The following is a 57,671-nucleotide window of genomic DNA, read 5'->3' as shown; positions in this document are numbered from 1 at the left end:
GCCCGGGGGTGGGCGGCTGCTCGCCGCCGGAAGGGTGGTGCTGGTGGACGACCTGCTGACCACGGGAGCCACGCTGGCCGAGGCGGCCCGGGCGATCGGTGCGGCCTGCGGGCGCGCTGGCTTCCGCGTGCGCGACGCGGCCGTGGTCGCGGCGTCCCCTTTGGCCTTCGACGCAGCATGTCCCGCCGGCCGGGAAATAAACCGGAACTGGAACTGAACTTGCATCGTTGCAGGTAGTGAGTGGGTAAAAAGACCTGAACGGAGGTACGTGCGAGTAGCGGGTGCCGACAACCGTCCGAGCAGGCTATGTTCGGTTGTGAGGAATGGTGAATGCCGGCCCTCGACGAATGCACCACCAGGTTTCGGGCAGGCGACCCACCAGTGGTTCGGAAACCGGAAATCCGGTGGGGTGGAAACCCCTCCGGCTGGGGAGGAGGAGGTGGAAGTCACCGAGTCCGCGGTCCCGGCCATCACCGGGACCAGGTGCAAAAGGGAGATGCTCCGCCGCCGAGCGGAGCGATCCGGGAACGGAGTTCTGCGTGGACATCGTCGTCAAGGGCCGCAAGACCGAGGTGCCCGAGCGGTTCCGCAAGCACGTGGCCGAGAAGCTGAAGCTGGACAAGATCCAGAAGTTCGACGGCAAGGTGATCAGCCTCGACGTGGAGGTGTCCAAGGAGCCGAACCCTCGTCAGGCAGACCGCTCCGACCGGGTGGAGATCACGCTCCGCTCGCGTGGACCGGTCATCAGGGCAGAAGCGGCCGCAGGCGACCCGTACGCAGCGCTGGACCTGGCCACCGGCAAGCTGGAGGCCCGGCTGCGCAAGCAGCACGACAAGCGCTACAGCCGCCGGGGTTCGGGGCGCATTCCCGCTGCCGAGGTCGGAGAGATGGTGCCGGACGCGGCATCCTTCAACGGTGACGGCGAGCTGATTCCCGACGAGACGGCACAGCCCGTACCCACCACCAGGATCGGTTCGCTCGAGGTGCAGGGCGAAGGTCCGCTGGTGATGCGCGAGAAGACGCACGTCGCGGCGCCCATGTCGCTCGACCAGGCCCTCTACGAGATGGAACTGGTCGGACACGACTTCTATCTGTTCGTGGACAACGAGACGAAGGAACCCAGTGTCGTCTACCGGCGACACGCCTACGACTACGGTGTCATCCACCTGAGGACCGACCCGCTGGCCGCCGACGAGGCGGGCGGCGCGGGCGGCGCGCTCGGCGGCTGACGCCACCATCGAGTGGTGCCCCTGGAGCGTCCGTACGCCCCCAGGGGCACCCGTCTGTCGCCAAGTCATCACCGCACTGCCGTCCCGGCATGAAATCATGGCGGCCCAAGCCAATCGGTGCTCTGTGAACTGCCGTTGGCGGACCGTTCGTGAATTTCAGGCCGTGGCCTTCAGGGGGAGGAACGATGGCGGACACCTTCGGGCCCGTGCGCGACGCGAGTGATGCCGACGATCCCGCACGCGACCTCGGCGGTGCGGACCGGGACGGCGGCTACCGCAAGGAGCCGATCCGGGTCCTGGTGGTGGACGACCACGCGCTCTTCCGCAGAGGGCTGGAGATCGTCCTCGCGCACGAGGAGGACATCGAGGTCGTCGGCGAGGCCGGGGACGGCGCCGAGGCGGTCGACAAGGCGGCCGACCTGCTCCCGGACATCGTGCTGATGGATGTGCGGATGCCCCGGCGCGGTGGAATCGAGGCCTGCACGTCGATCAAGGAAGTGGCCCCCAGCGCGAAGATCATCATGCTGACGATCAGCGACGAGGAAGCCGATCTCTACGAGGCGATCAAGGCCGGCGCCACGGGATATCTCCTCAAGGAGATCTCCACGGACGAGGTGTCCACCGCGATTCGCGCGGTCGCCGACGGGCAGTCGCAGATCAGCCCGTCCATGGCGTCGAAACTGCTCACCGAGTTCAAGTCGATGATCCAGCGCACCGATGAACGCCGGCTGGTACCGGCGCCCCGGCTGACCGAACGGGAACTGGAAGTCCTCAAACTGGTCGCGACCGGCATGAACAATCGCGATATCGCGAAGCAACTGTTCATTTCCGAGAACACCGTGAAGAACCATGTCCGCAACATTCTGGAGAAGCTCCAGCTCCACTCCCGGATGGAAGCGGTCGTCTACGCGATGCGGGAGAAGATCCTGGAGATCCGGTGAACCGGCGCGACGGCCGGTGCACCGGGCGCGGTCAGGCCAGCAGCCGGGCGATCTCCGCCGCGAGCGGCCCGCGCAGCTCCGAAGCCTCCACCCGCTCCAGCCGGACGTCCGTGCAGCCGACCCAGGAAGCCGCCTCCACCAGGGCCTGAGCCATCGGTGCCACGGCCTTCGCGCCCGCCAGGGACACCTGCCGGGCGATCAGCGTGGTCCCCTCGCGGGCCGGGTCGACCCGGCCCTGAAGCTTCCCGCCCGCCAGCAGCGGCATCGCGAAGTAGCCGTGGATCCGCTTCTGCTTGGGCACGTACGCCTCGAGGCGGTGGGTGAAGCCGAAGATCCGCTCGGTCCGCGCCCGCTCCCAGACCAGTGAGTCGAACGGCGACAGCAGCGTCGTCCGGTGCCGGCCCCGGGGCTCGGAGGCCAGCGCCGCCGGGTCCGCCCAGGCCGGCTTCGACCAGCCCTCCACAGTCACCGGCACCAGCCCAGAGTCCGCCACCACGGCGTCGAACTGCTCGCCCTTGAGGCGGTGGTAGTCGGCGATGTCCGCCCGGGTGCCCACGCCCAGCGACTGCCCGGCGAGCGCGACGAGGCGGCGCAGGCACTCCGCGTCGTCCAGGTCGTCGTGGAACACGGTGTCGGGCAGGGCGCGCTCCGCGAGGTCGTAGACCCGCTTCCAGCCGCGCCGCTCGGTGCACACCACCTCGCCGTACATCAGGGCCCGCTCGACGGCGACCTTCGAGGCGGACCAGTCCCACCACTCCCCGCCGTTCTTCGCGCCGCCCAGCTCCGTCGCCGTCAGCGGGCCCTCGGCGGTCAACTGCTTGATGACGGTGTCGTACGCGCCGTCCGGCAGGTCGTGGGACCACTGCGGCCGGGCGCGGTAGGCGCGGCGGCGGAACGCGAAGTGTGGCCACTCCTCGACGGGCAGGATGCACGCCGCGTGCGACCAGTACTCGAAGGCGCGGCCGCCCGACCAGTACGCCTCCTCGACCGTGCGCCGCCCGATCGCGCCCAGGCGCGCGTACGGGATCAGCTCGTGCGAGCGGGCCAGCACCGAGATCGTGTCCAGCTGTACGGCGCCGAGGTGGCGCAGCACCCCGCGCGCGCCCGACCGGCGGTCCGGTGCGCCCAGGAAGCCCTGGGCCCGCAGGGCAATTCTGCGGGCCTGGTCGGCGGAGAGTTCGACTGCGGGTGGCTGCACAGACGTCATGCTCCGCACTCTAGGGGGCGGCACTGACACCGCCCGCCGGAACGTACGGGGCGGTGCCCGGCAGACCCAGGTCCGCGGGGAGCAGCGCGCCCACCCACGTATCGCGGCGTACGCCCTTGTTGAGCAGGCCCGAGCGCTGCTCGCCCTCCATGCGGAAGCCAGCGCGCAGCGCGACGGCTCGCGACGGGGCGTTGCCGATCTCCGCACGCCACTCCAGCCGGTCGCAGCCCAGCGCGGTGAAGGCCCAGCGGGCGGCGCACAGGACGGCCTCGGTCATGTAGCCGCGGCCGCGCCGCTCCTTCGCGGTCCAGAAACCGATCTCGTACGTGCCCGAGAGGGTGCGGCGGTTGACGCCGAGCGCGCCCGCCAGGGCACCGTCCTCACGGGTCCGCACGGCGAAGTTGTACATGGAGCCGTCCCGCCAGCCCTCGGGGCACATCCGCTCGGTGAAGAACTCCGCGTCGGAACGGGCGTACGGCGAGGGGACGACCGTCCAGCGCTGGATCTCCGGGTCCTGGCACTCCTCGTACACCGCGTCGGTGTCGTCGGGGGTGAAGGGGCGCAGCAGCAGGCGGTCGGTGGTGAGGGTGATCGGTTCCAAGGGTTCCATGAAGGGATTCTGGTGAGGTGCCGGTGAGGGCGCGAGTACTTTTCGTGATTCCCCGGCACCTTCGGTGCCCTTCGTCCGTTGACTCTGAAGGGCACCGCGGGGAGAACGCGGTGGCAGCCCTCCCGGCGCGGCGGGGTCCTCGCTTACGATGACCGTTGCGGTGGGGCCCACCTGCCGTGCCCGTGCCAGCGTCCATCACACGACCCGTGCCCAGGCCCGACCGGCAAGGAGACCAGCCTCAGTGTCCGTCTTCAACAAGCTCATGCGTGCAGGCGAAGGCAAGATCCTGCGCAAACTGCACCGCATCGCGGACCAGGTCAGCTCCATCGAAGAGGACTTCGTCAACCTCTCCGACGCCGAGCTGCGGGCGCTCACCGACGAGTACAAGGAACGGTACGCGGACGGCGAGAGCCTGGACGACCTGCTTCCCGAGGCGTTCGCCACCGTCCGCGAGGCGGCCAAGCGCGTCCTCGGCCAGCGCCACTACGACGTCCAGATCATGGGCGGCGCCGCGCTGCACCTCGGCTACGTGGCCGAGATGAAGACCGGTGAGGGCAAGACCCTCGTCGGCACGCTGCCCGCGTATCTGAACGCCCTGTCCGGCGACGGCGTCCACCTGATCACGGTGAACGACTACCTGGCCTCGCGTGACTCCGAGATGATGGGCCGGGTCCACAAGTTCCTCGGCCTCGACGTCGGCTGCATCATCGCGAACATGACTCCGGCCCAGCGCCGCGAGCAGTACGCCTGCGACATCACGTACGGCACGAACAACGAGTTCGGGTTCGACTACCTCCGCGACAACATGGCGTGGTCGAAGGAGGAGCTGGTCCAGCGCGGCCACAACTTCGCGATCGTGGACGAGGTCGACTCGATCCTCGTCGACGAGGCCCGTACGCCGCTGATCATCTCCGGTCCCGCCGACCAGGCCACCAAGTGGTACGGCGACTTCGCCAAGCTGGTCACGCGCCTCACCAAGGGCGAGGCGGGCAACCCGCTCAAGGGCATCGAGGAGACCGGCGACTACGAGGTCGACGAGAAGAAGCGGACCGTGGCGATCCACGAGTCCGGTGTCTCCAAGGTCGAGGACTGGCTCGGCATCGAGAACCTGTACGAGTCGGTGAACACCCCCCTCGTCGGGTACCTCAACAACGCCATCAAGGCCAAGGAACTCTTCAAGAAGGACAAGGACTACGTCGTCATCGACGGCGAAGTCATGATCGTTGACGAGCACACCGGCCGTATCCTCGCCGGCCGCCGCTACAACGAGGGCATGCACCAGGCGATCGAGGCGAAGGAAGGGGTGGACATCAAGGACGAGAACCAGACGCTCGCCACGATCACCCTGCAGAACTTCTTCCGCCTCTACAACAAGCTCTCCGGCATGACCGGTACGGCGATGACCGAGGCCGCCGAGTTCCACCAGATCTACAAGCTCGGCGTGGTGCCGATCCCGACGAACCGGCCGATGCAGCGCGTCGACCAGTCGGACCTGATCTACCGCACCGAGGTCGCGAAGTTCGCCGCCGTCGTGGACGACATCGCGGAGAAGCACGAGAAGGGGCAGCCGATCCTCGTCGGCACCACCTCCGTCGAGAAGTCGGAGTACCTCTCGCAGCAGCTCTCCAAGCGCGGTGTCCAGCACGAGGTGCTCAACGCCAAGCAGCACGACCGGGAGGCGACGATCGTCGCCCAGGCCGGCCGCAAGGGCGCGGTGACCGTCGCGACGAACATGGCCGGACGAGGCACCGACATCAAGCTCGGTGGCAACCCGGACGACCTCGCCGAGGCGGAGCTGCGGCAGCGCGGGCTCGACCCCGTCGAGCACGTCGAGGAGTGGGCCGCCGCCCTTCCCGCCGCGCTGGAGAAGGCCGAGGAGTCGGTGCGGGCGGAGTTCGAGGAGGTCAAGGACCTCGGCGGGCTCTACGTGCTGGGCACCGAGCGGCACGAGTCGCGCCGAATCGACAACCAGCTGCGCGGTCGTTCCGGCCGTCAGGGCGACCCGGGCGAGTCCCGCTTCTACCTGTCGCTCGGCGACGACCTGATGCGGCTGTTCAAGGCGCAGATGGTCGAGCGCGTCATGTCGATGGCCAACGTGCCCGACGATGTGCCGATCGAGAACAAGATGGTGACGCGGGCCATCGCGTCCGCGCAGTCGCAGGTCGAGCAGCAGAACTTCGAGACGCGTAAGAACGTCCTGAAGTACGACGAGGTGCTCAACCGGCAGCGTGAGGTCATCTACGGCGAGCGGCGCCGGGTCCTGGAGGGCGAGGACCTGCAGGAGCAGATCCGCCACTTCATGGACGACACCATCGACGACTACATCCGCCAGGAGACGGCGGAGGGCTTTGCCGAGGAGTGGGACCTCGACCGGCTGTGGGGCGCGTTCAAGCAGCTCTACCCGGTGAAGGTCACCGTCGCCGAGCTGGAGGAGACCGCCGGGGATCTGGCCGGGGTCACGGCGGAGTTCATCGCCGAGTCGGTCAAGGAAGACATCCACGAGCAGTACGACGAGCGGGAGAAGACGCTCGGCTCCGAGATCATGCGTGAGCTGGAGCGGCGTGTGGTGCTGTCCGTCCTGGACCGCAAGTGGCGTGAGCACCTCTACGAGATGGACTACCTCCAGGAGGGCATCGGCCTGCGGGCCATGGCCCAGAAGGACCCGCTGGTCGAGTACCAGCGCGAGGGCTTCGACATGTTCAACGCCATGATGGAGGGCATCAAGGAGGAGTCCGTCGGCTACCTGTTCAACCTGGAGGTCCAGGTCGAGCAGCAGGTCGAGGAGGTGCCGGTCGAGGACGCGGCGACCTCGCTGTCCAAGGAGGACGCGGTGCCGGCCTCGCGGCCGGAGATCCGGGCGAAGGGGCTGGACGCTCCGCAGCGGCCGGACCGGCTGCACTTCTCCGCTCCCACGGTTGACGGGGAGGGCGGGGTCGTCGAGGGCGACTTCGCGAACGGGGACGGGGCCGGGGTCGGTGCCGGGTCGGAGTCGGACGGGCTTACTCGGGCGGAGCGGCGTAAGGCGCAGAAGTCTTCTGGGGGGCGGCGGCGTAAGAAGTAGCTTGCGCTGACGTTGTGGGTTGGCTGGGCCGGGCACCGGGTGGTGTCCGGCCCAGCCGTGTTTGGGGTGGGGTGGCGGTGCGGGTGGGGTGCGCCTGCGGCGGGCGTGTTCCCCTACCCGCCCCTTCCCGAAACCGGGGCGCTGCCCCGGACCCCGCTCCTCAAGCGCCGGAGGGGCTGGGGGCGGCGGGGGTGGGTTGCGGGGCTCTGCCCCGGGCCCCGCGCCTCAAACGCCGGCGGGGCTGGATGTAGCGGCCCGCACGGGGCCTGTGCGGCTCTGTACGGGCTTTCCTGGGCTTCCTGGTCCGGCTGGGCCCCCCTCGCCCCTTTTGGGGCCCCTGGCCCCTTTGAGGCGCCCCCTCCGCCCCGGCGGGCCCCGTGAGTGCCCGGCTCGTCCGCTCACCGGGTTCGCATCGGTGTGTTGCCCAGTTCCACCGCCGCGCAGCGCCAGCGCAGGTCTGCGCCCTGTTCCAGGCGGAAGGCCATGGCCCGGACCTCCTCGCCCGCGGCGATGCTGGCGCAGGCCTCCACTACGCCGGGGGCCGGCTGGGCGCCTCGGCACATGCGGATGACCGGGCGGGTGCCTCGGGTGCGCAGGGGTGTCGTGGGGGCCAGTTCGGCCAGCTGGTCGTAGGCGTCGCCGATCGTGTGGCCCAGCATCCAGTGGACCGGGCGCTGGCCGCTCAGGACCGCGAGCAGGCGTTCCGCGAACCAGTGGTGGGGGCGCATGCGCCTCGGGACGCGGTGGCGCTGGGCGGGTACGGCTTCGGGCCTGCGGGTGTCCTTGCGGCCTGCGGGCCGGGTCCTGTTCGTGGTCATCTGTCGCCCCCGTGCTCCAGAGGCCCGGTTTTACCGAGCGGTAACTTCTGTTGGTGATCTTCTACGGGGGAGTCGGATTTGTCGCAAGTGTTGGGGAGGGGAGGCGGGGTGCGGTGGGATTCACCTGTCCGGGTGGCGGGCGGGCGATGGGGCGAGCGGGGGCCGGGGCGGGCAGGGTGAGTGGGCGGCGTGAGGTGGACGGGGGGCGGGGGATACGCGTAACCCCAAAGGGGGACGTCGCACGTATCCTGAGGGCGTCTCCGACTACGAAAGCGGCCGAGCCATGCGCGTGTACGTACCCCTGACCCTCGCCGGGCTCGCCGCCGCGCACCGGGCCGGTGAGCTGGGGCCCGGTCCGCTCACCGCCTACGCCGTCACCCCGGCGCTGCGCGAGTGGTACGTCTCCGACGACATCGAGGAGCTGGAGTACGCGGCGCTCAACCGGGCCGCCTCCGCCTCGCTGCGCCTGATCGCCGGGGACCCGCAGGCCGCCCGGCGCCGCGTCGTCGTCGCCGTCGACGTGCCGGACGGGGCCGCCGTCGCCGACCCGGACCACATCCTGGACGCCTCCTCGCTCGGCGAGGTCACGATCGCCTCCGCCGTGCCGCTGGCCAAGGCCGCCGCGGTGCACGTCGACTCCGACGACGCGGACCAGGACGTCACGGCCGCCGCGGCCGCGCTCGGGGCGGCGGACCTCGGGGACGACGACGCGCAGTTCACCGTCGACGGCGCCGAGGACCACGAGCTGCTGTGGTTCGGGGTGCAGGAGATCCCCGGCCTGATCGGGTAGGCGAGGGCGTTGTCAGTGGAGGCGAGTACCGTTTCCGGCATGGGGATCGCACCGGGGGAACACCACCGCACGCATCTGGTCTGGGACTGGAACGGCACGCTGCTCGACGACAACACCGCCGTCGTCGGCGCGACCAACGCCGCGTTCGGGGAGGTCGGCCTGGCGCCGATCACCGTGGAGCAGTACCGGGAGATGTACTGCATCCCGATACCCCGGTTCTACGAGCGGCTGATGGGGCGCCTCCCCACCGACGCCGAGTGGGAGCGGATGGACGGGATCTTCCACCGCCACTACACCGAGCAGCGCGACGCCTGCGGGCTCACCGCCGGGGCCGCCGAGCTGCTGGCCGGGTGGCAGCTGACCGGGCGCAGCCAGTCGATCATGAGCATGTACCGGCACGAGGAGCTCGTCCCCGTCGTGCGCGGATTCGGCATCGAGCGGCACTTCGTCCGCGTGGACGGGCGCACCGGTCCGTCCGGCGGCAGCAAGTCGGAGTACATGCGGCGGCACCTCGCGGCCATGGACGGGATATCCCCGCAGCACACGGTCGTCATAGGTGACGCGGTGGACGACGCCGTGGCCGCCGCGCACGCCGGTGCCAAGGCCGTCCTCTACACGGGCGGTTCGCACAGCCGTGCCAGCCTGGAGAAGGCCGGTGTCCCCGTCGTGGACACGTTGACCGAGGCGATCGCCCTCGCCGAGCAGCTGACCCGGTAGCCGGACGAGGGTCTCGGACGACACGTTCGCGCTGTCCAGAGTGTCAAATTTCGTGGGCTTCTTTTGTACACATCCGGATCGTGACGGTCACCGGTGCGGGCGAGATAGCCTGGTGCCGTGATCAGCGCGATATGCCTCGGGGGCAGTGAAGCCCCCGGCCCGCGCCCGGAGCGCCACCGTGCCCGGGCTGCCTCGGCTGATCCCTCCCGCCCGGACCGGCCACTGGAAACGGCCGATACGGTCCCGGCGGTCTCTCATCGCGGCATAGCGTCGACCTCGACCGGAAACCCCGCGTCGTGGCGTTACGCCGACCTTTTCACCTACGTCACGCAACGGCGCGCGACAGGAGCCAGAGGACATGCAGACCAAGCTGGACGAAGCCAAGGCCGAGCTGCTCGCACGGGCCGCCAAGGTAGCTGACAACAGCCCGGGCGGTGGTGTCGGCGGGCCGGACGGTGCCCCCCGGGTGCACGTCGCGTCCGCCGGGGCCGACGGCTCGGGGGCCGGGCAGGAGCACTCCCGCCAGGACGTCCTGCTCTCCTACCTCCAGCGCTACTACCTGCACACCGCCCCCGAGGACATCGTGGGCCGGGACCCGATCGACGTCTTCGGTGCCGCCTCCTCCCACTACCGGCTGGCCGAGGAGCGCCCCCAGGGCAAGGCGAACGTCCGGGTGCACACCCCGACCGTCGAGGAGAACGGCTGGACCTGCAGCCACTCCGTGGTCGAGGTCGTCACCGACGACATGCCGTTCCTGGTCGACTCCGTCACCAACGAGCTCTCCCGCCAGGGCCGCGGCATCCACGTCGTGATCCACCCGCAGGTCGTCGTCCGCCGCGACGTGACCGGCAAGCTGGTCGAGGTCCTGACCGACGGCACCCGCCGGGACGGCGGCAAGGGCCCCAAGGACGCCAAGGCGGGCCTGCCGCACGACGCGCTGGTCGAGTCCTGGATCCACGTCGAGATCGACCGCGAGACCGACCGCGCGGACCTCAAGCAGATCCAGCAGGACCTGCTGCGCGTCCTGTCCGACGTACGGGAGACCGTCGAGGACTGGGAGAAGATGCGGGGCGCGGCGCTCCGGATCGCCGACGACCTGCCCGGCGAGCCGCTGGACGACCTCGCCGACGACGAGATCAACGAGGCCCGGGAGCTGCTGCGCTGGCTCGCCGCCGACCACTTCACCTTCCTCGGCTACCGCGAGTACGAGCTGCGGGACACCGACTCGCTGGCCGCCGTCCCCGGCACCGGACTCGGCATCCTGCGCTCCGACCCGCACCACACCGAGGACGAGGCGCACCCCGTCAGCCCGTCCTTCGACCGGCTGCCCGCCGACGCCCGGGCCAAGGCCCGCGAGCACAAGCTCCTCGTCCTGACCAAGGCCAACAGCCGGGCGACCGTGCACCGCCCCAGCTACCTCGATTACGTCGGCGTGAAGAAGTTCGACGCCGACGGCAACGTCATCGGTGAGCGCCGCTTCCTCGGCCTCTTCTCGTCCGCCGCCTACACCGAGTCCGTGCGCCGGGTCCCCGTCATCCGCCGCAAGGTCGCCGAGGTGCTGGAGGGCGCCGGGTTCACGCCCAACAGCCACGACGGCCGCGACCTGCTCCAGATCCTGGAGACCTACCCCCGCGACGAGCTGTTCCAGACCCCCGTCGACCAGCTGCGCTCCATCGTCACCTCGGTGCTCTACCTCCAGGAGCGGCGCCGGCTGCGCCTCTACCTGCGCCAGGACGAGTACGGCCGCTACTACTCCGCGATCGTCTACCTGCCGCGCGACCGCTACACCACCGGGGTGCGGCTGCGGCTGATCGACATCCTCAAGGAGGAACTGAACGGCACCAGCGTCGACTTCACGGCCTGGAACACCGAATCGATCCTCTCCCGGCTCCACTTCGTCGTCCGCGTCGCGCCCGGCAGCGAGCTGCCCAGCCTCACCGACGCCGAGACCGACCGCATCGAGGCCCGCCTCGTCGAGGCCGCCCGCTCCTGGGCCGACGGCTTCCAGGAGGCGCTGAACGCCGAGTGCGGCGAGGAGCGCGCCGCCGAACTGCTCCGCCAGTACGGGCACTCCTTCCCCGAGGGCTACAAGGCCGACCACTCGGCGCGCGCCGCCGTCGCCGACCTCGTCCACCTCGAAGCGCTCAAGGAGAACGAGCGGGACTTCTCGCTCAGCCTGTACGAGCCGGTCGGCGCCGCCCCCGGCGAGCGCCGCTTCAAGATCTACCGCACCGGTGAGCAGGTCTCGCTCTCCGCGGTGCTGCCCGCCCTCCAGCGGCTCGGCGTCGAGGTCGTGGACGAGCGCCCGTACGAGCTGCGCTGCGCCGACCGTACGCATGCCTGGATCTACGACTTCGGGCTGCGGATGCCGCAGGCCACCGCCAACGGCGGCTACCTGGCCGACGGGGCGCGCGAGCGCTTCCAGGACGCCTTCGCCGCCGTGTGGACCGGCGAGGCGGAGAACGACGGCTTCAACGCGCTGGTGCTGAGCGCGGGGCTCGACTGGCGCCAGGCCATGGTGCTGCGCGCCTACGCGAAGTACCTGCGCCAGGCCGGTTCCACGTTCAGCCAGGACTACATGGAGTCCACCCTCCAGAACAACGTCCACACCACCCGGCTGCTCGTCTCGCTCTTCGAGGCCCGGATGTCGCCGGGCCGCCAGAGCGCGGGCACGGAGCTGACCGACGGGCTCCTCGAAGAGCTCGACGGGGCCCTCGACCAGGTCGCCTCGCTCGATGAGGACCGCATCCTGCGCTCCTTCCTCACCGTCATCAAGGCCACCCTGCGCACCAACTTCTTCCAGCACGCGGACGACGGCGAGCCGCACGCGTACGTCTCGATGAAGTTCGACCCGCAGTCCATCCCGGACCTGCCCGCGCCCCGCCCGGCGTTCGAGATCTGGGTCTACTCGCCGCGCGTCGAGGGCGTCCACCTGCGCTTCGGCAAGGTCGCCCGCGGTGGCCTGCGCTGGTCGGACCGGCGCGAGGACTTCCGTACGGAGATCCTGGGCCTGGTCAAGGCGCAGATGGTGAAGAACACCGTCATCGTGCCGGTCGGCGCTAAGGGCGGCTTCGTCGCCAAGCAGCTGCCCGACCCGTCCGACCGGGACGCCTGGATGGCCGAGGGCATCGCCGCCTACCGCACCTTCATCTCGGCGCTCCTCGACATCACCGACAACATGGTGGCCGGCGAGGTCGTCCCGCCCAAGGACGTCGTCCGGCACGACGAGGACGACACGTACCTGGTCGTCGCCGCCGACAAGGGCACCGCGAAGTTCTCCGACATCGCCAACGAGGTCGCCGTCGCGTACGGCTTCTGGCTCGGGGACGCGTTCGCCTCCGGCGGTTCGGCGGGTTACGACCACAAGGGCATGGGCATCACCGCCCGGGGCGCCTGGGAGTCCGTCAAGCGGCACTTCCGCGAGCTCGGCCACGACACCCAGACCGAGGACTTCACGGTCGTCGGCGTCGGTGACATGTCCGGCGACGTGTTCGGCAACGGCATGCTGCTCTCCGAGCACATCAGGCTCGTCGCCGCGTTCGACCACCGGCACATCTTCATCGACCCGAACCCGGACGCCGCCACCTCCTACGCCGAGCGGCGCCGCCTCTTCGACCTGCCGCGCAGCTCCTGGGCCGACTACGACAAGGACCTGATCTCCGCGGGCGGCGGCGTCCACCCGCGCAGCGCCAAGTCCATCCCGGTCAACGCCCACATCCGCGAGGCGCTGGGCATCGAGGCCGGGGTCACCAAGATGACGCCCGCCGAGCTGATGCAGGCCGTTCTCAAGGCCCCCGTCGACCTCCTGTGGAACGGCGGCATCGGCACGTACATCAAGTCCACCGCCGAGTCGAACGCGGACGTCGGCGACAAGGGCAACGACGCGATCCGCGTCAACGGCGCCGACCTGCGCGCCAAGGTCGTCGGGGAGGGCGGCAACCTCGGCGCCACCCAGCTCGGGCGCATCGAGTTCGCCCGCGACGGCGGCCGGATCAACACCGACGCGATCGACAACAGCGCCGGGGTTGACACCTCCGACCACGAGGTCAACATCAAGATCCTGCTCAACGGGCTGGTGCGGGACGGCGACATGACCGTCAAGCAGCGCAACAAGCTGCTCGCCGAGATGACCGACGAGATCGGGCACCTGGTGCTGCGCAACAACTACGCGCAGAACACGGCCCTGGCCAACTCGGTCGCGCAGGCGCCCTCCCTGCTCCACGCCCAGCAGCGCTTCATGCGGCGGCTCGGGCGCGACGGCTACCTCGACCGGGCGCTGGAATTCCTGCCCAACGACCGGCAGATCCGCGAGCTGCTGAACGCCGGCAAGGGGCTCACGCAGCCCGAGCTGGCCGTGCTGCTCGCCTACACCAAGATCACGGCGGCGCAGGAGCTGATCGGGACCAGCCTGCCGGACGACCCGCACCTCCAGAAGCTGCTGCACGCCTACTTCCCGGAGCAGCTGCGCACGCGCTACCCCGAGGCGGTCGACGGGCACGCCCTGCGGCGCGAGATCATCACCACGGTGCTGGTCAACGACACGGTCAACAGTGGCGGTTCGACCTTCCTGCACCGGCTGCGGGAGGAGACCGGGGCCTCCATCGAGGAGATCGTGCGCGCGCAGTTCGCGGCGCGGGAGATCTTCGGGCTCGGCGAGGTCTGGGACGCGGTGGAAGCCCTCGACAACAAGGTCGCCGCCGATGTCCAGACCCGGATCCGGCTGCACTCGCGGCGGCTGGTCGAGCGCGGTTCGCGCTGGCTGCTGGGCAACCGGCCGCAGCCGCTGGCGATCTCCGAGACGGTCGACTTCTTCCGCGACGGCGTCGAGCAGGTCTGGGCGGCGCTGCCGAAGATGCTGAAGGGCGCCGACCAGGAGTGGTACCAGGGCATCCTGGACGAGCTGACCGAGGCGGGCGTCCCGGACGAGCTGGCGCAGCGCGTCGCGGGCTTCTCCTCCGCCTTCCCCACGCTCGACATCGTGGCGATCGCGGACCGTACGGGCAAGGAGCCGCTGGCCGTCGCGGAGGTGTACTACGACCTCGCGGACCGGCTGGGGATCACGCAGCTGATGGACCGGATCATCGAGCTGCCGCGGGCGGACCGCTGGCAGTCGATGGCGCGGGCGTCGATCCGCGAGGACCTGTACGCGGCGCATGCGGCGCTGACGGCCGATGTGCTGGCCGTGGGCGACGGGGCGTCGTCGCCGCAGGAGCGGTTCGAGGCGTGGGAGGACAAGAACGCGGCGATTCTGGCCCGGTCGCGGTCGACGCTGGAGGAGATCCAGGGGTCGGACGCGTTTGATCTGGCGAATCTGTCGGTGGCCATGCGGACGATGCGGACGTTGCTGCGTACGCACGCCTAGGCTGCGCCGCGGGTGGGTGGCGGCTGCGGGTTCGTGGCCGCCGCCTGCCCTTTGTCCTCAATCGCCGGACGGGCTCAAAAGATGCCCTCAATCGCCGGGCGGGCTTGATTTTGGCCGGGCAGGCTTTATTGAGCCCGCCCGGCGATTGAGGGCATCTTTTTGCTTATCGCTTCTTCGTGAAGCGTTCGTACTCCGCCATGACTTCCTTCGCCGGGCCGTCCATGCGGAGGGTGCCGGACTCCAGCCACAGGGCTCGGTCGCAGGTTTCGGTGATGGACTTGTTGTGGTGGCTCACCAGGAACACCGTGCCGGCCTGTTCGCGCAGTTCGAGGATGCGGGCCTTGCTGCGTTGCTGGAAGCGGGCGTCGCCCGTGGAGAGGGCCTCGTCGATCAGCAGGACATCGTGGTTCTTCGCGGCGGCGATCGAGAAGCGGAGGCGGGCGCCCATGCCGGAGGAGTACGTGCGCATCGGCAGGGTGATGAAGTCGCCCTTCTCGTTGATGCCGGAGAAGTCCACGATCTCGTCGTAGCGCTCCCGGATCTCCGCCCGCGTCATGCCCATCGCGAGGCCGCCCAGCACCACGTTGCGCTCGCCGGTCAGGTCGCCCATCAGCGCGGCGTTGACGCCGAGCAGCGAGGGCTGGCCGTGGGTGTGGACGCGGCCCTTCGAGGCGGGGAGCAGACCCGCGATCGCCTTCAGCAGGGTCGACTTGCCCGAGCCGTTGGAGCCGATCAGCCCGATCGCCTCCCCCTTGTACGCGGCGAAGCTGACGCCCCTGACGGCGTGCACCTCGCGCACCCCCGGGGCCTGCCGGCGCGAGGCGATCCGGCTCAGCGCGGAGGTGGCGCTGCCCCGGCCGGTGCGGGCGCCGTCGACCTTGTACGTGATGTGGACGTCGTCCACGACGACCGTCGGGATCAGGGAATCAGCCACGTCCGTAACTCTCCTCGGCCTTCCAGAAGTAGACGAAGCCGCCCACGCCGCACACCAGGGCCCAGCCGGCCGCGACCGCCCAGACGTGCGGGGGCAGCTGGTTCGCGCCGAAGCTGTCAATGAGCGCGAAGCGCACCAGATCGATGAAGACGGCCGCCGGATTCAGTTCGAGCGCGAGCTTCACCCACTCCGGCACCCGGTCGCCGCTCAGCATCGTGTCCATGCTCCACATCACGCCCGACGCGTACATCCAGGTGCGCAGCACGAACGGGGTGAGCTGGGCGATGTCCGGGGTGCGCGCGGCGAGGCGGGCCATGACCATCGAGAGGCCGGTGTTGAACACGGCCTGGAGGGCCAGCGCGGGCACCGCGAGCAGCCAGGTCGGCTGCGGGTACTGCCCGAAGGCCAGCAGGATCAGGACCAGCGCCCCCAGCGAGAACAGCAGCTGCTGGAGCTGTTGCAGGGCGAGCGCGATCGGCAGCGAGGCGCGCGGGAAGTGCAGCGCCCGTACGAGGCCGATGTTGCCGCTGATCGCCCGCGTGCCGGCGGTGATCGAGGAACTGGTGAAGGTCCAGATGAAGACGCCCGTGACCAGGAACGGCACGAAGTCCGGCACGCCGTGCTTCGTCTTCATCAGGATGCCGAAGATGAAGTAGTAGACCGTCGCGTTGAGCAGCGGGGTCATGAGCTGCCAGACCTGGCCCAGCTTCGCCTGGCTGTACTGGGCGGTCAGCCTGGCCGTGGCGAAGGCCGTGATGAAGTGCCGTCGCCCCCACAGCTGACGTACGTACGCGCGCAGCGACGGCCGCGCGCCGCTCACGGTCAGCCCGTGGCGCTCGGCGAGCGCGGCGAGCTCGCCGGAGCCGTACACGGGCGGGGAGAGGGGCGGCGGGCTGTCCACCGGGGCCGGGGCTGTTGTCTGGCTCACCACGATCGCTTTCGACGGGAGGCGGGCAGGCGGGGGCACGGCGTGCGGGCGGGAAAGACGCGCCCGGCGACGGGACGGGACCGTATCGTCGCAACGCCGAGGGTAGGACGTACTCACGTCGGAACGCAACCGTTTCGTCGTCGCGGACTATGATTCGGCCATGACCACCGACCCCGGAAGCCGCCGCCGAGCCCCGGCGGGAGCCGCCGTCCTGCGTGAGGACGTGACCGACGCCATCCGCAGCGCGGTGTTCGCCGAGCTCGCCGCGGTCGGGTTCGCCCGGATGTCCATCGAGGGCATCGCCCGCCGGGCCGGCGTCGGCAAGACCGCCGTCTACCGGCGCTGGAAGTCCAAGCTGCACCTGGTCCTGGACCTGGTCTCGGCCGTCGCCGCGCAGGGCATGCCCGCCCCCGCCACCGGCTCCCTGTACGGGGACGTGCGCGCGGTCCTGGAACTGGCCGCCTACGCCCTGCGCCACCCGCTGGCCTCCCAGGTCATCCCGGACCTGCTGGTCGAGGCGGCCAGGAACCCGGAGATCTCCGACGCCATCAAGGCCGCCCTGCTCGACCCTCAGCAGGGCGTCGCCGCCGTGGTCGTCCGGGACGCCGTCGCACGCGGCGAGCTGCCGCGGGGCAGTGACCCCGACCGCGCCCTCGACCTGATCGTGGGCCCGCTCTACTGGCGGCTCGCGGTGGTCCGGGGCGAGCTGCCGCCGGGGTATCTGGACGACCTCGCGGCCTCGGCAGTGGCGGCGCTCACACAGGGTGCGGACCCCGCCGGGTGAGGGCTCGCGGGGGTGTGCCAGCGTGCTTGTAGGGGTCACCCTTCGATCGGTTAATCTGGTGGGCGGGCCGCCCACCGGGCCTTCCGGAGCATGTGCACGGGGCGAGCACGGTGCAGGCGCAGTCACTCGTTCGGGACCGTAACCGGTGACCCCCGACCGCCCCTGCGGTTGAGCCCTACGGATAGCCAGGCCCTTGATGAACGGACGTGCTCAACATGCCGCCACGGCTCAGTGTCGTTGTCCCCGTCTACAACGTGGAACTCTTCCTGACGGACTGTCTGAAGTCCCTCGCGGAGCAGACCATGACCGACCTCGAGGTGGTGATGGTCGACGACGGGTCCACCGACGGCAGCGCCGCGCTGGCGGCCGAGTTCGCCGCGAGCGACGACCGCTTCAAGCTGGTCAGGCAGAAGAACGGCGGACTGGGGCACGCCCGTAACACCGGCTTCCGCAACGCCCACCCGGAGAGCCGCTACCTGGCCTTCTGCGACAGCGACGACATCATCCCGCCGAACGCCTACGAGCTGCTGGTCGAATCGCTGGAGGAGACCGGCTCGGACCTGGCGTCCGGCAACGTCCTGCGGCTGCGCGCCGGCGGCAAGCTGGTGCAGTCGCCGATGTTCCGCAAGCCGATGGCCACCACGCGCCAGCGCACCCACGTCTCGCGCGACCTGGACCTCCTCGGCGACCGCATCGCCTGCAACAAGGTCTTCCGCCGCTCCTTCTGGGACAAGCACGAGTTCGCCTTCCCGGTCGGCGCGCTGTACGAGGACATCCCCGTCGTGCTGCCCGCCCACTTCCTGGCCGGCTCGGTCGACATCGTCAAGGACCCCGTCTACTACTGGCGCGACCGCCCCGGCTCCATCACCACCAGCCGGGCCGTCGTCCGCGGCATCCACGACCGCGTCGCCCACGTCCAGGGCGTGTCCGAGTTCCTGGCGGAGAACCGCACCCCCGCCGACAAGAACCACTACGAGGCGCACGCGCTGGCCAACGACCTCTGGTACTTCATGGAGGTCCTGCCGGACGGTGACCAGGAGTACCGGGACGCGTTCCTCACGTACACCAACAAGTTCATCGACCAGGTCGACCCCTCGGTGCTCGACGGGCTGCCGCTGCGCCTGCGCGTGATGTGGTACCTGGTGCGCGAGCACCGCATGGACGAGCTGCTGGCGCTGCTCCTCCAGGAGAAGCGGGAGCCCGGCGCGTTCGAGGTCAGCGGCATGCGCAAGCGTGTGGCCCACTACCCCGTGCTCACCCGGCCGCTGCCCGCCCCCGTGGCGCGCGTCGGCGACCGCGACCTGCCGCTCGCCGCCCGGCTGCGCGACGCCCAGTGGCGCGACGGCAAGCTGCACCTCAGCGGCTACGCGTACATCCGCAACCTGCCGGTCAGCTCCGGGGCCAGTGAGTTCCGGATCGGCTGGCTGCGCGCCGGCCGCCGCCACGTCGTCCCGCTCCGGCTGCGCCGCACCGACGAGCCCGAGGCCACCGCCCGCTCCCGGCAGAGCCTGCACGACTACCACCGCGCCGGTTTCGAGACCTCCGTGGACGCCTCCAAGCTCCGCATCCAGGGAGACAGCGGCCCCAAGCAGCTCACCTTCCAGTTCCAGGTGGGCATCGCCCGGGGCGGTCTGCTGCGCCGCTCCTTCCCCTCGGTCCGCGAGGCGTCCGTCGCGCCGCCCGTCCACCGCCCCGACGGCGACCACCGCATCGCTTCCGCCTTCGAGGGCGACAAGCTGGTGCTGCACTCCGAGCGCGTCGACGCCCGCTTCGAGACCCACGGCCCGGGCGAGCGGCCCGGCACCGTCAAGGTGTCCGGCGTGGTCCGCGCCCGCCTCGTCAAGGACGAGCTGACCCTGGTCCTGACGCACGGCGCCAGCAAGACCACCGTCGAGGTCCCCGTCACCGTGGGCACCGGCGCGGGCGCCGGCTGGAACCGCTTCACCGCCGAGCTGCCGCTCGCCGCGGTCGAGGAGAACCGCCCCACCGGCGAGGACGCCCCGAAGAACGTCGCGTACAGCATCCACCTCGTCGGTACGGGCCTGAAGGCGTCGCTCGACGCCCCCGGCTCGGTCCACCCCGGCCGCTACCCGCTCGCCGACGGTTCGGACGGCGGCCGCCGCGAGCTGGCCCTCACCGTCAGCGCGCGCGGCAACCTGGTGATCGGCGACCGCCCCGTGCAGCCCGCCGTCGAGCTGGCCAGCTGGACGGACGACGGCCGGCTCTTCCTGGAGGGCACCTACCCCGAGGACCCGGCCCACCCGGTCGAGCTGATCGCGCAGAACAGCGCCCACCGCGAGGAGCAGGTCTTCCCGGTCGAGTTCACCGGACCGGAGAGCGCCCGCCGCTTCCGGGCCGAGCTGCGGCCGGACGCCGTGGAGGGACCGGGCGGCGCCGTGCCGCTCGGCGAGGGCAACTGGTACTTCTTCTTCCGGGACAAGGGCGCCGCCGACGAGAGCGGAGACCGCGCGCTGCGGCTCCCCGCCTCCGCCTTCCACACCCTGCCCGCCACCCGCACGCTCGGCGGCCGCGACTACACCCTGGAGCGCCGCTTCGGCGACCAGCTCCTCGTCGTCTCCGGCTCCGTGCTCAGCGCCGCCGAGCGCGGCCCGCGCGCCAAGCGCCTGCTGAGCGAGGCGTACGCGGCCCAGCGCTCCGAGCCGCTGCGCGCGGCCGCGCTCTACAGCACCTTCGACGGCCGCCAGTACTCGGACTCGCCGCGCGCGGTGTACGAGGAGCTGGTGCGCCGGGGCACCGAGGTGGAGCACATCTGGGTCGTCCGCGACCAGCAGGCGATCGTCCCCGAGGGCACCACCGCCGTCGAGCAGGGCTCGGCCGCCTGGCACGAGGCGCTGGCCCGCAGCCGCTACATCGTCACCAACACGCAGCTGCCCGAGTGGTTCGTGCGCCGCGAGGACCAGACGGTCGTCCAGACCTGGCACGGCACCCCGCTCAAGCGCATCGGCCTCGAACTCGCGGGCACCGCCCAGGCGAACGCCGGGTACATCGCGACCCTCGCCGAGCGGGCCAAGCAGTGGAACTTCCTGGTCTCGCCGAACACGTACTCCACGCCCGTCCTGCGCCGCTCCTTCGGCTTCGAGGGCGAGGTGCTGGAGTGCGGCTACCCGCGCAACGACATCTTCCACGCCGCGGACCGCGCCAAGGTCGCCACCGCGGTGCGCGAGAAGCTGGGCATCCCGGCCGGCAAGCGCGTCGTCCTGTACGCACCGACGTGGCGCGAGGACCAGCGCCTCGGCGGCGGGCGCTACTCGCTCGGCCTCCAGCTCGACCTGGCCGCCGCCGAGCGCGAACTCGGCGAGGACACCGTGCTCCTGGTGCGCCGCCACTACATGGTCACCGACCGGCTCCCGGACAGCGGTACGGGCTTCGTCAAGGACGTCTCGCGCTACCCGGACGTCGGCGAGCTCATGCTCATCAGCGACGCCCTGGTCACCGACTACTCCTCGCTGATGTTCGACTTCGCCCAGACCGGGCGGCCGATGCTCTTCCACACGTACGACCTGGAGCACTACCGCGACACGCTGCGCGGGTTCAGCTTCGACTTCGAGAAGCGGGCGCCCGGACCCCTGATCCCGGGCTCCGACGACCTGATCGCCGCGCTGAAGGACCCGGAGAAGGCCATCGCCGGACACGCCAAGGCGTACGAGCAGTTCCGGCACGACTTCTGCGACCTGGACGACGGCCGGGCCACCGCCCGCGTGGTCGACCGCATGCTGTAGCCGCCCCTGAGGGAGCCACGATGCCCGGCCGGTCCGCACCGGCCGGGCATCGGCGTTTCCGGGGCCGGTGTTTACGCCACGGTGACGATTCGCTGCGTCGCATAGCGTCGCCGCCTTGCTACGTTCTGCTTTCATGGGTATCCGAATGTGGGGCGAAACGGACGTGCGGCGGGCCAGGGCCGCCGTGCTCGTCGCGGCGACCGCGGGCCTCCTCACCCGCATGATCATCGCGGCCAACTCGCCCGGCCCCGCCGACGTGCGGATCTTCGCGGGGTTCGCGAAGGCCATCACCGGGTACGGCCCCGTCCGCATCTACGCGCACCCGCTGCCCGGGCTCCCCGTCTACAACCACCCGCCGCTGGCCGGGTGGATGCTGCTGGGCCTCGACCGCCTCACCGAACTCGGCTTCTCCTTCGCCACGCTGATCCGCGTCCCCGCGTCGGCCGCCGACTTCGCCTGCGCGGTCCTCGTGTTCGAGATCGTCCGCCGCCGCGCCACCGTGCGCACCGCGATGCTCTGCGGCATCGGCGTCGCCGTCAGCCCGGTGCTCATCGCGACCTCCGGCTACCACGGCAACACCGACGCGGTCGCCGTCGCCTTCGCGCTGGCCGCCGCCCACCTCCTGGCCGACCGGAAGGCGCCGCTCGCGGCGGGACTCGCGGCGGCGCTCTCGATCAGCGTCAAGTTCATCCCGGTCGTGGTGATCCCGGCCCTCTTCGTCGCCGCGCTGCGCGGCGGGCGGCCGGTCCTGGTCCGCTTCGCCGCCGGGTTCGCCGGGGTCACCGCGCTCGTGTGGGGACCGGCGCTCGTGACCGTGCCCCTGGACCTGACGCACAACGTCCTGGAGTACGCGGGCGGCAGCTACCGGCTGTGGGGGCTCGTCCGGTTCGCGGACGTCCTCGGGATGCCCGAGCCGGTCATCGCCTTCATGCAGGGCGGCGGCCACTTCCTCTTCGTGCTGCTCTGCGTGGCCGCCGGGATCCGGCTCGCCTGGCTGCGGCCCGCCGAGGCGCCCGGCGTCGTCGCCGTCACGCTGGGGCTGCTGCTGCTCCTCTCCACCGCGTCCGGACTCCAGTACCTGACCTGGGCCGCCGCCGGGATGTTCGTGCTCGGCCCGGTCGAAGGGTTCGCGTACAGCGCGGTCGTCGGCCTGGTCGCCGTCCTCGGCTACAGCGGGCGGTCCGCCGTGCGCTGGAGCGAGCCCGTGCTGTACCTGGGCGCGGCCGGCTGGTTCGTCCTGGCGGCGGGCCTGCTCACCGGCGCCCGCCGCATCCTCGCCACGCCCCCGGACGCCCTCCCCGCCGAGCGGGCAACGGTCTCCGCACCCCGTACGGAATTCCGCTCCTGCTCCACCGTCGACTGATCCCGCAACCCCGTCCCCGACCGCAACTGGAGAACGCCCCGTGAAGGAAAGCCCGAGCCCCAGGATCGGCATCCTGGTGGTCGCGTACAACGCGGAGACAACGCTGGAGAAGACCCTCGACCGGATCCCGGAGGACTTCCGGTCGCGGATCGAAGAGATCCTCATCCTCGACGACGCGAGTCACGACGCCACCTTCACGGCGGGCTGCCGCTGGTCGCAGGCCGAGGGCATGCCCCGCACCGTCGTGATGCGGCACACCAAGAACCTCGGCTACGGCGGCAACCAGAAGGCCGGATACGCGCTGGCCGCCGAGCACGGACTCGACATCATCGTGCTGCTGCACGGCGACGGGCAGTACGCCCCCGAGCTGCTGCCCGAGATGGTCGCACCGATCGAACGCGGCGAGTGCGAAGCCGTGTTCGGGTCCCGGATGATGACGTCCGGCAGCGCGCTCAAGGGCGGCATGCCGATGTACAAGTGGCTCGGCAACCGCATCCTCACCCGGCTGGAGAACGGCCTCCTGGGCTCGGACCTCACCGAATTCCACTCCGGCTACCGCGCGTACAGCGTCGCGGCCCTCAAGCAGCTGCCGGTCGACCGGAACACCGACGCCTTCGACTTCGACACCCAGATCATCGTGCAGCTGCTGAACGCGGGCATGCGGATCAAGGAGATCCCCGTCCCCACCTACTACGGCGACGAGATCTGCTACGTCAACGGCATGAAGTACGCCAAGGACGTGGTCAAGGACGTCCTCGAATACCGGCTGGCCGTCAAGGGGTTCGGGACCTGCCGGTGGATCCCCAAGCCCGTCGAGTACGCCTTCAAGGAGGGCGACGGCTCCTCGCACGCGGTCATCCTGGACAAGATGCGCGCGCTGCCCCCCGGCCGCGTCCTCGACCTCGGCTGCTCCGGCGGGCTGTTCGCCGAGCGGCTGGAGTCCCTGGGCCACGAGGTGACCGGCGTCGACTACGTGGAGGTGCCCGGCGTCCGCGACCGGTGCAGCCACTTCCACCTCGCCAACCTGGAGAAGGGGCTGCCCGCCGAGGCCGGAACCGGCTTCGACTACGTGGTGGCCGGTGACGTCATCGAGCACCTGTCACGCCCCGAACGCGTCCTCGCCGAGGCGGCGTCCGTGCTGCGGCCGGGCGGCCGGATGCTGCTGTCCGTTCCCAACTTCAGCCACTGGTACTCCCGGCTGCGGGTCGCCGTCGGCGCCTTCGACTACGACCGCCGGGGCATCCTCGACGAAACGCATCTGCGCTTCTTCACCCGGGCCAGCCTGCGCCGCACCGTGCGCGCCGCCGGCTACGACGTCCTCGAACTCTCCTCCACCGGCGCGCCGTTCTGGTCGCTGCTCGGCCGGGGACCGCTCGCCGCCGTGCTCGGCGGGGCGTCGAGGCTGCTGACCCGCGTCCGGCCGACGCTGTTCGGCTATCAGCACGTCGCGCTGCTCACCCCGCACGCGGCCGAGACGATCATCGCTGGAGAGCACGTCGATGTACAGGACATCCTCAACCGACAGTACGTCCCCGCCGACCGGGTCGGTGTCTGAGGCGCCCCGCCCCGGACCCGCGCCCGCCCCGGCGCCCGAACCCCCCGCCCCCGCAGTCAGGAGCAAGTCCTTGACCCTCCCCAGTGTGCTGCTGCTCCTGTTCGCCGTGTTCTCGTCGGCGGGCGGCCAGATCATGCTCAAGCACGGGATGAAGGGCGCCGCGGCCGCCGCCGGGCGCGACGGCGGTTCCGTCGCCCTGCGTGCCGCGGGCAGCCCCTGGGTCGTGTTCGGGCTGCTGGTCTTCGCGGTGTCCGCGCTCGCCTGGATGACGACGCTGGCCAAGGTGCCGCTCTCCGTCGCGTACCCCTTCAACGCGCTCGGCTACCTGCTGATCGTGCTGGCCGGGGCGACCGTGCTGCACGAGCGGACCTCGCTGTGGACCTGGGGCGGCTCGCTGCTCGTGGTGGTCGGCCTGATCACGGTCATGGCCGGTCAGCAGGGCTAGCGACGGTACGCCGAGGGGCCCGCCGCCGGAACGTTCCGGTGACGGGCCCCTCGGCGTCGTACGGGTCGTACGGCTCAGGCGTCCTCGCCCAGCAGCACCCGGCGCACCACGCGCTCGGCGGCGCGGCCGTCGTCGTACGGGCAGAAACGCTCCTTGAACGCCTTCAGCAGCGCCTCGTTCTCCGGGCTGTTCCAGCTGCCGTCGGTGAAGATCGCCGCCAGCTGGTCCGTGTCCGTGGCCACGGCACCCGGCGTCTCGCCCGGCTGCCCGGACAGCAGGTCGAAGACGACACCGCGGACCGTGCGGTACGTCTCCCAGTCCGGGGCCAGGATCACGATCGGGCGGTTCAGGTGGGCGTAGTCGAACATCACCGAGGAGTAGTCGGTGACCAGCGCGTCCGCCGCCAGGCACAGGTCCTCGACGCGCGGGTACGTGGAGACGTCGATGACCGACGCGTTCTCCGGGAGGCCCGAGCCGCCGTAGAAGTAGTGGGCGCGCATCAGGACCACGGTGTCCGGGCCGACGGCCGCGCAGAACCGGTCCAGGTCCAGGCGGTTGGTGAAGCCCGCCTCGTAGTCGCGGTGGGTCGGCGCGTAGAGCACGGCACGCTGGCCGGGGCGGATGCCCAGGTCCTCGCGGATCTTGGCGATCTGCTCCTCGGTGGCCGTCGCGAAGACGTCGTTGCGCGGGTAGCCCGTCTCCAGCGGGCGCGCCGCGCTCGGGTAGGCGCGGGACCACACCTCGGTGGAGTGCGGGTTGGCCGAGACGCTCCAGTCCCAGCGGTCCACGCGCTTCAGCAGCCGGTCGAAGTTGAGGCCCTGGGCGGCGGCCGGGTAGTTCTGCTGGTCCATGCCCATGATCTTCAGCGGGGTGCCGTGGTGGGTCATGACATGGATCTGGCCGGGGCGCTTGACCAGGTGGTCCGGGAAGTTGACGTTGTTGAAGAAGTATGTGGCACGGGCCAGCACCGACCAGTAGCGGCGGGTCCCGGGCACCACGTAGTCGATGCCCTTGGGCACCGAGTCCACGTTCTTCTTCGACACCACCCAGACGCCGTGGATGTCGGGCGCCAGCTCCTTCGCCTTGCGGTAGATCGCCTCCGGGTTGCAGCTCACGCCGCGGTTCCAGTAGGCGGCGTACACGGCCAGCTTCGGGTCCAGGGGCAGCTTGCGCTGCGCCTTGTAGTAGCGCTTGGTGAACTGCTTCTTCGCCTTGGCGCGGGCCGTGCTGGGCGCGGCGCGCAGGCTGCGGCGGGTGGCGAGCGCGGTGTCCAGGGCGCCGAGCGCGGTGTACTTGCCGCCGCCCATCAGCTGCGGGCGCAGCCCCTTGGCGCCGCCGGGGAACTTGAAGCCCTCCGGGCGGTGCGCACCGTGGAACGCGCCGACCGCGCCCACGTACTGCCGGCGGCGCTTGGTCACCGTCGGGTACGCGGACAGCAGCTCCTGCACCGCACGGTCGAAGAGGAGGCCGCGCACATCCTTGAGGGCCGGGCGCGCCTCCACGAAGGTCATCAGCGCGTCGTACGCCTCCACCAGCTCCAGCGGGGTCGAGCCCGTCCGGGGCTCCACGTCGTCCACGAGGCCGGGCAGGTGGCGCTGCTGGCGGTGCTCGACGCAGGCGGTGCCCAGGGTGGCCACCGAGGCGGCGACGGCGACGGTCGCCAGCGCGTACATCCGCTCGCCGTGCGGGCCCGGGCCGAAGGTCACGGTCTCGCGCTCCAGGAGGGCGCGGCGGACCGCGCGGTTCCAGGAGACCGGGGCGATGTCCAGGAGGTCCGGGCGCTTCGCCAGGGTGAACGGGCCCTCGGGCATGCCCTCCAGCTTCTCCAGCGACCGCGTCGAGCGGACCTTGCCGCGGAAGGGGCGCTTCTGGTGGCCGAACAGCAGCACGTCCGGGTCGCCGGTGGCGTCCAGCCGGTCCACGACGGCCTGGAGCGCGCCGGGCAGCTGGACGTAGTGGCCCTCCAGGAAGAGGACGTACTCGCCGGCGGCCTCCTCGATCCCGGCGTTGCGCCGGCCGTGCGCCCCGGCGCCCGGCTCCAGGTGCACGGCCCGGACGCGGCTGTCGCGCGCGGCGAACTCGTCCAGGACCAGGCCCGAGCCGTCCGGTGCGCCGTCGTCCACCCCGATGACCTCGATGTCCGTGAACGACTGCGAGAGCACCGACTCCAGGCACTCGCGCAGACTTCCTCGGGCGCGACGGACAGGGATGATGACACTCAGCCGGGGCATACGGACTCTTTCTCGGACTGTGCGTACTGGGAGAGCACACAGCGTACTGGGGCGGGCTCCGCAGGACGGGTCAGGGGGCGGGCAGGCGTACGAAGGCCGAAGAGACGGGCGCGTCGGGCCCGTGAGCGGTCGACCGCGCGCGGCTGATGAAGGCCCCACTTATCATACTACCCGGGACAGTAAGTGAACCTTGGGCAATACGGTGCGTGCGGGGCCATGACGGGCGCCCCGGAGGCCCGGGATCCCGGGCGCCGCACGGCTGCGGGGCACCCCCGCCGCCCGGCCGGAGTGCCCCGCTCTGTTACGTACCCGCTACTTGACCGCCCCCGCCATCACGCCGGAGACGAACTGGCGCTGGAAGGCGAAGAACACCGCGAGCGGGATCACCATCGAGACGAAGGCGCCCGGCGCCAGCACGTCGATGTTGTTGCCGAACTGGCGCACCTGCTGCTGGAGCGCCACCGTGATCGGCGGGGACCCGGAGTCCGCGAAGATCAGCGCGACCAGCATGTCGTTCCAGACCCACAGGAACTGGAAGATCCCGAGCGAGGCGATCGCCGGACCGCCCAGCGGCATCACGACCCGGGTGAAGAGGCGTATCTCACCCGCCCCGTCCAGCCGCGCCGCCTCCAGGAGCTCCCGGGGGATCTCCGCGAAGAAGTTGCGCAGCAGGAAGATCGCGAACGGGAGCCCGAACGCGGTGTGGAAGAGCACCACACCGAGCGTCGTCTCGAAGATCCCGATCTCGCCGAACAGCTTCGACACCGGGATCAGCGCCACCTGTACGGGGACCACCAGCAGCCCCACGACCAGCAGGAACCACCAGTCGCGGCCGGGGAAGTCCATCCAGGCGAACGCGTATCCCGCGAGTGAGCCGATCACCACGACCAGCAGCGTGGACGGCACGGTGATCATGACCGTGGAGAGCAGGGAGTCCGTGATGGCCGAATTGTCGAGCAGCCGGGAGTAGTTGTCGACGGTCAGCTCGGACGGGGCGGTGAAGACCTGCCACCAGCCGGTCGACGCGATCTTGTCCGGGCTGCGCAGCGAGGAGAGCAGCAGCCCGATCGTCGGCATCAGCCAGAACAGGGCCACCAGGACCAGGACGACCCGCATCACGCCGCCGCCGGCCCGCGCCGCGATCCGCGCGCCCAGCGACCGGGTCGCCGTCGCCGAGGGTGTCGTCATCGGCGCCCCTCCTTCCGTATCCGCCTGATGTTGAAGAGCATCACCGGGATCACCAGCAGCAGCAGGAGTACGGCGATGGCGCTGCCGACCCCGAGATCCGCGTCCGTGCCGAACGAGGACCGGTACAGCTGGAGCGCCAGCACGTTGGCGTCGTCCTGGGACGAGCCCGGCGCGATGATGAACACCAGGTCGAACACCTTCAGCACGTTGATCATCAGCGTGACGAGCACCACCGCGAGGACCGGGGCGAGCATCGGCACCGTGATCCGGCGGAACACCTGCCACTCGTTGGCCCCGTCCACCCGGGCCGCTTCGAGGAGTTCACGCGGCAGACCGGCCAGGCCCGCCGCGATCAGCACCATCGCGAAGCCCGCCCACATCCACACGTAACTCCCGATGATCCCGGGCGTCACGAGCGTCGGGCCGAGCCAGTCCACTCCGTTGTACGGCTCCCTGAAGTTGGCGGCGGGGAGGCGCAGTTCGGCGCCGTCCGCCGCGGCGGGCAGCGTGAACGTGCCGTCCGCCGCCGCCTTGGCGGTCGCGACGACCTCGCCGCCCTTGACGGCCTCCACCTTCAGGCCCTTGAGCCCGAGCTCCTTGGCGTCGATGACGTTGGGCTTGCCGCCGCCGCCCTTGGTGAAGTCCAGCCACGCGGTGCCGGTGACCGCGCCGTCCCCGGCCGCCGCCGGGGCCTTGGCCGGTTTGGCGTCGCCGGGCATCTTCGCCGGGAGCACCCCGACGAGGGGCAGTAGGGCGGGCTGCCCGGCGTGCACGGTCGCCTTCGTCACGAAGGTCCCGCCGCCCGCCGCCTTCAGCGGGGCCACGGGCAGCGGATGCGCCTTCGGGAAGCCCGCGGACTCGGCGAACGTGTCGTGCACGCCCACCCACACCGCGTTGGCGACCCCGCGCTCCGGCGCCTGGTCGTACACCAGCCGGAAGATGATGCCCGCCGCCAGCATGGAGATCGCCATCGGCATGAAGACGATCAGCTTGAAGGCCGTGCCCCAGCGGATGCGCTCGGTCAGGACCGCGAAGATCAGCCCGAGCGCGGTGGAGACCGTCGGCGCGAAGACCACCCAGATCGCGTTGTTCTTGACCGCCGTACGGATGGTGTCGTCCGTGAACAGCGTCTTGTAGTTGTCGATGCCGGCGAAGCCCGTACCCGCCTGGTCGAAGAACGACCGGTAGACGGAGTAGACGATCGGGTACACGACGAGCGCCCCGAGCAGCACCAGCGCGGGCAGCAGGAAGAGCGCCGCGATCACCCGGCGGGTGCCGGTCACGCTCCGGGGCGCGCGCCCCGGGGTCCCGGCCGGGGCGGCCTTCCTGGGGGCGGGCACGGTGGGCCCGCCGGACCGTTGCCTGTCGGCGGGGAGCGCCTCGTCGGCGCCCCCCGCTGCCGCTGTCGTCATGCCGTCAGCTCTTGTACGCCTTGGCCGCGTCGGACTCCAGTTTGGCTTGAGTCCCCGCGATGTCCTTCGGGTTCTTCAGGAAGTCCTGGAGGGTCTTCCACTCGCCCTTCCCGGGCGTCCCGCCGAACGACTGCGGCGCCTGGTCGGACATGTCGAACCGGACGGCCTCCCCGGCCGCGATCAGCGCCTTCGCCATCGTGCGCTGCACGTCGTTCGGGTAAGCGGCCGGGTCCAGGGTCTTGTTCGGCGAGATGAACCCGCCCTGCTCGGCGGCGATCTTCGCGGCGTCCGCGGAGGCGAGCCAGGTCAGCAGGGCCTGGGCGCCCTTGCCGTCCTTCAGCGCGATGGCCGCGTCGCCACCGGTCACCACGGGCGACTCGGCGCCGACCGCGGGGAACGGGAAGACCTTGGCGTCCGTGCCGATCTTCGCCTTCGTCTGCGCGATGTTGACGCCGACGAAGTCGCCCTCGTAGACCATGGCGGCCTTGGGCTGGTCGCCGCCGGTGAAGGTCTGGGTGACCGACGCCGGGAACTCGGTCTGGAGCGCGCCGTCCGCGCCGCCCGCGATCAGGGACGGCTTGCCGAACAGCTGGGCCAGCGTGGTCAGCGCGTCCTTGACGGACGGGTCGGTCCACTTGATCTTGTGCTGGGCGAGCTGGTCGTACTTCTCCGGGCCCGCCTGCGACAGATAGACGTTCTCGAACCAGTCGGTCAGCGTCCAGCCGTCCGCGCCGCCGACCGAGACCGGGGTGACGCCCGAGGCGGACACCGTCTCGGCGGTCGCCAGGAAGTCCTTCCAGGTCTTCGGCTCGCTCGCGCCCGCGTTCTCGAACGCCTTGGTGTTGTACCAGACCAGCGACTTGTTGGCGGCCTTGAAATACACCCCGTACTGGGTGCCGTCCACCGTGCCGAGGTCCTGCCAGACCTGCGCGTAGTTCTTGCTCAGCTGGGCCTTCGCCTCGGCGCCGACCGGCTTCGCCCACTTCTTCGCCACGGCCTGCTGGATCGCCCCGACCTGGGGGATCATCGCGACGTCCGGCGGCTGCCCGCCCGCGATCTTCGTACCGAGGAAGTTGACGATCGGGTCCTGCGCCGGGACGAACGTCACCGTCGCGCCGGTCCGCTTCTCGAACTCCTTGAGGACCTTGACGAAGTTGGCCTGTTCCGGACCCGTCCAGACCGCGGCGACAGAGAGCTTCTCACCGTCCAGTTTCGGTAAGGCGACGGTCGGCGTGGAGCCCTTGCCCGTCGTGGAGCCGCCTTCGTCCGGCTTCTTGTCTCCGCCGTCACCGTCGCCGCCGCAGCCGGTGAGGGCCAGCGCGCCGATGGCGCTGAACACCACGGCCGCTCTGCGAATCCGTAGGGTTGTGCGCATTCCTGCCCCGTCTCTCTGTCCGCGTGCGCCCACCGGGCGCCGGATCGGGTCAGGAAGCCAGCGCTGCCGGTCGTGCGTCACGTCGTCGTGTGCGCACAGTCCTATGCCCGGCGTCCCGGTGCCGCAATACCGTCCTCGGCCCCAAGTCGTTGATCGTGATGCCCTCGTGACGTGGGGTCAGTGCAGGTATCCGGCCATTGGGGGACGATCGGGCCGCCCTGTTCCGGCCCCGCGCGGGGTCGTTCGAGGGCGGCTCCGGCGTGACTCGGGCGCGGCTGGGCGGGCCTTCAGGTGGACAGGGGCGCGAGGGGGAGTGCGTTCACCGAACGCGCCGCCCGTTCCAGGGCGCTGGCGAGCAGGGCCAGGTCCGTCGGTCCGTTGCCCAGCTCGCGGACCGGGCGGCGGGTGGGCGGGTCGCCCATCCGCTCCCACTCCAGCGGGACGACCGTCGGCCGCAGCGTCGCTGTCCGCGGGATGCGCCCGGTCACCCTGCCGCCCTGGAACGGCGTCACCCGCCCGTCCGGATGCCCCAGCCGCCCCCGGCCCGGCGCCGGTTCGTCCGGCGAGGGCGGGACCGCGGGCGGATCGAGCACGATGCGCAGCCGCGCGCCGCGGGCCAGCTCAGTGTCCTCCGTGCGGTCGGGGCGGGCCGAGGCCGCGACCAGGTGGATGCCCAGCCGGCCGCCGTCCCGGGCCACCGCCTCCAGCGCCCGCACCACCGAACCGGCCGCCGGGCGGCCCGGGCTGCCGAGCGCCGGGGCTATCAGCGCGTCGTAGTCGTCCACGAGCACCACCAGCCGGGGCAGCGGCGAGGGGCCCGGGTCCACGGGGCGGCCCGCCCCCGGGCGCAGGCGCAGGGTGCCGCTGAGGGGCGCCTCGATGTCGCCGCGCTGTTCGGGGATGGGCGCGGTCGTGTGCCCGTCCTCGTGGCGGCTGTGCCACTCGGCGAAGTCCAGCTCGCCGAGCAGCTCGGCCCGCCGCTTCACCTCGCCGCCCAGCGCCTGGGCGAACTCCCGCATCCGGACCGGGTCCGAGGCCACCAGGCGCGTGAACGCGTGCGGCAGCTCCGTGCACGGCCCCAGCGACTCGCCGCGCTCGCCGCCTGCCCCGTCGACCAGCACGATGCCCAGCCGGTCCGGCCGGGCGGCGGCCGCCAGCGACGCCGCGACGGCCCGCAGCAGCTCGGTCCGCCCGCTGCCGCCGGGCCCCTCGATGAGCAGGTGCGGCCCCTCGTCCGCGAGATCCACGCTCACCGGCCCGCGCGGCCCGGCCCCGAGCACGACGACGGGCCGCCCGGCATGGACGGCCGGTCGTACGGCGGTACGCGTGGCGGTCTGCGTCCCCCCGGCCCCGTCGCCGCCCCGCGCGGCGACCTGGGGCGCATCGGCCTGCCGGGGACCGCTGACCCGGGTGCGGCCGGAGCCGGCGGTGGTGTCGGGGTACGCGGTGCGGCCGGAGTCGCCCGTGGCCGCACCGGGATACGGGGTGCGGCCCGAGCCGGTCGTCGTGCTGTCGGGGTACAGGGTCCGGCCGGAGTCGCCGGTGCCGGTGCGGGGGTACGGGGTGCGGCCCGAGCCCGTGGTGGTGCTGTCGGGGTACGGGGTGCGGCCGGAGTCGCCGGTGCCCGGATACGGGGTGCGCCCCGAGCCCGTCGTCGTCGCGGAGGGGTACGCCGTGCGGCCCGAGTCCGGCGCTTCCGCCGCCGTGCGTTGCGCGCCCACCCGGGGCGTCGCGCGGTCGTCCGCCGTGGACGCCCAGCGGGCCATCAGGGAGGCCGGGGTGGCGCGGGCCAGGCCCAGCTCGTCCAGGAGGCGGGCGGACGGCGGGAGCGCCACCGGCACCTGGCGGCCCGGCAGCGCGGCCGAGCCCTCCGCGCGCAGCGGGGCCAGCGCCCGGGCGAACCGCTGCGCCCAGTGCGCCGACACCGCGTCCACCGAGGCCACCGTGCCGTGGCCCGCGGCCCGGCCGCCCGCCGTGCGCAGCAGCCGCAGGGCCGTCGCCACGTCACCGCTCAGCATCCCGACGGCCCCGCACTCGCGGAAGGCGATCGACGCGTGGCAGGCGGCCTCGTACGTCGCGGCGACCGGCGAGGTGGGTGTCGCGGCCGGGGTCTCGGCCAGACAGATCAGATGGACGCCCGCCGCCGCACCGGCCGCGGCCAGCCGGGCCGTGTGCTCGCGGAGGACCGCCGCGCCGGGGTCGCCGTCGAGGATCACCACCGTGAACGGGCCCTCGTGAGCGCGGGCGGCCTCGGCGACCGTAGCCGCGTCCTGGCTCGCCCAGCCGGGGCCGAGGGGCCCGTCGTCCAGTCGGCGGACCAGTTCGGCGGTGCGGGCGAGCGCCTGGTCGCGGTCGTACGCGACGAGCAGGCGGCAGTCCTGGCCGTGCATCGGGCGCAGATGGGGCAGCCAGCCCAGCCAGGCCCACTCGCGCCGCCGCTCCTCCGTGGTCCGCGCCCGGTCCGTGCTGATCAGCACGATCTCCAGGTCGGCGGGGGAGTGCAGTGCGGCCAGCTGGGCCACGGCGGACCGGGCGAGCCCGGCCAGCCGCTCCCGGGGCCCGGCGAGCCCCAGCGAACCGGCCTCGCGCAGGCTCACGGTCACCGGCACGGCGGGCAGGTCGGCCCGGTCGGTGGTGCCCAGCCGGACCACCAGCGCCTCCGGGTGCGCGGGGTCGCGCTCCCACAGCCGGGGGCCCGGGCCGAGCGCGGTCAGCAGGACGGCGGCCGGATCCGGCCAGGTGCCCTCGGGGGCGGTGGGCAGCGAGGTGAACGTCTCGGGGACGGCCGGGACCGGCTCGGCGGGGGCGCTCGCGGGCACCGGTTCGGCCCGGGCGCCCTTGAGCCGTCGGGCCCAGGCCCCTATGCCGCCGCGCCGGGGCGCCTCCTGCTCCGGGAAGCGGCCCGGGTGCCCGGCGGAGGACCCGGGCCGGGCCTCGGGCTCGTCCGGCGCGGGCCGGTCGTGGGCGGGCCGGGCGGCCTCGGGGGCCGGGGCGGCCGGCGGGGCCGGGACCCGGGCCACCCGGAGGTGGCCCTCGCCGTCCGGGGTCGTGGGCAGCACCGGAGGGCGCGCGCCCGAGGCCAGCCGGAGCGTCGACTCGCCGAGCCGCAGCAGCGCCCCCGGGGCCAGCCGGACCGGGCGGTCGTGGACCTCGGCCCCGTCCAGCGAGGTGCCGTTGGTGGAGCCCAGGTCGGCGACCGTGACCCGGCCGTCCTCGGAGACCGTCACCTCGCAGTGCAGCCGGGACACGTCGGGGTCGTCCAGCGGGACATCGGCCTCGGCCGAGCGGCCGACGCGGACCGTGCCGCCGTGCAGCAGGTGGACCCCGCCCGCGTCGGGACCGGCGACCACCTGGAGCTGGGCGGGGACCGCGTCGTCCGCGGTCTCGTCCTCGCCGGGCGCCTGGAGCGAGAGCACCGCGCCGTCGACCAGGGGCGGCTCACCGAGGGCGCAGCGCTGGGCGTCCAGCCGCTCCCGGCCCGCGAAGAGCACCACCGCGCCGCTGCCGAGGGAGCCGTCGGGACCGGCGACGGCCATGGCCAGGCCCGAGGCGACGGAGGCCAGCGCCGTCCCCGCGGGGGCGGTGACCAGCACGTCGCAGGCGCGCGCCGGGGTCTGGCCGCTGGGCGGCGCGAGGACGGTCAGCCGGATCTGCATCGCCGTCAGCGGTCCCTTCTGCGCGCGGTGCCGGCCGGGGGAACGCCCTGTGATTCCCCCCACCCGGCACGGACGCGTCGTCCGGTACAGGTTCGTCACGCACTGCGGGGCTCCCGACCCCGCAGTCGTGCTCCAGGCATCCTCGCACCTGCCACTGACAACACGCCCGGCGGTCATCAGTTAGTGATCTTGAAACGTCTGCTGTGGCCCCAAAAAGTGCGCCATGACCGGTTTCCCGGCGCACGCCCTGGCAACCATCCGCCCCGGAAGGACGTCTTCCCCCGGTACCCGGACCCGGCCGCCCTTCCCCGTACAGCCTCTAGAGTGGGCCGGAAACTCCGGGGGTACCCGGAACGATCCACACCACGACCAGCAGGGAGCGCATGACGTGCGGCCGGTAGGCAGCAAGTACCTGCTCGAGGAGCCGCTGGGACGCGGCGCCACGGGCACCGTCTGGCGCGCCAGCCAGCGCGAGGCGGCGGGCGCCGAGGCGGCCGTGGCCGGCCGGCCCGGCGAGACCGTGGCGATCAAGGTCCTCAAGGAGGAGCTGGCCAACGACGCGGACGTGGTGATGCGGTTCCTGCGGGAACGCTCCGTCCTGTTGCGGCTGACCCACCCCAACATCGTGCGCACCCGCGACCTCGTGGTCGAGGGCGACCTCCTCGCCCTCGTCATGGACCTGATCGACGGCCCCGATCTGCACCGCTACCTGCGCGACAACGGCCCGCTCACCCCGGTCGCCGCCGCGCTGCTCACCGCGCAGATCGCCGACGCGCTCGCCGCCAGCCACGCCGACGGCGTCGTGCACCGCGACCTCAAGCCCGCCAACGTGCTGCTCGCCGACCCCGACGGCGCGATGCGCCCGATGCTCACCGACTTCGGCATCGCGCGCCTCGCCGACTCGCCGGGCCTGACCCGGACCCACGAGTTCGTCGGCACCCCCGCCTACGTGGCGCCGGAGTCGGCCGAGGGCCGCCCGCAGACCTCCGCCGTCGACATCTACGGCGCCGGCATCCTGCTGTACGAGCTGGTCACCGGCCGCCCGCCGTTCGCCGGCGGCACCGCGCTCGAAGTCCTGCACCGGCACCTCAGCGAGGAGCCGCGCCGCCCCAGCACCGTTCCCGAGCCCCTGTGGACGGTCATAGAGCGCTGCCTGAGCAAGGACCCGGACCGCAGGCCGAGCGCGGAGAACCTGGCCCGTGCCCTGCGTACCGTCGCCGAGGGCATCGGGGTCCACGCGAGCGCCGCGCAGATCGCCGCCGCCGACGGGGTCGCCGCCCTGCTCGCGCCCGACCCGGCGCCCACCGCCGTACCCGAGATCCCCGGCGCGGCCGACCCGACGCAGGTCCTGCCGAGCAACGCCGGCTCGTACGACCCGAACGGGGTCACCAGCGTCCTGCCGCACGGCGGCGTGCCCGGCGGCGGCTCCCAGGCCGACCCGACCACCGTCATGCCGCCCGTGCCGCCGCGCCCGGACAGCGACCCGCGCCCCGAGGACCCGCACCCCTGGCAGTCCCAGCTCCGGGCCGCGCGCGACCGCAACGAGCAGACCCAGGTCCAGTACCTCGACCCGAGCGAGGACCCGCTGCGCCGCCGCCCGCAGCGCCGCCAGCAGCAGCCCCCGCAGCAGCCGCGCGACCGGCAGCCCGGATACCAGCAGCCGCAGCAGCAGCCCCAGCACCAGCAGTACGGGCAGCAGCAGCGGCAGCAGTACCAGCCGCAACCGCAGCAGCAGTACCAGCCGCCGCAGCGCCAGCAGTACCAGCCCCAGCCGCAGCAGCAGGCGTACGCGCCGCCGCAGCAGCCCCAGCAGCCGCAGCGCGCGCCCCGCGAGCCGAGGCAGCGCAGCGCCAACCCGATGAAGATCCCCGGGCTCGGCTGCCTCAAGGGCTGCCTGTTCACGCTGGTGCTGCTCTTCGTGGCGAGCTGGCTGATCTGGGAACTGACCCCGCTCAAGGACTGGATCGGCCAGGGCCAGAGCTACTGGCACGCGATCACCGACGCCGTCACCACGGTGAAGGACTGGATCTCCGAGCTGGGCGGCAGCAGCGGCTGACCCCGCCCGGAGGCGTACAACTCTGTAGCTATATCGACTTCCGCGGACCAATTCCGAGGCAATTCGCCCGCAGAAGCGAAGGTTGGCGCCAACCACGGCACGCGGGCCCCCGATCGCCGCGTAACTTTGTCGACCGGGGGTTGTTGGGGTCCATCGCCAGCCGCTGAGGGAGCAGTCTTGGCACGGAAAATCGGCAGCCGGTACACCGCCCACCAGATACTGGGGCGCGGCAGCGCCGGCACGGTGTGGCTCGGGGACGGCCCCGAGGGCCCCGTGGCCATCAAACTGCTCCGCGAGGACCTGGCGTCCGACCAGGAGCTCGTCGGCCGGTTCGTCCAGGAGCGCACCGCGCTCCTCGGCCTGGACCATCCGCACGTCGTCGCGGTCCGCGACCTCGTCGTGGACGGCAACGACCTCGCCCTCGTCATGGACCTGGTCCGGGGCACCGATCTGCGCACCCGGCTCGACCGCGAACGCCGACTGGCCCCCGAGGCCGCCGTCGCCGTCGTCGCGGACGTCGCCGACGGCCTCGCCGCCGCGCACGCCGCCGGGATCGTCCACCGCGACGTCAAGCCCGAGAACATCCTGCTGGACATGGAAGGGCCGCTCGGCCCCGGCAACGCCCACCCCGCGCTGCTCACCGACTTCGGCGTCGCCAAGCTCATCGACACCCCGCGCCGGACCCGGACCACCAAGATCATCGGGACGCCGGACTACCTGGCCCCCGAGATCGTCGAGGGCCTGCCGCCGCGCGCCGCCGTGGACATCTACGCCCTGGCCACGGTGTTGTACGAGCTCCTCGCGGGCTTCACGCCCTTCGGCGGCGGCCACCCCGGCGCGGTCCTGCGCCGCCATGTCACCGAGACCGTGGTCCCGCTCCCCGGCATCCCCGACGAGCTCTGGCAGCTGCTCGTCCAGTGCCTGGCCAAGGCCCCCGCCTCCCGGCTGCGGGCCTCGGAGCTGGCCGCCCGGCTGCGCGAGCAGCTGCCGCACCTGGCCGGCATCCCGCCCCTGGACGTGGACGAGCCGGACGAGGAGCCGGAGGCCCCGCAGGGCTACGACGAGCAGCAGTACACCCCGTCCGGCGACGAGCCCCGCAGGCGCGGCGCGGTCCCGCTGGTGCCCGGCTCGACCCCGGACTCCAACCGCGACACCCACACGAGCATGCGCGTCCCGGCCCCCGACGAGCTGTCCGGCGGCCCCCGGGGTACCGCCCGCGCCCCGCGCGCCCCCGGCCGGCCCCGCCCCGGCTCGGCGCGCAACAAGTCGGCCGCCGTCCGCAAGCGCCGCCTGACCCTGGGGGCCGCGGCCCTGGTACTGGTCGCCGGCATCGGCGTGGGCGGCTGGTTCGCGTGGGGCGGCGACGACACGGACCCGGGCCCGCAGGACACGAAGAACTCCGCCCCGGCACAGCCTTAGGCCGGGTCCCGGAAGCGGTGATCCGGCAGCCCGAGGAACGTACGCGCCGACAGCCGTTACGCTGGACCCGTGGCAGTCGTCGATATTTCCGAAGAGCTGAAGTCCCTCTCCTCGACCATGGGGTCGATCGAGGCCGTCCTGGACCTGGATGCGCTGAGGGGGGACATCGCCGTGCTCGAGGAGCAGGCGGCCGCCCCGTCCCTGTGGGACGACCCCGAGGCGGCGCAGAAGATCACCAGCAAGCTTTCCCACCTCCAGGCCGAGGTCCGCAAGGCCGAGGGCCTACGCAGCCGGATCGACGACCTCGAAGTCCTCTTCGAGCTCGCCGAGGCTGAGGGCGACGCCGACGCGCTCGCCGAGGCGGAGACCGAGCTGGAGTCCGTGCGCAAGGCGCTGGACGAGATGGAGGTCCGCACCCTCCTCTCCGGCGAGTACGACGCCCGGGAGGCGCTGGTCACCATCCGCGCCGAGGCCGGCGGCGTCGACGCGGCGGACTTCGCCGAGCGGCTCCAGCGGATGTACCTGCGCTGGGCCGAGCGGCACAACTACAAGACCGAGGTCTACGAGACGGCGTACGCGGAAGAGGCCGGCATCAAGTCGACCACCTTCGCCGTCGAGGTGCCGTACGCCTACGGCACGCTCTCCGTCGAGCAGGGCACCCACCGCCTGGTGCGCGTCTCGCCGTTCGACAACCAGGGCCGCCGCCAGACCTCCTTCGCGGGCGTCGAGGTGCTGCCCGTGGTCGAGCAGACGGACCACGTCGAGATCGACGAGTCCGACCTGCGCGTCGACGTGTACCGCTCCTCCGGCCCCGGCGGCCAGGGCGTCAACACCACGGACTCCGCGGTGCGTCTGACCCACCTGCCGACCGGCATCGTCGTCTCCTGCCAGAACGAGCGCTCGCAGATCCAGAACAAGGCGTCCGCGATGAACGTCCTCCAGGCGAAGCTCCTTGAGCGCCGCCGCCAGGAGGAGCAGGCCAAGATGAACGCCCTCAAGGGCGACGGCGGCAACTCCTGGGGCAACCAGATGCGCTCCTACGTCCTGCACCCGTACCAGATGGTCAAGGACCTGCGTACGGAGTTCGAGATGGGCAACCCGGAAGCGGTCTTCAACGGCGAGATCGACGGCTTCATCGAGGCCGGCATCCGCTGGCGCAAGCAGAACGAGAAGTAGGCCGAGAAGCGCCGCAACTCCCCCTGGAACAAGGCACATTGGCCCGGAACGGCCTTGACGTTCCCCGTGACCCCCGGCGAGGGTGCTGGAGCAGCCCGACGAGAACGGCTCCAGGGGGTAGCGGTACATGACGAAGAAGACGCGCATCCGCGTCGCGCGGACGGCGGCGGGCGCGGTGATCGCCGCGGGCGCCTCGCTGACCGCCGCGGGCGCGGCACAGGCCGTCGGCATCGGCGTCGACGTCGCGGGTGTGGAGACCGGCGTACGGCCCACCGCCGAGCCGGGGGCGGGGGACGAGGATCCGGGCGACGACGGCGACCCGTGCAGCCCGCTCGACCCGCGCTGCGGGCCCTCGGACCCGCCGGCCACCCCGTCGCACCCGTCGGTCCCGCCGACCGGCCCGGCAAAGCCGAGCGACCCGCCCTCCACGCCGGAGGACCCGCCCTCTACCCCCGCGCAGCCCTCGGCCACCCCCACGAAGGTCCCGACCAAGTCTGCGGACCCGGCTGACGGGCCCGGCGACACGGGGGCCAGTGGCGGCGGAGTGGGGCAGATCGGGGTCTCGGGCGGCGGTGGCAACACCGACACCGACTCGGTCGGCAATCAGCCGGTCGAACAGGGCAAGGGCAAGGACGAACTCGCCGAGACCGGCGCGGGCGGGACCGCGTTCCTGCTGGTCGGCGCCGCGACGATGATCGCCGGCGGCATCGGCTTCCGTGCCTTGCCGCGCCTGACGCGCAACCGTACGGCCGCCTAGCGGGCGCTACGCGGTCTGGTGGGCCAGGAGGGCCAAGGCGGTCAGGAGCACCACGAGGAGCGCGGCCAGCGCCACCGGGCTGATCCCGGCGAAGAGCCCCTGCCCCTGCTCCCGCATCCGTTCGCGGCTCGCCCGGCACACGGGGCAGCGACCCTCGGTGACGGGCGCCGCGCAGTTCGCGCACACCAGTCGGTCGTAGGTCATGCGCTTTCCTCCTCCCGCGCGGCGGAGCCGCACAAGCCATCTCTCCGCACAACGCTCACGGAAACGCAACCGTTCCCCTACCACTGTGCCAGCTCGCGGCGCATTCGGCCCGCCCCGCCGGTCATACCCGGGTCCCTTCCCCGCCGCGCCGCCCCGGAATCGGGGCCGTTTCACCGTAAATCACCCATCCCGGTACGCGTGCCTGCACGGCTCAGCCCGGTTCGCGTATGGTCACGCTCACCTACTCCCGGCCGACCGTGGTGCATCCGTGATCCGATTCGACAACGTCTCCAAGACCTACCCGAAGCAGAGCCGTCCCGCTCTCCGGGATGTGTCGCTCGACATCGAGAAGGGCGAGTTCGTCTTCCTGGTCGGCTCGTCCGGCTCCGGCAAGTCCACCTTCATGCGGCTCATCCTGCGCGAGGAGCGCGCCAGCACGGGCGCCGTGCACGTCCTGGGCAAGGACCTCGCGCGCATGTCCAACTGGAAGGTGCCGCACATGCGCCGCCAGCTGGGCACCGTCTTCCAGGACTTCCGCCTGCTGCCCAACAAGACCGTCGCGCAGAACGTGGCGTTCGCCCAGGAAGTGATCGGCAAGCCGCGCGGCGAGATCCGCAAGGCCGTGCCGCAGGTCCTCGACCTCGTCGGACTCGGCGGCAAGGAGGACCGGATGCCCGGCGAGCTGTCGGGTGGTGAGCAGCAGCGCGTGGCGATCGCCCGGGCCTTCGTCAACCGGCCCATGATGCTGATCGCCGACGAGCCGACCGGCAACCTCGACCCGCAGACCTCCGTCGGCATCATGAAGCTGCTGGACCGGATCAACCGGACCGGCACCACCGTGATCATGGCGACCCACGACCAGAACATCGTCGACCAGATGCGCAAACGCGTCATCGAGCTGGACAAGGGCCGTCTCGTACGCGACCAGGCGCGCGGCGTCTACGGCTACCAGCACTGAGCACCCAGCACTGAAAGGACGCCATGCGCGCCCAGTTCGTCCTGTCGGAGATCGGCGTCGGCCTCCGTCGCAACCTCACGATGACCTTCGCCGTCGTCGTCTCCGTCGCCCTCTCGCTCGCCCTGTTCGGCGGCGCGCTGCTCATGCGCGAGCAGGTCAGCACGATGAAGGACTACTGGTACGACAAGGTCAACGTCTCCATCTACCTCTGCGGCAAGGGCGACGCGGAGACGGTGGTCCAGTGCGCCAAGGGTGCGGTCACCAAGCAGCAGAAGGACCAGATCGAGAGCGATCTGAAGAAGATGGACGTCGTGGAGAAGGTGATCTACGAGTCCAGCGACCAGGCGTACAAGCACTACCAGGAGGAGTTCGGCGACTCCCCGATGGCCGGGAACATCACGCCGGACCAGATGCCGGAGTCCTTCCGGGTCAAGCTCCACGACCCCACCAAGTACAAGGTTGTCGCCACCGCCTTCGCCGGGCGGGACGGGGTCCAGTCGGTCCAGGACCAGAGAAGCATCCTGGACAACCTCTTCGGACTGATGAACGGCATGAACGTCGCCGCGCTGTTCGTGATGGCACTGATGCTCGTCATCGCGCTGATGCTGATCGTCAACACCGTGCGCGTCTCCGCGTTCAGCCGCCGCCGGGAGACCGGGATCATGCGGCTCGTCGGCGCCTCCGGCTTCTACATCCAGGCCCCCTTCATCATGGAGGCCGCCTTCGCCGGTCTGATCGGCGGTGTGCTGGCCTGCGTCATGCTGCTGGCCGGGCGCTACTTCCTGATCGACGGCGGTCTGGCGCTCAAGGACAAGCTGAATCTGATCGACTTCATCGGCTGGGACGCGGTCCTCACGAAGCTGCCGCTGGTGCTGGCGATCGGTCTGCTGATGCCCGCCATTGCCGCTCTCTTCGCGCTGCGCAAGTACCTGAAGGTGTGATGTGTGCCCCGTGAGGTGCACGCCCAACGTCCCCTGCGCCTCCGGGGCGTTGTCCTAGAATCGGCGCCATGTCGGACCCCGGATGTCGCATCGGGCCCCGCGGCCTGCGCCGCGGGGCGGCCCTGACGTTGGTCTTCGCCGGCGTCCTCGCCACCGGGGCCGCGACCGGCGCGCTGCCCCGCGGCGAGGCGCAGGAACCCCCGGTGCACCCCCGGTCCGTCGCCGCCACCGCCGACCGCGACGAGGTGGCCGAGGCCGCCGCCGACGCGGTCGCCGACGGCAAGTCCGGTACGGAAGCGGCCGAGGAGGTCGTCAGCCGCAGCGGCGACCGCTGGGGCGCGGTCTACGACGAGCGCGAGTACCAGGAGTTCGAGGAGTCCCTCGGCGGCACGTACACCGGGGTCGGCCTCGCCGCCCGGCGCTCCGCCGACGGCCAGGTCGCCGTCGCCCGCGTCCAGCCCGGCAGCCCCGCCGACCACGCGGGCATCCGCTCCGGCGACCTGCTCCGCACCATCGACGGCCGCCGCGTCGACCGGCTGCCCGTCTCCGACGTGGTGGCCCTGCTGCGCGGCGACCGCACCGGGGCGAAGGCCGGGAGCACGGTCAGCCTCGGCGTCCGCCGGGGGACCGCCACCCGGACCGAGACGCTGAGCCGGGCCAGGCTCACGGTCGAGTCGGTGACCGTGCGGCGGGTCGGGGCGCAGCGCTCGGGCCCGTCCGGCGCGGTGCGCATCGCGGTCGCCTCGTTCACCAAGGGCTCCGGGGCGGCCGTGCGCGACGCGGTCCGGGACGCGCCCGCGGGCGCCGGGGTGCTGCTGGACCTGCGGGGCAACCCGGGCGGACTGGTCACCGAGGCGGTCACCGCGGCCTCCGCCTTCCTGGACGGCGGCCTGGTCGCCACGTACGACGTGCACGGCGAGCAGCACGCCCTGTACGCGAAGCCGGGCGGCGACACCGGGCGCCCCGTCGTCGTGCTGGTCGACGGGGGGACGATGAGCGCGGCCGAGCTGGTGACGGGGGCGCTGCAGGACCGGGGCCGGGCGGTCACGGTCGGCTCGCGGACCTTCGGCAAGGGCTCGGTGCAGATGCCGAGCAAGCTCGCGGGCGGCTCGGTGGCCGAGCTGACCGTGGGCCACTACCGGACACCGGCGGGCCACGGGGTCGACGGCAAGGGCATCACACCCGACCTCGCGGTGAGCGCGCGGGCCCAGGAACGGGCCGAGACGGTATTGAGTGGCCTCGGGGGTGGGTCGTAGTGCGAAAATGGCCGCACTATGGCTAAGGAAAAGGACACCGGGCGCAAGCTCATCGCGCAGAACAAGAAGGCGCGCCACGACTACACCATCCTCGACACCTACGAGTGCGGGCTCGTGCTCATGGGGACCGAGGTCAAATCGCTGCGCATGGGCCGGGCGTCCCTGGTCGACGGCTTCGTCCAGATCGACGGCGGCGAGGCGTGGCTGCACAACATCCACGTCCCGGAGTACGTCCAGGGCACCTGGACCAACCACTCCGCCAAGCGCAAGCGCAAGCTGCTGATGCACCGGGCCGAGATCGACAAGCTGGAGTCGAAGTCGCAGGAGACCGGCCACACCATCGTGCCGCTCTCGCTGTACTTCCTGAACGGCCGGGTCAAGGCCGAGATCGCGCTCGCGAAGGGCAAGAAGGAGTACGACAAGCGGCAGACGCTGCGCGAGAAGCAGGACACCAGGGAGACGAACCGCGCCATCGCGGCGGCCCGCCGCCGTCAGCGCAGCGCCTGATCCGGACCCGGCGCCCGCCGCCGGCCCCTCCGGCAGGAATACGCTGGCATCGTCGTGCGTTGGTCACGTACGATGGCAACGCACCCCACGGAGGGTGTGGCACCACCTTGAAAAATCAACATGGGGATGATCGGTTTCGACAGCGGATGTCGAAGCAGGGGAAGCGAGTCGAGGAAGCGGCAATGATCTCGTAAACCATATGTCGCAACCAATAATCGCCAATTCCAAGCGCGATTCCTCCGCCTTCGCCCTCGCTGCCTAATTAGCAGCTAAGCGAAGACTCTGCGGAGTGTCAGCCCGGGGGTGATCCCGACCCGGATCCTGGCATCATCAAGGGATCTAAACTTCTGAGTCCGGTCACGGGTCTCAGAAGGAAATCAAACAGTGACTGGGCCTGTCGGAGGCTTGTCCGCGTGACCTCCGAGGCCGAGAAAAGCGTAGCGGACTGCACTCGGAGAAGCCCTGGTTCCGCACCGTTGGACGCGGGTTCGATTCCCGCCATCTCCACAAATTCCCATGTGGGCGAGGACCCCGCTGCCACCCGGCAGCGGGGTCCTCGTCGTTTCTGCGTCCGGGTGTGCCGGGAGGCCGGGCGTGCGCTACATTCATGGACCGGGTGCACTGTGGTAGGGGGCGCGTGGACAGGGTGGGGGCCCGTCCGGCGGCACACAACCGGTCAGTTGCGCGCACCCGATCCTGAGTGGGGGAAGTGCGTACACCAGTGGAAACTTGGCGTGAAGGTGCCCATGCGGGGCACACACACGAGCCGAACGAAGTCACCATCCAGCTGGACGGAATCGGACGGCAGCTCTCCGAGCTGCTACCGGAACCATCCGCTCCGGACGACTCCGACGGCCCCGTCTTCGTGGACGAGAGCGGCCGGCGCGGCAAGACGCTGCGCCGCCTCGGCTGGGTCCTGGCCGCGGTCTTCGTCTGTTACGCGACGACCCTGGTCGTCGCCGTGCTCGGCGGCAACTCCACCGCCCCCGGACTCCCGCTGACCGGTCAGGAACAGCAGGTCACGGACACCACCGGGAACGAATCGACGGCCCCGGACGCCGGACTTCCCACCGGCGGGTCCCCGGACCCCGCGCAAGGACAAGAAGGCGCCGACTAGATGACCACCCCTGCCCCCCGGGGCAGGCGCAACTCCCACAGGAAGAAGCAGACCCGCCGGCGCAGACTTCCCATGCGCTACATGCTGCCGCTCCTGTTTCTCGTTGCCCTGCTCGCCATGCTGATGCTGCGTGGCTACGTGCACAGCGAAATCCTGGCCGACCACCGCATCCGGCCCCCCGTCGCGACGGACCGGGTGCCGGATCAGGTGCTGGAGGGCGGGCCGGTCATCGACGCGCGGTCCACCACCGAGCCCGCGAAGACCCTGCGCATCCCGGACCACCGGATCGTGCTGACCTTCGACGACGGCCCGGACCCGGAGTGGACGCCGAAGGTGCTGGACGAGCTGAAGAAGTACGACGCCCACGGCGTCTTCTTCGTCACCGGCACCATGGCCTCGCGCTACCCGGACCTGGTCGAGCGCATGGTCAGGGAGGGGCACGAGGTCGGGCTGCACACCTTCAACCACCCCGATCTCTCCTACCAGTCCACCAGCCGCATCGACTGGGAGCTGTCCCAGAACCAATTGGTGCTGGCCGGTGCGGCGGGCATCCGCACCTCCCTCTTCCGGCCGCCCTACTCCTCGTTCGCCGACGCCATGGACAACAAGTCCTGGCCGGTCACGCAGTACATCGGCAGCCGCGGCTACCTCACCGTCGTCAACAACACGGACAGCGAGGACTGGAAGCGGCCGGGCGTCAGGGCGATCATCAAGCGGGCCACGCCCAAGCACGGCAAGGGCGCGGTCATCCTCATGCACGACTCCGGGGGGAACCGGTCCCAGACCGTCACCGCCCTGGGGAAGTTCCTGCCGAAGATGCAGAAGCAGGGATACACGTTCGACAACCTCACCGACGCGCTCGGCGCACCCAGCGCGCACTCCCCGGTCACCGGTTTCGACCTGTGGAAGGGCAAGGCGTTCGTCTGGGCCGTGGGCGTCTCGGAGCACATCACCGATGTGATGGTGGCCGGGCTCGCGGTGATCGGGGTGCTGGTCTTCGCCCGCTTCGGGCTGATGCTCGTGCTGTCCTTCGTCCACGCCCGCCGGGTCCGCGGACGCGGCTTCAGCTGGGGCGAACCCGTCACCCGCACGGTGACCGTCCTGGTGCCCGCGTACAACGAGAAGAAGTGCATCGCGAACACGGTGCGCTCGCTCCTGGCAAGTGACTATCCGGTCGAAGTCATCGTCATCGACGACGGCTCCACGGACGGCACCGCGGACATCGTCCAGCGGATGCGGCTGCCCAACGTCCGGGTGGTGCGCCAGCGCAACGCGGGCAAGCCCGCCGCCCTGAACAACGGCATCGCGCACGCCCGCAACGACATCATCGTGATGATGGACGGCGACACGGTCTTCGAGCCGACCACCGTCCGCGAGCTGGTGCAGCCCTTCGGGGACCCGCGCGTCGGGGCCGTCGCCGGCAACGCCAAGGTCGGCAACCGCGACTCGCTGATCGGCGCCTGGCAGCACATCGAGTACGTGATGGGCTTCAACCTCGACCGCCGCATGTACGACGTGCTGCGCTGCATGCCCACCATCCCCGGCGCGGTCGGGGCCTTCCGGCGCCAGGCGCTGGAGCGGGTCGGCGGCATCAGCGAGGACACCCTCGCCGAGGACACCGACGTCACGATGGCCCTCCACCGGGACGGCTGGCGCGTCGTCTACGCGGAGAACGCCCGCGCCTGGACCGAGGCGCCGGAGACCGTGCAGCAGCTCTGGTCGCAGCGCTACCGCTGGTCGTACGGCACCATGCAGGCGATCTGGAAGCACCGCAGGGCGGTCATCGAGCGCGGGCCCTCGGGCCGCTTCGGCCGCGTCGGACTGCCGTTCGTCTCGCTGTTCATGGTCGTCGCCCCGCTGCTCGCCCCGCTCATCGACGTCTTCCTGCTGTACGGGCTCGTGTTCGGGCCCACCGAGAAGACCGTCGGCGCGTGGCTCGGCGTCCTCGCGGTGCAGCTGGTGTGTGCCGCGTACGCCTTCCGGCTCGACCGGGAGCGCATGACCCATCTGCTCTCGCTGCCCCTCCAGCAGGTCCTGTACCGGCAGCTCATGTACGTGGTGCTGCTCCAGTCCTGGATCACCGCTCTCACCGGCGGCCGGCTGCGCTGGCAGAAGCTGCGTCGCACCGGGGTCGTGGAGGCGCCCGGCGCGATGCCCTCCCAGCGGGCGCGCACCCAGGACCGGAGGCCCGTCGCATGACGCACCCACAGCAGTCGTACGGAATGCCGCACCCGGACGAACAGACCATGGCACTCCGCGTGGTGCTGCCCTCGCCCGCCGCCGGGCCCGCCCCGGCCGAGGCACCGGCCCCCGCGCCCGCCAAGGCCGGCCGGGACCGCTATCTCGACCTGCTGCGCGCGATCGCGCTCGTCCGGGTCGTCGTCTTCCACCTCTTCGGCTGGGCCTGGCTGACCGTCGTGTTCCCGTCCATGGGCGTCATGTTCGCCCTGGCCGGATCGCTGATGGCCCGGTCGTTGGCCCGGCCCGCCTGGAGCGTCATCCGGAGCCGCGTCCGCAGGCTGCTGCCGCCGATGTGGGCGTTCTGCGCCGTCGTCGTGCCCGTGGTCTTCCTGCTCGGCTGGAAGCCGGTCCGCGAGGAGGGCATCTGGTGGTTCCTGAAGCTGGGCTGCTACATCCTGCCGATCGGCACCCCGCCCTTCCCCTGGGAGAACGGCTCCGAGGGCGGCTGGCTGGAAACCTCCTGGGCGGAGCAGGGCATCGGGCCGCTCTGGTACATCCGCGCCTACCTGTGGTTCGTGCTGGCCTCCCCGCTGCTGCTCAAGGCGTTCCGGAAGCTGCCCTGGGTGACGCTGCTGGCCCCGATCGGTCTCACCGCCGTCATCGGCACCGGACTGGTCACCGTGCCGGGCTCGGCCGGTGAGGGCCTGGTGGACTTCGCGGTCTTCGGCTCCTGCTGGATCCTCGGCTTCGCGCACCACGACGGGCTGCTGAAGGCCGTCCCGCGCTACCTCGCCGTGTCGCTGGCCGCGATGCTGATGGCCTTCGCGCTGTGGTGGGGCGCCCACCACCTCACCGAGGAGGGCTGGAACCTGGACGAGATCCCGCTCGCCCAGGCCACCTGGTCGCTCGGGTTCTGCATGATCCTGCTCCAGTACGCCCCCTCCTGGCGGGAGCTGCCGGGCCGGCTGGCCGGGTGGGACAGCCTGGTCACCCTCGCCAACAACCGCGCGGTGACCATCTATCTGTGGCACAACATGCTGCTGATGGCCACCTTCCCGATCATCGACCTGCTCTGGGACGTGCCCTGGGTCGGCGACCACCTCGGCACGTACATCGACCGCGCGAACAACGCGTTGGCGCTGATCATCGTCTGGCCGCTGATCGGGCTGGCGATCCTCGCCGTCGGCTGGGTCGAGGACCTGGCGGCCAAGCGCCGCCCGAGGCTCTGGCCCAACGGCGCCGCCCGCGCCCGTACGTAACCGCGCTCTCACCGGGCCGGCACCGGCCCGGTGAGAGCAAGGTTGCCCACAGGTCACCTCGCGGCACGGCACCGAAACGCGCGCTTCCTAGGTTCGGGACGACACCCCGACCACCCGTGGAGGCGCGTGATGGCAGGCCGTTGGATCGAGCACTGGGACCCGGAGGACGAGACCTTCTGGCGGGACACCGGCGAGCGCGTCGCCCGCCGCAACCTCTGGTTCTCCGTCCTCTCCGAGCACATCGGCTTCTCCATCTGGACCCTGTGGTCGGTGATGGTGCTCTTCATGGGGCCCGAGTACGGGATCGACCCGGCCGACAAGTTCTTCCTGATCTCCACCGCGACCCTGGTCGGGGCCATTGTCCGGGTGCCGTACACCTTCGCGGTCGCCCGCTTCGGTGGCCGGAACTGGACGGTGTTCAGCGCGCTCACCCTGCTCGTGCCCACGATCGCCGCCCTCGTCGTGATGGAGCCGGGCACCTCGTACGGCACCTTCCTCGCGGTGTCCGCGCTGACCGGCATCGGCGGCGGCAACTTCGCCTCGTCCATGACGAACATCAACGCCTTCTTCCCGATGCGCAAGAAGGGCTGGGCGCTCGGGCTCAACGCGGGCGGCGGCAACATCGGCGTGCCCGTCGTGCAGCTGGCCGGGCTCCTGGTCATCGGGACGGCCGGGGCCACGCACCCCAGGATCGTGCTCGCCGCCTACATCCCGCTGATCCTGCTCGCCGCCGGATGCGCCGCGCGCTACATGGACAACCTGGCGCCCGTGCGCAACGACACCGGGGCCGCGAAGGAGGCGGTGCGCGACCGGCACACCTGGATCATGGCGGTCCTCTACATCGGCACCTTCGGCTCCTTCATCGGCTACAGCTTCGCCTTCGGGCTCGTCCTCCAGACCCAGTTCGGCCGGACCCCGCTCCAGGCGGCCTCGCTCACCTTCATCGGACCGCTGCTCGGCTCGCTGATCCGGCCGGTCGGCGGCCGGCTCGCCGACCGGTACGGCGGGGCCCGCATCACCCTCGTCAACTTCGCCGCCATGGCCGCCGCGACCGGCGTGGTCGTATACGCCTCCCGGATCGCCTCGCTGGCCGTGTTCCTCGTCGGCTTCACCGCCCTGTTCGCGCTGTCCGGGCTCGGCAACGGGTCGACGTACAAGATGATCCCGGGCATCTTCCACGCCCGGGCGATCGCCCAGGGGCTGCGCGGCGAGGAGGCGGCGGCCCGGGGGCGGCGGATCTCCGGTGCCGCGATGGGGCTGATCGGCGCGGTCGGCGCGCTCGGCGGGCTCGCCATCAACCTCGCCTTCCGGCAGTCCTTCCAGACCTCCGGCGCGGGCACGGCGGCCTTCTGGTCCTTCCTCGCCTTCTACGCGGTGTGCTCGGCGCTCACCTGGTCGGTATACCTTCGCCGCGCCGCGGCCGTACCGGCGAAGCCCCTGCTCGGCCATGCGGGGGTGTGATGATGGACGGGCGGTGCCGGGCGACGTAACGAGCGGGAAATACAGCTGAACCGGGCCTGTCACGCGGCATTGGCAGGCTCGGTCCTCCGCACCATCGAGCAGCAGCGGGACGAGAGCCGGGTAGACCTCATGCACGACGGACCACACGACGGCCGACAGCCGGACGACGCACCGTACGGGCCCCTCGCGGGCTTCACGGTCGGGGTCACCGCCGCCCGCCGGGCGGAGGAGCTGGGCACGCTGCTGCGGCGCCGGGGCGCCACCGTGGTGCACGCGCCGGCCCTGCGGATCGTGCCGCTCGCCGACGACGGCGAACTGCTCGCCGCGACCGAGCAACTGGTCGCCGAGAAGCCCGACGTGGTCGTCGCCACCACCGCGATCGGCTTCCGCGGCTGGATCGAGGCGGCCGACGGCTGGGGCATCGGCGACCGGCTCCTGGAGACCCTGCGCGGGGTCGAACTCCTGGCGCGCGGCCCCAAGGTGAAGGGCGCGGTACGCGCCGCCGGGCTGACCGAGAAGTGGTCCCCGGCCTCCGAGTCCATGGCCGAGGTCCTGGAACGGCTCCTGGAGGAGGGCGTACAGGGCCGCCGCGTCGCGCTCCAGCTGCACGGCGAACCCCTCCCCGGCTTCGTGGAGGCGCTGCGCGAGGCCGGTGCCGAGGTGGTCGGCGTCCCCGTCTACCGCTGGATGCCGCCGGAGGACATCGCGCCCCTGGACCGGCTCCTCGACCTCACCGCCGCCCGCGCCCTGGACGCGCTCACCTTCACCAGCGCCCCGGCGGCGGCCTCGCTGCTCGGCCGCGCCGAGGAACGCGGACTGCTCACCGAGGTCGTCACGGCGCTGCGCGGCGACATCGTGCCCGCCTGCGTCGGACCGGTCACCGCCCTGCCGTTGCAGGCGCGCGGGATCGACACCGTCCAGCCGGAGCGCTTCCGGCTCGGCCCGCTCGTCCAGCTGATCTGCCGTGAACTCCCCGCCCGCGCCCGTACGCTGCCCATCGCCGGACACCGCGTCGAGATCCGGGGCCACGCCGTCCTGGTGGACGACGAGCTGCGCGCGGTCCCGCCCGCCGGGATGGCCCTGCTGCACGCCCTGTCCCGGCGCCCCGGCTGGGTGGTCTCCCGCGCCGACCTGCTGCGCGCCCTGCCCGGCAGCGGCAGCGACGAGCACGCGGTCGAGACCGCCATGGCCCGGCTGCGCACCGCGCTCGGGGTGCCCCGGCTGATCCAGACCGTCGTCAAGCGCGGCTACCGGCTGGCGCTCGACCCGGCGGCGGACGCCAAGTACGCGGGGGCCTGAAGACGCTTCGCGGGCCGGGGCCGGATAGCGTTCCGGGCATGATCGATGATGCCCATCCGCTCCACGCGGGGATACGGCTGCGCCCCGTCAGGCCGTCCGACGCCGCGTCCTGCGCCGAGGCGCTGACCCGCAGCCGTGCGTACATGCGGCCCTGGGAGCCCCTGCGCCCCGAGTCCTTCTACACCGAGGAGGGCCAGAGCCGGCGGGTGGCCGCGCTGCTCGCGGAGCGGGAGGCGGGGCGCGTGATGCCCTGGGTGCTGAGCGACGCGGAGAACCGGGTGGTCGGCGGGTTCAACCTCAACGCCCTCGTGCTCGGCGCCTTCCGCAGCGCCGTCCTCGGCTACTGGGTGGACGTGGACCTCGCGGGCCGCGGGCTGGCCACGGCCGCCGTGCGCAGGATCTGCGAGCTGGCGCGGGACGAGCTGCGACTGCACCGGGTCGAGGCGGGCACCGTGCTGGACAACACCGCGTCCCAGCGGGTCCTCGCCAAGTGCGGGTTCGAGGAGTTCGGGCTGGCCCGGGGCTACATGCACATCGACGGCGAGTGGCGCGACCACCGCCTCTTCCACCGCCTCCTGCACGACGGCCCGGTGACCGGGGCTGAGGGCTAGACCCGGCGCGTGTGGACGTGGCCCTCGTGCGGCCACGGCGGGGTCGGGGGCAGCACCCCGGTGAGCGCGTACCCGGCCTTCTCCGCGACCCGGCACGAGGCCGCGTTGTCCACCTGATGCAGCAGTTCGAGGCGTACGAGCCCGACGTCGGCGAACGTCGCGGACGCCCAGCCGGACAGCGCTTCGAGGGCGCGCGGGGCGATGCCCCGGCCCCGGGCGGGCGCGATCGTCCAGTAGCCCACCTCCGCCGAGGGTGCGCCGGGCTCCGGGAACGACAGGGCGACATTGCCCACCGGGCCCGCCCCGAACTCCGGGTCCACCACCGCGAAGCTGTGCCGCAGCCCGGTCGCCCGGCCCTCCTCCTGGGCCCGCAGCCAGTGCGCGGCCGCCTCCTCGTCCGCCACCGGCGCCCGCGATCCGGCCTGCACGGCGGGGTCGCGGTACGCCTCGAGGAGCACCCCCAGATCGCCAGGCCGCCAGGGGCGCAGCACCAGGGAACCGGCCGTCGGACAGGTGTCGCGCGCATGGGCGTTCATCGGCTCATCGTACGAGGGGGTTCGAACGGCCCCCCGGCAGGTGCGCGAAGGGACCCCGTCGCATAGGGTTGACGGCTGCCCAGTGCACGTCAGAAGGGGGCCTCGGTGGCCGCGCAGGATGCCGCTGTCGATTCGTTGCGGGACCGGGAAATCGGTGTCGAGCAGGAACATCTCGACCGGGTGTACCACCGTCTCGAGGAGAAGATCCACGAGGCGGAATTTCTCATGGACGACGCCGTCAAACGCGGCCAGGTCGGGACGCCGGGGGCGCTCGCCGAGCGCGACGCCCAGGTGTTCCGCGCCGGAATCCACCTCAACCGGCTGAACAGTGAGTTCGAGGACTTCCTCTTCGGGAGGATCGACCTCCTGCTCGGCAAGGACGGCGAACGCGGCCCGGACGGCGCGTACACCTCCGTCGAGCCCGCCGACGACGTCGTGCGCGAGGACGACACCGCGGACATCGCCGAGACGCTGCACATCGGCCGCATCGGGGTCCTCGACTCCGACTACGCGCCGCTCGTCATCGACTGGCGGGCCCCGGCCGCGGCCCCGTTCTACCGCTCCACGCCCAAGGAGCCCGGCCGGGTGGTCCGCCGCCGCGTCATCCGTTCCAAGGGCCGCCGGGTCCTCGGCGTCGAGGACGACCTGATGCGCCCCGAGCTGACCGCCTACCTGGACGGCGAGAAGCTCCCGGTCGTCGGCGACGGCGCCCTGATGGCCGCGCTCGGACAGGCCCGCAGCCACACCATGCGGGACATCGTCTCGTCCATCCAGGCCGAGCAGGACCTCGTCATCCGGGCCCCCGCCGCCTCCGTCACGGAGGTCTCCGGCGGCCCCGGCACCGGCAAGACCGCGGTCGCCCTGCACCGCGCCGCGTACCTGCTCTACCAGGACCGGCGGCGGTACGCGGGCGGCATCCTCGTCGTCTCGCCGACGCCGCTGCTGGTGGCGTACACCGAGGGCGTGCTGCCCTCGCTCGGCGAGGAGGGCCAGGTCGCGATCCGCGCGGTCGGTTCGCTCTCCGACGACGCGGCGGGCCCCGCGGGCGCCACCGCGTACGACGAGCCGGCCGTCGCCCGGATCAAGGGTTCCTCGCGGATGCTCCCGGTGCTCCGCAAGGCGGCGCGCGGCGCGCTGGAACAGCCCGCGCCCCGGACCGCCTCCGCCGCCGGCGGGCAGCTGGAGTTCGGTGAGGCCGAGGAGGCCCCGCAGCCCGCCGGCACCCCGACCCGGCTGCGCGTGGTCGCCTTCGGTGCCCGGGTCGAGCTCCAGGAGGACGAGCTGCGGCGCATCCGCAACAACGTCCTCGGCGGGACCGCCCCGGTCAACCTGCTGCGCCCGCGCGCCCGCCGGCTGCTGCTCGACGCGCTGTGGAACCGCTCCTCCGGCCGGGGGCGCTACACCGATCCGGAGCTGGCGGCTGAGCTGCGTACGTCCTTCGACGAGGACGTGTCCACGGAGACCCCGTTCATCGAGTTCCTGAACGCCTGGTGGCCCGAGCTGACCCCGCGCGGGGTGCTCGCCGCGATGGCCGACGAGAAGCGGCTCGCCCGGTGGGCGCGGCGCACGCTCAACCAGGGCGAGGTGCGCCGGCTCGCGCGCTCCCTCAAGCGCCTGGACGCCGCCGGTCAGGGGCCGCTCTCCGTGCACGACGTGGCGCTCCTGGACGAGCTGCACACGCTGCTCGGCACCCCGAGCCGCCCCAAGCGCAAGCGCGAGGCGGACCCGCTGGACCAGCTCACCGGTCTGGAGGAGCTGATGCCCCGCCGCGAGGAGACCCAGTGGGAGCGCGCCGAACGGCTCGCCGCCGAGCGCACCGAGTACGCCCACGTCATCGTGGACGAGGCGCAGGACCTGACGCCCATGCAGTGGCGGATGGTCGGCCGGCGCGGCCGGCACGCCACCTGGACGATCGTCGGGGACCCGGCGCAGTCCTCCTGGTCCGACCCGGACGAGGCGGCCGCCGCCCGTGACGAGGCGCTGGGCAGCCGCCCCCGCCGTAACTTCACGCTGACCGTCAACTACCGCAACCCGGCCGAGATCGCCGAGCTGGCCGCGAAGGTGCTGGCCCTCGCCATGCCCGGCATGGAGTCCCCGGCCGCCGTCCGCTCGACCGGCGTGGTCCCGCGCTTCGAGACCGTGCGCGACGACGACCTGGCCGGGACCGTGCGCGAGGAGGCCCGCCGGCTGCTCGCCGAGGTGGACGGCACGGTCGGTGTCGTCGTGGCGATGAACCGGCGCGCCCAGGCCCGCGCGTGGCTGGCGGAGCTGGGCGACCGGGTGGTGGCGCTCGGCAGCCTGGAGGCCAAGGGGCTGGAGTACGACGCGACGGTGGTGGTCTCGCCCGCCGAGATCGCGGACGAGTCCCCGGCCGGGCTGCGCGTGCTGTACGTGGCGCTGACCCGGGCGACCCAGCAGCTGACCGTGGTGTCGGGGGAGCGGGACCTGCCGGACGAGGACGGGGTGCCCGACCTGCTCAGGGACTGAGGACGGGGGCGCGCGGAGGTCGTTTCCGGTCAACACGCGCTGCGGGAATCACTTTTCCAGGTGGTTTGTTAGCCTGGTGGTGACACCGGCTCGATCCAAGCCCCCGGGCCCAACCTTAGTCGCTTCGAGCGACCACTTGCCGCGAGGCGAGCATGGCGGGCCGGTGTCGTCAACTGAAGAAGAGGCCCGCGTCACCTTTGGGTGGCGCGGGCCTCTTCGCGTTCCCGGGGAGGGGTTCCGCTGCGCCGCAGTCTCTCGTATGGTGGAAAACAGTTTCCGCGCTGCGACAGTCATTAACGGCTACTCGTCGGTAGGTGCGAATATCGGAAGGCGTGTCCGCTGCCGGGCCTGCTCGGGCTTCGGACGCGCATAGCAATGAAGCTAAGGAAAGCGAAGGACTCGGCCATGGCAACGGCGCCCAGCGTCTCGTACTCGATGACGGTCAGGCTGGAGGTGCCCGCGAGCGGCACCGCGGTCTCCCAGCTCACCACGGCCGTGGAGTCCTCCGGCGGTTCGGTCACCGGCCTCGACGTGACCGCTTCCGGCCACGAGAAGCTGCGGATCGACGTCACGATCGCCGCCTCCTCCACCGCGCACGCCGACGAGATCGTCAAGGGGCTGCGCGGCATCGAGGGCGTCGTACTCGGCAAGGTCTCCGACCGTACGTTCCTCATGCACCTCGGCGGCAAGATCGAGATGGCGTCCAAGCACCCCATCCGCAACCGTGACGACCTCTCGATGATCTACACCCCCGGCGTGGCCCGGGTCTGCATGGCGATCGCCGAGAATCCCGAGGACGCCCGCCGCCTCACCATCAAGCGCAACTCCGTCGCAGTCGTGACGGACGGCTCCGCGGTGCTCGGCCTCGGCAACATCGGCCCGAAGGCCGCGCTGCCCGTCATGGAGGGCAAGGCGGCCCTCTTCAAGCGCTTCGCCGGCATCGACGCGTGGCCGATCTGCCTGGACACCCAGGACACCGACGCCATCGTCGAGATCGTCAAGGCCATCGCGCCCGGCTTCGCGGGGATCAACCTGGAGGACATCTCCGCGCCGCGCTGCTTCGAGATCGAGGCCCGGCTGCGCGAGGCCCTGGACATCCCCGTCTTCCACGACGACCAGCACGGCACGGCGATCGTCGTCCTGGCCTCGCTGACCAACGCGCTGCGCGTGGTGGGCAAGGGGATCGGGGACGTCCGGGTCGTCATGTCCGGCGCCGGAGCGGCCGGTACGGCCATCCTGAAGCTCCTCATCGCCGCGGGCGTCAAGCACGCCGTCGTCGCCGACATCCACGGCGTGGTGCACTCCGGCCGCGAGGACCTGCGCTCCGCCGACCCGGACTCGCCGCTCTGCTGGATCGCCGACAACACCAACCCGGAGGGCATCACCGGCACCCTCAAGGAGGCCGTGGTCGGCGCCGACGTCTTCATCGGCGTCTCCGCCCCCAACGTGCTGGACGGGGACGACGTGGCGGCCATGGCGGACGGCGCCATCGTGTTCGCGCTCGCGAATCCGGACCCCGAGGTGGACCCGGCGATCGCCCGCCGCACCGCCGCCGTCGTGGCCACCGGACGCTCGGACTTCCCGAACCAGATCAACAACGTGCTGGTCTTCCCCGGCGTCTTCCGGGGCCTGCTCGACGCCCAGTCGCGCACGGTCAACACGGACATGATGCTCGCCGCCGCGCGCGCCCTGGCCGACGTGGTCGCCGAGGACGAGGTGAACGCGAACTACATCATCCCCTCGGTCTTCAACGACAAGGTCGCCGGAGCGGTCGCCGGGGCCGTCCGGGACGCCGCGCGGGCCGCCGGAGCGACTGTGACGGCGCCCACGTCCGTCTGACCTACGGCGCGTCGCGGGTCGCGGCGCCCCAAACGCCCCTTTAGGGTGGGCGGGCGACGCGTCCCGCAGAGCCCCGCAATGCTGTGGAAGGCTCTGGGGGAGCCGACGGGATGTCACCACGACGAGGCAGTGGTGCTGTTCGCGCGGCTCCCGGAGGGTGCCGGATTGGCTTTCCCGCCGCAGGTGGGGGCAGGATGCTTCCTCAAGGACTACGTCCAGGGGAGACCCCACAGGGCGCGAGGTCTACCGGACCCTCTCAAGGGCGGACCCGGGTACGGGGACTGTCCGAGGGCCCTGGCAGCATCGGCTTCGATCTCACGCCTCACAGGCAAGAAGAACACGGGAGTAACAACATGAACCGCAGTGAGCTGGTGGCCGCCCTGGCCGACCGTGCCGAGGTGACCCGCAAGGACGCCGACGCCGTGCTGGCCGCTCTCGCCGAGACCGTCGGTGAGGTCGTCGCCAAGGGCGACGAGAAGGTCACCATCCCCGGTTTCCTGACCTTCGAGCGCACCCACCGTGCCGCTCGCACCGCTCGTAACCCGCAGACCGGCGACCCGATCAACATCCCGGCCGGCTACAGCGTGAAGGTCTCCGCGGGCTCCAAGCTCAAGGAAGCCGCCAAGGGCAAGTAAGACCCCTGGGCACGACGGAGGGCGGCCACCCCACCCGGGGTGGCCGCCCTCCGGCATTCGGCCCTCCAGCGGCCGCTCAGGCCCGTCAGACCAGCGAGCCGCCCGGCAGCTCGACCTTCGCGCCCAGCTTCTCCAGCTTGTCCATGAAGTTCTCGTAGCCCCGGTTGATCAGGTCGATGCCGTGCACCCGGGAGGTGCCCTGGGCCGCGAGGGCGGCGATCAGGTACGAGAAACCGCCGCGCAGGTCCGGGATGACCAGGTCCGCGCCCTGGAGCTTCGTGGGGCCCGACACGACCGCGGAGTGCAGGAAGTTGCGCTGGCCGAAGCGGCAGTCCGAGCCGCCCAGGCACTCGCGGTAGAGCTGGATGTGCGCGCCCATCTGGTTCAGCGCGGAGGTGAAGCCGAGCCGGGACTCGTACACCGTCTCGTGGACGATGGAGAGGCCCGCGGCCTGCGTCAGCGCGACGACCAGCGGCTGCTGCCAGTCCGTCTGGAAGCCGGGGTGCACGTCCGTCTCCAGCGCGATGGCGTTGAGCGCGCCGCCCGGGTGCCAGAAGCGGATGCCCTCGTCGTCGATCTCGAACGCGCCGCCGACCTTGCGGTAGGTGTTCAGGAACGTCATCATC

The 57,671-nt window shown here is 71.5% G+C and carries 42 protein-coding genes and 1 other RNA gene (2 of these 43 cut by a window edge); 30 read left to right on the top strand and 13 right to left on the bottom strand.

Annotation, left to right across the window (positions count from 1 at the left end; all coding sequences use genetic code 11):
* The 3 genes from AMK18_RS19520 to AMK18_RS19510 all read left to right on the top strand — a co-directional run.
* Window positions 1-217 carry the end of a ComF family protein gene (locus AMK18_RS19520; RefSeq protein ID WP_073863718.1) on the top strand. The gene continues 530 nt to the left of window position 1, outside the view, so the window shows 217 of its 747 coding nt (coding positions 531-747); the start codon falls outside the window, past its left edge; the stop codon is at window positions 215-217.
* Between the two features lie 322 nt (window positions 218-539).
* Window positions 540-1,229, top strand: a complete 690-nt coding sequence (gene hpf / locus AMK18_RS19515; RefSeq protein WP_018100824.1) for a ribosome hibernation-promoting factor, HPF/YfiA family — start codon at window positions 540-542, stop codon at window positions 1,227-1,229.
* Window positions 1,230-1,414: 185 nt separating this feature from the next.
* A complete protein-coding gene (locus AMK18_RS19510; protein ID WP_018100823.1) occupies window positions 1,415-2,170 on the top strand; it encodes a response regulator in 756 nt (251 codons plus the stop codon).
* 31 nt (window positions 2,171-2,201) lie between these two features.
* Here AMK18_RS19510 and AMK18_RS19505 read toward each other — a convergent pair whose 3' ends face one another.
* Both AMK18_RS19505 and AMK18_RS19500 read right to left on the bottom strand, forming a co-directional pair.
* Complete coding sequence (locus AMK18_RS19505) at window positions 2,202-3,377, bottom strand: winged helix-turn-helix domain-containing protein (RefSeq protein ID WP_073863717.1); 1,176 nt, start codon at window positions 3,375-3,377, stop codon at window positions 2,202-2,204.
* Window positions 3,378-3,387: 10 nt separating this feature from the next.
* A complete protein-coding gene (locus AMK18_RS19500; RefSeq protein WP_073863716.1) occupies window positions 3,388-3,978 on the bottom strand; it encodes a GNAT family N-acetyltransferase in 591 nt (196 codons plus the stop codon).
* A 250-nt stretch (window positions 3,979-4,228) separates the two neighbouring features.
* Between AMK18_RS19500 and secA the strand changes: the two genes are divergently transcribed.
* Window positions 4,229-7,048, top strand: a complete 2,820-nt coding sequence (gene secA / locus AMK18_RS19495) for a preprotein translocase subunit SecA (RefSeq protein ID WP_018100820.1) — start codon at window positions 4,229-4,231, stop codon at window positions 7,046-7,048.
* 398 nt (window positions 7,049-7,446) lie between these two features.
* Here secA and AMK18_RS19485 read toward each other — a convergent pair whose 3' ends face one another.
* Window positions 7,447-7,866, bottom strand: coding sequence for an Rv3235 family protein (locus tag AMK18_RS19485; RefSeq protein WP_018100819.1), 420 nt, complete (start codon window positions 7,864-7,866; stop codon window positions 7,447-7,449).
* Window positions 7,867-8,149: 283 nt separating this feature from the next.
* On the opposite strand from AMK18_RS19485, the gene AMK18_RS19480 reads away from it, so the two are divergent.
* The 3 genes from AMK18_RS19480 to AMK18_RS19470 all read left to right on the top strand — a co-directional run bounded on the left by AMK18_RS19480 (window position 8,150) and on the right by AMK18_RS19470 (window position 14,735).
* Window positions 8,150-8,656 carry a DUF6912 family protein gene (locus AMK18_RS19480; RefSeq protein ID WP_073863714.1) on the top strand — a complete coding sequence of 169 codons (507 nt, stop codon included), beginning with the start codon at window positions 8,150-8,152 and terminating at the stop codon, window positions 8,654-8,656.
* A 39-nt stretch (window positions 8,657-8,695) separates the two neighbouring features.
* Entirely contained in the window at window positions 8,696-9,373 is a 678-nt protein-coding gene (locus tag AMK18_RS19475; RefSeq protein ID WP_018100817.1) for an HAD family hydrolase, read from the top strand.
* A gap of 358 nt (window positions 9,374-9,731) precedes the next feature.
* A complete protein-coding gene (locus AMK18_RS19470) occupies window positions 9,732-14,735 on the top strand; it encodes an NAD-glutamate dehydrogenase (protein ID WP_073863713.1) in 5,004 nt (1,667 codons plus the stop codon).
* Between the two features lie 163 nt (window positions 14,736-14,898).
* Here the strand turns inward: AMK18_RS19470 and AMK18_RS19465 are convergent, their stop codons facing one another.
* Window positions 14,899-15,669 (bottom strand): ABC transporter ATP-binding protein, encoded by a 771-nt coding sequence (locus AMK18_RS19465; protein ID WP_073863712.1) that lies wholly within the window; start codon window positions 15,667-15,669, stop codon window positions 14,899-14,901.
* Complete coding sequence (locus AMK18_RS19460) at window positions 15,662-16,600, bottom strand: ABC transporter permease (RefSeq protein WP_073863711.1); 939 nt, start codon at window positions 16,598-16,600, stop codon at window positions 15,662-15,664. Before AMK18_RS19460 ends, AMK18_RS19465 begins: the two co-directional genes overlap by 8 nt.
* A gap of 157 nt (window positions 16,601-16,757) precedes the next feature.
* Here AMK18_RS19460 and AMK18_RS19455 point away from each other — a divergent pair, with 157 nt between their 5' ends.
* The 5 genes from AMK18_RS19455 to AMK18_RS19435 all read left to right on the top strand — a co-directional run bounded on the left by AMK18_RS19455 (window position 16,758) and on the right by AMK18_RS19435 (window position 24,484).
* On the top strand, window positions 16,758-17,381 hold the full coding sequence (locus tag AMK18_RS19455) for a TetR/AcrR family transcriptional regulator (protein WP_020207258.1): 624 nt from the start codon (window positions 16,758-16,760) through the stop codon (window positions 17,379-17,381).
* Window positions 17,382-17,596: 215 nt separating this feature from the next.
* Window positions 17,597-21,121, top strand: a complete 3,525-nt coding sequence (locus AMK18_RS19450; RefSeq protein ID WP_443333227.1) for a bifunctional glycosyltransferase/CDP-glycerol:glycerophosphate glycerophosphotransferase — start codon at window positions 17,597-17,599, stop codon at window positions 21,119-21,121.
* A 145-nt stretch (window positions 21,122-21,266) separates the two neighbouring features.
* Window positions 21,267-22,484 (top strand): glycosyltransferase family 39 protein, encoded by a 1,218-nt coding sequence (locus AMK18_RS19445; RefSeq protein ID WP_073863709.1) that lies wholly within the window; start codon window positions 21,267-21,269, stop codon window positions 22,482-22,484.
* A gap of 40 nt (window positions 22,485-22,524) precedes the next feature.
* On the top strand, window positions 22,525-24,039 hold the full coding sequence (locus tag AMK18_RS19440; RefSeq protein WP_073863708.1) for a bifunctional glycosyltransferase/class I SAM-dependent methyltransferase: 1,515 nt from the start codon (window positions 22,525-22,527) through the stop codon (window positions 24,037-24,039).
* A 70-nt stretch (window positions 24,040-24,109) separates the two neighbouring features.
* Window positions 24,110-24,484, top strand: coding sequence for an EamA family transporter (locus AMK18_RS19435; RefSeq protein ID WP_202532935.1), 375 nt, complete (start codon window positions 24,110-24,112; stop codon window positions 24,482-24,484).
* A gap of 74 nt (window positions 24,485-24,558) precedes the next feature.
* On the opposite strand, the gene AMK18_RS19430 is transcribed toward AMK18_RS19435, so the two are convergent.
* The 5 genes from AMK18_RS19430 to AMK18_RS19410 all read right to left on the bottom strand — a co-directional run bounded on the left by AMK18_RS19430 (window position 24,559) and on the right by AMK18_RS19410 (window position 34,346).
* The gene (locus AMK18_RS19430; RefSeq protein WP_026171215.1) at window positions 24,559-26,715 is read right to left on the bottom strand and encodes a bifunctional glycosyltransferase/CDP-glycerol:glycerophosphate glycerophosphotransferase; all 2,157 of its coding nucleotides are present in this window, start codon (window positions 26,713-26,715) and stop codon (window positions 24,559-24,561) included.
* 312 nt (window positions 26,716-27,027) lie between these two features.
* Complete coding sequence (locus AMK18_RS19425) at window positions 27,028-27,903, bottom strand: carbohydrate ABC transporter permease (RefSeq protein WP_018100807.1); 876 nt, start codon at window positions 27,901-27,903, stop codon at window positions 27,028-27,030.
* Complete coding sequence (locus AMK18_RS19420) at window positions 27,900-29,186, bottom strand: carbohydrate ABC transporter permease (RefSeq protein WP_018100806.1); 1,287 nt, start codon at window positions 29,184-29,186, stop codon at window positions 27,900-27,902. The genes AMK18_RS19425 and AMK18_RS19420 overlap by 4 nt, the downstream gene beginning before the upstream one ends.
* 133 nt (window positions 29,187-29,319) lie before the next feature.
* A complete protein-coding gene (locus AMK18_RS19415; protein ID WP_198957035.1) occupies window positions 29,320-30,690 on the bottom strand; it encodes an ABC transporter substrate-binding protein in 1,371 nt (456 codons plus the stop codon).
* 287 nt (window positions 30,691-30,977) lie between these two features.
* Window positions 30,978-34,346 (bottom strand): FHA domain-containing protein, encoded by a 3,369-nt coding sequence (locus AMK18_RS19410; RefSeq protein ID WP_073863706.1) that lies wholly within the window; start codon window positions 34,344-34,346, stop codon window positions 30,978-30,980.
* Window positions 34,347-34,734: 388 nt separating this feature from the next.
* On the opposite strand from AMK18_RS19410, the gene AMK18_RS19405 reads away from it, so the two are divergent.
* The 4 genes from AMK18_RS19405 to AMK18_RS19390 all read left to right on the top strand — a co-directional run bounded on the left by AMK18_RS19405 (window position 34,735) and on the right by AMK18_RS19390 (window position 39,754).
* Window positions 34,735-36,402, top strand: coding sequence for a serine/threonine-protein kinase (locus tag AMK18_RS19405; RefSeq protein ID WP_073863705.1), 1,668 nt, complete (start codon window positions 34,735-34,737; stop codon window positions 36,400-36,402).
* A gap of 177 nt (window positions 36,403-36,579) precedes the next feature.
* A complete protein-coding gene (locus AMK18_RS19400; RefSeq protein WP_018100802.1) occupies window positions 36,580-37,821 on the top strand; it encodes a protein kinase domain-containing protein in 1,242 nt (413 codons plus the stop codon).
* A gap of 69 nt (window positions 37,822-37,890) precedes the next feature.
* A complete protein-coding gene (prfB, locus tag AMK18_RS19395) occupies window positions 37,891-38,997 on the top strand; it encodes a peptide chain release factor 2 (protein ID WP_018100801.1) in 1,107 nt (368 codons plus the stop codon).
* Between the two features lie 127 nt (window positions 38,998-39,124).
* Window positions 39,125-39,754, top strand: coding sequence for a hypothetical protein (locus AMK18_RS19390; RefSeq protein WP_073863704.1), 630 nt, complete (start codon window positions 39,125-39,127; stop codon window positions 39,752-39,754).
* 6 nt (window positions 39,755-39,760) lie between these two features.
* Here the strand turns inward: AMK18_RS19390 and AMK18_RS19385 are convergent, their stop codons facing one another.
* Complete coding sequence (locus tag AMK18_RS19385) at window positions 39,761-39,958, bottom strand: hypothetical protein (RefSeq protein ID WP_018100799.1); 198 nt, start codon at window positions 39,956-39,958, stop codon at window positions 39,761-39,763.
* 268 nt (window positions 39,959-40,226) lie between these two features.
* Between AMK18_RS19385 and ftsE the strand changes: the two genes are divergently transcribed.
* The 11 genes from ftsE to AMK18_RS19330 all read left to right on the top strand — a co-directional run bounded on the left by ftsE (window position 40,227) and on the right by AMK18_RS19330 (window position 51,548).
* Window positions 40,227-40,916 (top strand): cell division ATP-binding protein FtsE, encoded by a 690-nt coding sequence (gene ftsE, locus AMK18_RS19380; RefSeq protein WP_018100798.1) that lies wholly within the window; start codon window positions 40,227-40,229, stop codon window positions 40,914-40,916.
* Window positions 40,917-40,939: 23 nt separating this feature from the next.
* A complete protein-coding gene (gene ftsX / locus AMK18_RS19375; protein WP_018100797.1) occupies window positions 40,940-41,857 on the top strand; it encodes a permease-like cell division protein FtsX in 918 nt (305 codons plus the stop codon).
* 68 nt (window positions 41,858-41,925) lie between these two features.
* Window positions 41,926-43,113: a S41 family peptidase gene (locus AMK18_RS19370; RefSeq protein WP_073863703.1), complete on the top strand. Its 1,188-nt coding sequence runs from the start codon at window positions 41,926-41,928 to the stop codon at window positions 43,111-43,113.
* Between the two features lie 18 nt (window positions 43,114-43,131).
* Window positions 43,132-43,620, top strand: coding sequence for an SsrA-binding protein SmpB (gene smpB, locus AMK18_RS19365; RefSeq protein WP_018100795.1), 489 nt, complete (start codon window positions 43,132-43,134; stop codon window positions 43,618-43,620).
* 122 nt (window positions 43,621-43,742) lie between these two features.
* Window positions 43,743-44,130: a transfer-messenger RNA gene (gene ssrA / locus AMK18_RS19360) on the top strand.
* A 211-nt stretch (window positions 44,131-44,341) separates the two neighbouring features.
* Window positions 44,342-44,737, top strand: a complete 396-nt coding sequence (locus tag AMK18_RS34920; RefSeq protein WP_198957034.1) for a DUF2975 domain-containing protein — start codon at window positions 44,342-44,344, stop codon at window positions 44,735-44,737.
* A gap of 72 nt (window positions 44,738-44,809) precedes the next feature.
* Window positions 44,810-46,936, top strand: a complete 2,127-nt coding sequence (locus AMK18_RS19350) for a glycosyltransferase (protein ID WP_073863702.1) — start codon at window positions 44,810-44,812, stop codon at window positions 46,934-46,936.
* Window positions 46,933-48,177 carry an acyltransferase family protein gene (locus AMK18_RS19345; RefSeq protein ID WP_020207257.1) on the top strand — a complete coding sequence of 415 codons (1,245 nt, stop codon included), beginning with the start codon at window positions 46,933-46,935 and terminating at the stop codon, window positions 48,175-48,177. The genes AMK18_RS19350 and AMK18_RS19345 overlap by 4 nt, the downstream gene beginning before the upstream one ends.
* Before the next feature lie 129 nt (window positions 48,178-48,306).
* A complete protein-coding gene (locus AMK18_RS19340; protein WP_073863701.1) occupies window positions 48,307-49,638 on the top strand; it encodes a nitrate/nitrite transporter in 1,332 nt (443 codons plus the stop codon).
* 129 nt (window positions 49,639-49,767) lie between these two features.
* A complete protein-coding gene (locus AMK18_RS19335; protein WP_026171213.1) occupies window positions 49,768-50,937 on the top strand; it encodes a uroporphyrinogen-III synthase in 1,170 nt (389 codons plus the stop codon).
* A 38-nt stretch (window positions 50,938-50,975) separates the two neighbouring features.
* Window positions 50,976-51,548: a GNAT family N-acetyltransferase gene (locus AMK18_RS19330; RefSeq protein ID WP_073863700.1), complete on the top strand. Its 573-nt coding sequence runs from the start codon at window positions 50,976-50,978 to the stop codon at window positions 51,546-51,548.
* Here the strand turns inward: AMK18_RS19330 and AMK18_RS19325 are convergent.
* Window positions 51,545-52,084, bottom strand: coding sequence for a GNAT family N-acetyltransferase (locus AMK18_RS19325; protein WP_073863699.1), 540 nt, complete (start codon window positions 52,082-52,084; stop codon window positions 51,545-51,547). The two genes, AMK18_RS19330 and AMK18_RS19325, sit on opposite strands and share 4 nt — an antisense overlap.
* A 105-nt stretch (window positions 52,085-52,189) precedes the next feature.
* Here AMK18_RS19325 and AMK18_RS19320 point away from each other — a divergent pair, with 105 nt between their 5' ends.
* The 3 genes from AMK18_RS19320 to AMK18_RS19310 all read left to right on the top strand — a co-directional run bounded on the left by AMK18_RS19320 (window position 52,190) and on the right by AMK18_RS19310 (window position 57,045).
* Window positions 52,190-54,571 carry a HelD family protein gene (locus AMK18_RS19320; RefSeq protein ID WP_026171212.1) on the top strand — a complete coding sequence of 794 codons (2,382 nt, stop codon included), beginning with the start codon at window positions 52,190-52,192 and terminating at the stop codon, window positions 54,569-54,571.
* Between the two features lie 405 nt (window positions 54,572-54,976).
* Window positions 54,977-56,410, top strand: coding sequence for an NAD-dependent malic enzyme (locus AMK18_RS19315; RefSeq protein ID WP_018100786.1), 1,434 nt, complete (start codon window positions 54,977-54,979; stop codon window positions 56,408-56,410).
* A gap of 353 nt (window positions 56,411-56,763) precedes the next feature.
* A complete protein-coding gene (locus tag AMK18_RS19310) occupies window positions 56,764-57,045 on the top strand; it encodes an HU family DNA-binding protein (protein WP_017237029.1) in 282 nt (93 codons plus the stop codon).
* A gap of 85 nt (window positions 57,046-57,130) precedes the next feature.
* Here the strand turns inward: AMK18_RS19310 and murA are convergent, their stop codons facing one another.
* Window positions 57,131-57,671: the 3' end of a UDP-N-acetylglucosamine 1-carboxyvinyltransferase gene (murA, locus tag AMK18_RS19305; RefSeq protein WP_018100785.1), read on the bottom strand. 800 nt of this gene lie beyond the right edge of the window; only the last 541 of its 1,341 coding nucleotides appear in the window; the start codon falls outside the window, past its right edge; it ends in the stop codon at window positions 57,131-57,133.

The sequence above is a fragment of the Streptomyces sp. CB01249 genome (genome assembly GCF_001905735.1).
Classification (GTDB): Bacteria; Actinomycetota; Actinomycetes; order Streptomycetales; family Streptomycetaceae; genus Streptomyces.
The sequence above is the reverse complement of the archived record's forward strand: the minus strand, read 5'-3'. Positions and strand labels throughout refer to the sequence as shown.

What these genes read in the sequence shown, in the direction of transcription:
- AMK18_RS19430 (WP_026171215.1), bottom strand. Translation starts at nt 26,715, where the DNA reads ATGCCCCGGCTGAGTGTCATCATCCCTGTCCGTCGCGCCCGAGGAAGT.
- AMK18_RS19480 (WP_073863714.1), top strand. Translation starts at nt 8,150, where the DNA reads ATGCGCGTGTACGTACCCCTGACCCTCGCCGGGCTCGCCGCCGCGCAC.
- smpB (WP_018100795.1), top strand. Translation starts at nt 43,132, where the DNA reads ATGGCTAAGGAAAAGGACACCGGGCGCAAGCTCATCGCGCAGAACAAG.
- AMK18_RS19415 (WP_198957035.1), bottom strand. Translation starts at nt 30,690, where the DNA reads ATGCGCACAACCCTACGGATTCGCAGAGCGGCCGTGGTGTTCAGCGCC.
- AMK18_RS19345 (WP_020207257.1), top strand. Translation starts at nt 46,933, where the DNA reads ATGACGCACCCACAGCAGTCGTACGGAATGCCGCACCCGGACGAACAG.
- AMK18_RS19450 (WP_443333227.1), top strand. Translation starts at nt 17,597, where the DNA reads ATGCCGCCACGGCTCAGTGTCGTTGTCCCCGTCTACAACGTGGAACTC.
- AMK18_RS19505 (WP_073863717.1), bottom strand. Translation starts at nt 3,377, where the DNA reads ATGACGTCTGTGCAGCCACCCGCAGTCGAACTCTCCGCCGACCAGGCC.
- AMK18_RS19340 (WP_073863701.1), top strand. Translation starts at nt 48,307, where the DNA reads ATGGCAGGCCGTTGGATCGAGCACTGGGACCCGGAGGACGAGACCTTC.
- AMK18_RS19485 (WP_018100819.1), bottom strand. Translation starts at nt 7,866, where the DNA reads ATGACCACGAACAGGACCCGGCCCGCAGGCCGCAAGGACACCCGCAGG.
- AMK18_RS19445 (WP_073863709.1), top strand. Translation starts at nt 21,267, where the DNA reads ATGTGGGGCGAAACGGACGTGCGGCGGGCCAGGGCCGCCGTGCTCGTC.
- AMK18_RS19455 (WP_020207258.1), top strand. Translation starts at nt 16,758, where the DNA reads ATGACCACCGACCCCGGAAGCCGCCGCCGAGCCCCGGCGGGAGCCGCC.
- AMK18_RS19330 (WP_073863700.1), top strand. Translation starts at nt 50,976, where the DNA reads ATGATCGATGATGCCCATCCGCTCCACGCGGGGATACGGCTGCGCCCC.
- AMK18_RS19370 (WP_073863703.1), top strand. Translation starts at nt 41,926, where the DNA reads ATGTCGGACCCCGGATGTCGCATCGGGCCCCGCGGCCTGCGCCGCGGG.
- AMK18_RS19390 (WP_073863704.1), top strand. Translation starts at nt 39,125, where the DNA reads ATGACGAAGAAGACGCGCATCCGCGTCGCGCGGACGGCGGCGGGCGCG.
- AMK18_RS19325 (WP_073863699.1), bottom strand. Translation starts at nt 52,084, where the DNA reads ATGAACGCCCATGCGCGCGACACCTGTCCGACGGCCGGTTCCCTGGTG.
- AMK18_RS19510 (WP_018100823.1), top strand. Translation starts at nt 1,415, where the DNA reads ATGGCGGACACCTTCGGGCCCGTGCGCGACGCGAGTGATGCCGACGAT.
- AMK18_RS19470 (WP_073863713.1), top strand. Translation starts at nt 9,732, where the DNA reads ATGCAGACCAAGCTGGACGAAGCCAAGGCCGAGCTGCTCGCACGGGCC.
- AMK18_RS19310 (WP_017237029.1), top strand. Translation starts at nt 56,764, where the DNA reads ATGAACCGCAGTGAGCTGGTGGCCGCCCTGGCCGACCGTGCCGAGGTG.
- AMK18_RS19410 (WP_073863706.1), bottom strand. Translation starts at nt 34,346, where the DNA reads ATGCAGATCCGGCTGACCGTCCTCGCGCCGCCCAGCGGCCAGACCCCG.
- AMK18_RS19475 (WP_018100817.1), top strand. Translation starts at nt 8,696, where the DNA reads ATGGGGATCGCACCGGGGGAACACCACCGCACGCATCTGGTCTGGGAC.
- AMK18_RS19350 (WP_073863702.1), top strand. Translation starts at nt 44,810, where the DNA reads ATGCGCTACATGCTGCCGCTCCTGTTTCTCGTTGCCCTGCTCGCCATG.
- AMK18_RS19385 (WP_018100799.1), bottom strand. Translation starts at nt 39,958, where the DNA reads ATGACCTACGACCGACTGGTGTGCGCGAACTGCGCGGCGCCCGTCACC.
- AMK18_RS19425 (WP_018100807.1), bottom strand. Translation starts at nt 27,903, where the DNA reads ATGACGACACCCTCGGCGACGGCGACCCGGTCGCTGGGCGCGCGGATC.
- AMK18_RS19315 (WP_018100786.1), top strand. Translation starts at nt 54,977, where the DNA reads ATGGCAACGGCGCCCAGCGTCTCGTACTCGATGACGGTCAGGCTGGAG.
- AMK18_RS19335 (WP_026171213.1), top strand. Translation starts at nt 49,768, where the DNA reads ATGCACGACGGACCACACGACGGCCGACAGCCGGACGACGCACCGTAC.
- ftsX (WP_018100797.1), top strand. Translation starts at nt 40,940, where the DNA reads ATGCGCGCCCAGTTCGTCCTGTCGGAGATCGGCGTCGGCCTCCGTCGC.